This is a genomic window from Dyadobacter jejuensis (assembly GCF_003149085.1).
Classification (GTDB): Bacteria; Bacteroidota; Bacteroidia; order Cytophagales; family Spirosomataceae; genus Dyadobacter; species Dyadobacter jejuensis.
In genome coordinates, this window is the sequence record NZ_QGDT01000007.1 from 1 (window position 1) to 57,671 (window position 57,671).

Below are 57,671 nucleotides of genomic sequence, written 5' to 3' on the forward strand. Positions count from 1 at the left end.
TGTAAAATTGTCAGACCATTGGAGTCTACGCTCCAAAACTATTTATAGAGGGGTCAGTATCACCAGAAGGGGGTCAGTATAGAACAGAATATGCACCCTATCACATACCACCGGCTATTATATTCTTTCAACATGACCGGAAAGACCGTTTTTATTTCCTTTTCCTGATTGTACGGGCGATAATCTATTACCAAAAAATCTCCTTGTTGTATATGTCGATACAGGGGTAGTAGCTGGTCTTTCCCCTTTAATTTTACTTCTTCAAAACTGATTAGCTCATTCTTTTCAATGTCGGTGGTTATCTGGTTCCGTTGTTCTAATCTTAAAAGCAAATCCTCCAATCCAGCAAATTCCTTCTCATTGGCCAAACGCCGTACCAGGGCAACGATCTCGTTGAGCTGACCATGGTAGGAATTATCTAGGGAGTCGAGCAAGGAATAGGGTTCTGTATAATAATACCCCGTATGCTTATTGGCTCGGGCTGGTAGCGGTGCATGGAGCACGTCTTTCATTAATTTCAGATCGTCGGCCATCGTTCTCACATCACAGGCCCACCCCTGTTCACTACATTTTTGTGCCAAATAGGCGGTCGAAATCACCTTTCCGCTCCGTTGATTACGTAATACCTGATGTATGATGATGATCCTCCTCAATTTGGCTACCGTACCATCCCCTTCTTTTTTGGCCATCCTTTTAAAAAATAAAGTTTAACAAGATTTTCTCAAATGAAATAAAACCGCAATGTAGCCTATTTAGTTTGTAATATCAAAAGAAAACAAATGATCATTAAGGCTATTAAAGGAATCATTTATAGGAAAGGAAATTTGCTTAAATGAAATAAATACGTAATTGACCTATTCACCTTTGTATCGAAATTAATATTCCACACCAAACTTTTTTCAATTATGACAACCTTCTTTACTACCGTCGCCAACAGTCTTTCAAATAATCACTCGGTCGCAGCACCTTCCGACTTGGCCTTACCCATGGCTCAGGCGCAACGAGTCAACATGTCCGAATATGGCTATGAGCAGTCGGGAGGGCATAGAGGCGATGCCACGGCATTGGCCAACCTGTTTCGCATGATTCTTAATGGTCGCATCATCGACGAGAACGCTAACGTGGAGCAACAGCAAAAGAATCACCTGGCCATTCGTGAGCAAATTGTCGAACTTGAAAAGCAAGCGGAAGATATAGTAGCGGACCAAAAGAAAGTCCGCGAAGTGGATATCCCAAGGACCAAGGCCGAAATTCTTGACTATGATGAGCAAATTTTGCAGGTCAGAAAGGACGAAGCCTTGGGCCTTTACCAAGCCGGTGCTATCAATCGTTTCGTGTATTGGAAACTAATCATTGGTGTAATCCTTGGCGCTGTTTACATCTTTAGTTTTTATGTCAGTGCTGTATATTCAGGCGTGATCCGCAATATAGGAGCGGAACTTGAAGGGGCCGACATAGAGATACAAACGCTGTTTTCAAGTGTCTTTGTACCACAAGCTTTTACTGTCTTCGATTTTCATTGGGTGGCGCCCATATTATTGTTCTTGTTTGCCTTTGTGCTCGACTTTCTGGTTGGCACTTTGCAAAAAACCGCCCGGGTTGCCAGTGTTACAGTTGCCGTATTGATTACACTTTTTTTGGATGCGCTCATCGCTTATAAAATTGAGGAGAAAATTCATGAGGTAAAATTGATGACGGGATTTGCCGATAACGAGCACCATTGGTGGCTCAGTGCCGATTTTTACATCGTAATTATGATGGGCTTTATTGGCACGATAGCCTGGGGAGTTTTAATTCATGCCTTAAAAAAGGAGATTGAAAAAAAGGATGCCAACAGAGTGGTAGCGCTGCAAATCCGCCACTTAAAAGACCTCAAACGTAAGGCGGAAAGGCTAGTATACGAATTTGAAGGGCATTTCACAGACTTAGGCGCTAAAATGGAAAAACTCCTCTTGGACATCAAGCAGCTAAAGAGCCGCCAGAACACCCTGGTACTGAGCAAGGCAGAGCTTGAAAAATCAGTCAATGATTTTTATAACGGCTGGCTTTCCTATATCAACGGGCTGGGCAACGGGGCAGCACTCAAATACGAATGCCAGGCCGTTATGCAACAGTTTTATGAAGAGAATATTAAAGAACATCCGGCTCCAGTGGAAGTTTAAGTCCCTTCAAAACCATTCATTATTCACTTTAATTTATACAGCTATGACAAATTTTTTACGTATCCTTTTTGTGGTAATCACGATTTTCATCAGTAGCAACGGTTATTGCGCTACAACACCCACAAACATTGTGGTCGTCCTAGACCTGTCCGACAGGCTCCTATCCCCTGGCCAGGCCGAGAAGGACCTGGCTGCCATAGGGGCCATGTTCTCAAGCTTTGAGGAATCGGTTCGTAAGCAGTTTTTTGTAAAGTCAAAGGATGTCTTTTCTGTCATCCTGATTCCTCAACGGGGAAGCAAGCTCAATGCCGAGTCGTATGAACGTCGCCTGCGATTGGACATGAATGCCATACCCGTAGCAGAAAAAAATCGTCGTTTTATGGACTTTAAATGTCAATTACCCGCAACCCTCAAAAGTTTGTACCAGCAGGCTCAAAAAGGAACTCAGCCATCCGACTACTTTGGCGTCGATATATGGAAGTTTTTTAATGAAAGCATCAATAATCACCTGGCCCAGACGGCTCGTAATAAGGTTTTGTTATTAACGGATGGGTATTTCGATTTTGAGAATGATTGGCATACCGTACATTCAAAAACCAGGTACACGTCGTCGAGGTTCTTGTCGTCCCTTTCCGGTATCCACTGGAAGAAGACTGCCGAGGCTAAGGACTTAGGTATCTATCCTATCCAAAACAAACTGATTGCTATGGAACTGGTTGTGGCTGGATTTAATGCCAAATCCACCGATCAGTTTGAGCTGGATAAGCTTAAATATTTTTGGCAGAAATGGCTTAACGAATGTGGAGTTAGACAGTTCAAGCTCCTATCCAACGTTAACGCAAGCAAATTTGGTTCATCTATAAAAAACGCAATATGACATTCTCACAATTAGTGCTTAACAAAAGGGGAAGTAGTATAACCATACGGAACGGCCGCTACTGTGTAAGGACTCCTGAACGCGAGTCATTTATCCCGGTTCAGGAAATTCGCACCATCCATATGCACCCGGCAACCAAGCTGACCTATGAGGTAATCGTAACGGCCCTGCAGCAGAATACGGATATGCTTTTTATAGACCGCAAAGGCGACCCTGTAGGAAGAGTATGGGGTACCAAATTTGGATCCATATCGACCATTCGTAAAAACCAGCTAGCCTTTTCTACGCGAATCGAAAGCATAGAATGGATCACAAAAATACTGATACAAAAAGGCGAAAATCAGCAGCTAGTATTGGAGCTATTGCAGATCTTAACCGACCAAGACGTAAAACCCTTTTGTAATAATATAGATCGCTATTTGGCTAAAATGAAGTGTCATCAGATCGATGATTTTTCTGAAACTTTCGCTACCTATCGGGGATTGGAAGGCAGTATGAGCAGGAGCTATTTTGAGGGGATTAACCAGGTACTTCCCAAGCGTTATCGCTTTGAAAAACGAAGTAAACGCCCTGCTCAGGACATGTTTAATTGCCTGCTCAATTACGCCTACGGGATGTTGTATGGCATTTGTGAATCGGCACTGATCCATGCGGGGGTAGATCCGGCTATTGGTGTCATGCACCGCGACGAGTACAACCGTCCAGTTTTGGTGTATGATTTCATAGAACAATTCCGGCACTGGGCCGACTATGTCGTGACCTATTTATGCGTTCAAGAGGTCGTTTTTGAGAGCTTTTTCGATATTGAAAATGGAAACTTTTGGCTTAATACCCATGGGAAAAGAATATTGATACAAAGCTTTAACGACTACCTCTATGAAATAGTGAACTTGGAGGGTATCAGTCGGTCGAGGATTAACCACTGCGACCTTGAGGCACAACGTTTCGCCTCGATGCTTAAAAAATTCACTTGAGTTTAAAATTATATTCACCTTAAATATTACGATTATGACGACTCCATCATTAAGTTTCGGCGAAGCCATCACTTGTGGCCAAGAGGTACTGGTAGACTGTACACTAGAAAATATTTTCGAGTGTGTCACTGGGCGTATTCCCTCCTCCTTAGAGAGCGATACGCGTCGTCTGCGCAAACTGATGGCGATTGACAAGGCCGCATATAGGAAAGCAAAAACCAAATTGCCCTATATCGCAGGAAGTGTCTTTAATGGTGGGGTGAGAAGATTAGACTCCTTTTTAAGCGCCCATTATTTCATTTTGGATATCGATCATATCGAATTAATAGACGGCCAAATTCCAGACCAAATTGTAGCGAACCCTGTGGTGGCTATGGCGTTTGTGTCTCCTAGTGGGGAGGGGATCAAGGTGTTTTGCCAATTGGAGACTCCAATCACCGACCCTTCGCTTTTTTCAGCCCTTTACAAGCAGTTCGCCTCCGAATTTGCCGATAAAGTTGGATTGACCGGGAGCCTGGATCTACGCACCCATGATGCTTCCAGGGCCTGTTTTTTGGCATACGATCCTCAGGCATATTTCAACCCTACCCCAGTGGCCATCGACTGGCAGTCGTTGGAGCCACTAAACTCGGCACCTCTACAGGCCGACACCAACCCTTTGGGGGAAGGTAGTGCGAGCCCTACTACAGCGCAGAACGAGCTCAATGAGGTGGCCTATAAGGCTATATTGAAGGAAATTAACCCAAATGCGCTCGTACGAAGAGCGAAGGACGTATATGTTCCTCAGGATTTGCTGGAATTTATGGACCTGATTCCCGACTTATGCAAAGCGGCAAATCTAGAAATAAGCCAGCTCAACAAAATCCAGTATGGGGTAAAGGTGTGCGCCAAACAAGGATACCGACTAGCGGAGCTCAATGTGTTTTATGGTAAACGAGGGTTTTCGGTTATCAAGTCGCCCAAAACCGGTACCGACCCCGCGCTGAACTCGGTATTATACGATGTTATTTTCAATTATTTATTCCCGGAGAATAAGACGATTGATATCCCGCTGATCGATTATTTAACGCAATCCAATTGATGTATGGCCAAAAAGCAAACCTATTCGCAGCGCCCTTTTTCGGAGCTAAATAGGCGGTGGCTCGCCGCCGCATTACCCGCGCTTCCTGATACGGCCAGCGGTACTATTGAGGAACACAAGGTTCCAGAGGGCATCAAGCCCCTATTGAATTTTTTGAAGGGTAGTCATGGTCAACCTAAACGTTCTGAGGATATGTATTGCTTTATCATGTATGACATCAAAAATAACCGAATTAGGCGACTTATGGCCAAGTACTTAGAACAGAAAGGCTGCATTCGGGTACAGAAGTCCGTGTTCTTTGCCCGACTGCATCGTAAAGTTCAAAAAGAGATTATAGAAATGCTGCGCAAAATGAACGACTGTTATCAGAACCAGGATAGTATTCTCATTTTACCAGTCGGTGAAGATATGCTCAACAGCCTCACTTGCATTGGTGAAGAATTTGAGCTTCAACTCATCACAGCACCGAAACATACCTTATTTTTTTAATCATCAAATCTTTCGGATTATGACAGCAAATAGCAAGATAATAGAGGGAACTGCCAAGGATGTAAATGTCCTTCGTAAGAACGGCCAGCTCACGGCCGCTTATCAACTTGCTCAGGAGCTGTTGACGGCACAGCCCCATAACATTTGGAACAAGCGGGCCATGGGATGGGTGCTATTGGATATTCTTAAATCCGAAAATGAGGACTTGGACGCTAAGGAAGGGCTTATTGGTCAACTGGCCGACTTGCAACTCCCTCTTTCCGAAACGATTTTCTATGACCAATTTCGCTGGAAATTGGCCAAATACCTATTTGTAGTTCAAGATGCAGAAAGTCCAAATTTGGAATGGTTGTTACCCATCTTAGAGGTAGTTGTGCCCGGATCTGCACCGTCCAACAAATATTTACTAAAGGCCATAATCAAGAACAGTGCCAATTTTGTTGATTTCCTTACGGTGATGAATATTTGGGGTTGGGATAGTTTTGAGGCCGGCGATTGCGCTCCGCAACTAACCTCGCAAGGAAAGCGTATGCCCTCATTGGCCGAACGGGCATATATAGCCACTGCAAAGACCATTTTGCAGCGGGATGCATATGATACGCCACAAGTTGGAGCCTTTATCGAACAATTGCGAAAGGCTACCATGGAGCAACCCAAATGGCAATTTGCGCTTTACTATTATGCGAACTTATTGCAAAAAGTTGGTCGTGAGCAAGAGGCCTTAAGGGCCTTTATCCCTTTTGCCAAACTGAAATCGAACGATTTTTGGGTATGGGATCTTTTGGCCACCCTTTATCATGATCAGGAAGAGATGCAGCTATCCTGTTATGCGAAAGCACTCCTATGTAAAGTCCCTGACAAATTTTCCCTTAAAATACGACTCAAATTGGCTCAGCTTCTCATTAAAAAAGGGAACTGGCAGGTAGCACGTGTTGAAATTAACAAAATTGTGGAGACGCGTCGGCAAAACCATTGGAAGATCACCCCCGAGCTGGTCCAGATCATGCGCAATCCGTCCTATCAAGTCCTCACTGACGAGCACAGTAGTAACCTTAAATGGTATACGTCACACAAAGACCTTGCTGAAAACCTGATTCTGGATCAAGGTTTGGAACAATTTGCTATCATCTGGAATATTAACCCTGTCAAAAACACGGCGCAGTATTTTGTGGACGCGAATATACACGGTGGATTTTCCCTGGCCCATGTTAAAGAAACCCTGGTCATTGGAGACATGGTGCGCCTACATCTAGAAAAAATAGATAAGGATGATCAAAGTTTTTATAAGGTGAAGCGGGTAAAAAAAACCTCCGAAAAGCCTGCATCGATACACCGCAAAGCCTTTGTTGGGATACCCAAGGCATTGGGCCGATTGGTATTAATAGAGGATGTACTAATACCCCGCCACATGGCTGAAGGTATGAATCTTCAAAAATCCTATTCTGGAACGGCGCTAGTCAGCTACGATTATACCCGAAAAAAATGGGGCTGGACAGCCCTAGAAATAAATCCGCTATAGCTTTAAACTTTACCTTCAATTCCTTAATTTTAAACAGCGTATCTATTTTTCGATTTAAAATTTACCATTTTGAATATTAATATTTTAATATTTACCACCCTAAACAACTCAATAACAATAAATTACAAAAACAGCTCCCAGCAACCAACTTCCACGATAACAAGGATTAAGACTAGGTGTCGGTAATACTAGTTGCGTGCAAGTGATTTACCCAGCAACCAACTTCCACGATAACAAGGATTAAGACAACATCTTGTATGTGGCATCGTCAATGTCGATTTCCCCCAGCAACCAACTTCCACGATAACAAGGATTAAGACCTTTAGGTGCTGCCATATCTATTATGTTTAAAGTCCCAGCAACCAACTTCCACGATAACAAGGATTAAGACAAGGGGAGGGAGCCTCCCCTTATTTTTTATTCGTGGTCCCCAGCAACCAACTTCCACGATAACAAGGATTAAGACTTTGAGGGCGTCCCCTACCGAAATAGGTTCATTAACCCAGCAACCAACTTCCACGATAACAAGGATTAAGACGGGAGACCTATTAGTACCTAACGAACTCGTTAGGGATCCCAGCAACCAACTTCCACGATAACAAGGATTAAGACAAATCCCCTCGTATTTGAGGATGAATTTTTCCAAATGCCCAGCAACCAACTTCCACGATAACAAGGATTAAGACCATCTAGCAGCGTTTGAATATCTTTAACTACTTCTACCCAGCAACCAACTTCCACGATAACAAGGATTAAGACTATATTGTAGTCATTTTAAAAGAGTTTGTGGTTAATCCCAGCAACCAACTTCCACGATAACAAGGATTAAGACTCTTCTTGATTTTCTAACCAACGTGTGGATATGTGACCCAGCAACCAACTTCCACGATAACAAGGATTAAGACCCCACCACCTGAGTGGTTTGAGTTAATCTTGGTACTCCCAGCAACCAACTTCCACGATAACAAGGATTAAGACATAGACGTTGTTAGGAAAATTAACATCATAATGACCCCAGCAACCAACTTCCACGATAACAAGGATTAAGACCAAGTATGAATTTTTTCAAACTCTTCGGAACTCATTTCCCAGCAACCAACTTCCACGATAACAAGGATTAAGACAGTATCATGTATAGGGATCCTTCGAAGATCCCTTGCATCCCCAGCAACCAACTTCCACGATAACAAGGATTAAGACCTACCGGATGTACGTGACGGTTTGAAGCCGGTACATAGCCCAGCAACCAACTTCCACGATAACAAGGATTAAGACGCCGCTGAATAGCCAATCTGGTGTTTCGTTTGGTTCCACCCAGCAACCAACTTCCACGATAACAAGGATTAAGACATGGTAACCGAAGTTCCTTGCTTAATAAACTTTACTTCCCAGCAACCAACTTCCACGATAACAAGGATTAAGACGGTTATAAGATAGATACTGTTATGCAACAACACTACGCCCAGCAACCAACTTCCACGATAACAAGGATTAAGACTTTCTCGACCACTTTCTTGGTGAAGACCACGTGGCGGCCTCCCAGCAACCAACTTCCACGATAACAAGGATTAAGACCGTTGTGTTGGTTAGCATAATCTTGGTCCCCAAGATTACCCAGCAACCAACTTCCACGATAACAAGGATTAAGACCTTCTTTTGTGAAAGACCTAAACTCACCCCGTAATCCCAGCAACCAACTTCCACGATAACAAGGATTAAGACCCGGGTGATTAAGGATATATTCAGACTCCTGCCTGCCTCCCAGCAACCAACTTCCACGATAACAAGGATTAAGACCAGCGATTTCATTAAGCATAATACTACAAATTTAAAATTAACCCAGCAACCAACTTCCACGATAACAAGGATTAAGACTACGTCGCCTTTAGCAAGGCGGCTACAGACATAGTCCCAGCAACCAACTTCCACGATAACAAGGATTAAGACCACTAAACTCGAACTTATCCCAAAATTCGTCCGAGCTTATCCCAGCAACCAACTTCCACGATAACAAGGATTAAGACTCGGCGTGAAATGTTCCGCCGTGGGTGATGATTTTGCCCAGCAACCAACTTCCACGATAACAAGGATTAAGACTTTGAGGAAGCTTTTAACTCCGATACTCCATTATGGAATGCCCAGCAACCAACTTCCACGATAACAAGGATTAAGACCTTAACCAGGTCCTTACGCACCGCACTTTTGTACGCGCGCCCCAGCAACCAACTTCCACGATAACAAGGATTAAGACCCTTCTGCGTTTCGGAGCCTCTTCAGCTTTAGAGGCTTCTTCCCCAGCAACCAACTTCCACGATAACAAGGATTAAGACAAAAATTTGTTTTTCGCCCCCTTCATGGACTCGAACCCAGCAACCAACTTCCACGATAACAAGGATTAAGACATAGTTGTCATAGTAGTAAAGATTTATGAATAAGGTCCCAGCAACCAACTTCCACGATAACAAGGATTAAGACTACTTCTCGGCAGCATATTTGCTGTCTCTCAGCATCCCAGCAACCAACCTGGTCCGCCAGTCCGATCCCCATAACAAGGATTAAGACCTCCTTTTGCTGGTACATTGAAAGATATTGTTGTCAACCAGCAACCAACTTCCACGATAACAAGGATTAAGACCCCTTATGGTTCTACCTTCGTAAACTGGAGTTTCCACCCCAGCAACCAACTTCCACGATAACAAGGATTAAGACCTAGTGCGTATTTCTTAGCATTCGTGATGCCGTATCCCAGCAACCAACTTCCACGATAACAAGGATTAAGACTGATAGATGACCGACTGCGTCAGCATCGATCGATACCCAGCAACCAACCTGGTCCGCCAGTCCGATCCCCATAACAAGGATTAAGACATTACGCTTCGACTCCGCTCAGCGTACGAGACGTTATCCCAACAACCACCCTGGTGCGCACCGGCCGATATTGTTTACAACAATCATAAAAAAAGAAAAGGCCAAGCCGAATGCCGATAGCCGACAGCCGTATGCCGCCCATCAACCTGGTCCGCCAGTACTAACCCCATAACAAGGATTTAGACATTACGCTTCGACTCCGCTCAGCGTACGGGACGTTATCCCAACAACCACCCTAGTGCGCCAGTCAGATATAAATTACAACAGTCATAAAAATAGAGAAGCAAAGCCGGTAGCCGAAAGCTGACAGCCGACAGCCGCTCATCAACTTGGTCCGCCAGTCCGATCCCCATAACAAGGATTAAGACATTACGCTTCGACTCCGCTCAGCGTACGAGACGTTATCCCAACAACCACCCTGGTGCGCACCGGCCGATATAAATTACAACAGTCATAAAAATAGAGAAGCAAAGCCGATAGCAGAAAGCTGACAGCCGTATGCCGTAGGCCGTAGGCCGTACGCAACGAAAGCGGTGCACCGGCCGATATTATTAGTAATACTAATGAAAAAAACTAAACTCCAAGCCGATAGCCGACAGCCGACAGCCGAATGCCGCCCATCAACCTGGTCCGCCAGTACTAACCCCATAACAAGGATTAAGACATTACGCTTCGACTCCGCTCAGCGTACGAAACGTTATCCCAACAACCACCCTAGTGCGCATCGGCCGATATTAATTACAAAAGCTATAAAAATAGAGAACGCTAAGCCGATAGCCGAAAGCCGACAGCCGCTCATCACCCTGGTCCGCACCGGCCGATATTATAATACAACCGATTGGAAAGATGGAATGGGCAGTAGGGTGCCGTTATACATCCTCTATTGTAATTCCATTTCAAATTCCTTCACCCTGTGGGTTAATTCCGCTACCACGTCCGGAAATTGTCCTGCCACATTATTTTTCTCCCCTATGTCCACATCAAGGTTGTATAGTGAAACAGGAAAAGCACCATTTTTATCTAAAGGCCACCCCAATGATTTTTCAATATGAAGTTTCCATTTACCCATTCTAATAGCTTCCAGGTCACCGTTTCGTGCATAAAAATAAAACGGACGTTCTGGCAACTTAATGGATTCAGGATGTAAAAGATAATTGCTAATATCCAAGCCATCCAATTTCAAATCATGAGGAAGCCTCGAGCCCGATAATTTTGCAAGTGTTGGAAATAAATCCAAAGAGGTCGTAAACTCATTGCTCACTATTCCTTTAGGAATGTTGTCGGGCCAAACTACTATGGCTGGCACGCGCTGTCCACCGTCCCATGTTTGAGCTTTTTTACCTCTAAGTGGTTTCGCTGAGCCGATTTGAGGCCCATTGTCGGATGTGAAAATAAAAATGGTGTTATCATAGATATTTTGTTCTTTGAGCGTTTTAACGATCTCGCCTACACTCCAATCTAACTCCATAATAACGTCACCATATAATCCCTTTTCACTTTTACCTCTAAAAGCAGGAGAAGCATGTAGAGGTGTATGAGGCATATTTTGAGCCACATACATAAAAAAGGGCTTTTTACCCCTACTCTTTATCTGACTAATAGCCTCTTCTGTATATCTTTTGGTGAGATAATCTTGATCAGGGCCGCTTTCTATCAATTTCTTATTTCGATAAAGGGGAAGCGGAGGTGATTGAAAGTCAATATCTTTGTAATAGTAATGATCCATATCATTGGAATAAGGCACCCCATAAAACTGATCAAAACCCTGATTATTGGGCATGAATTCCTCCTTATGCCCCAAATGCCATTTACCTATAATGGAAGTGGTATACCCATTGTCTTTTAACATTTCTGCCATCGTATACTCGTTCAAGGAAAGCCCACCCTCTGAAAAAGGAAAAAGAACGGCTTCATGAAGATTGTATCGTTTAGGATAACGACCCGTCAAAAGGCCGGCCCTGGAAGGCGTGCAAACAGTAGCTGGAACATAAAAATTTGTAAAGCGAACTCCCTCAGAAGCTAAACGGTCGATATGGGGTGTCTCAAAACCTTCGGCCCCATAACAACCCACATCTGCGTATCCTTGATCGTCAGTGAAGAAAATGATAATATTGGGTCGTTTTTTCGTATTGACCCTATTATATTGACATCCTGTAGTACTGAAAATAATAAATACGAGAAGTTTGGATACCAATGATTTGAGCTTAATGTGCATTACAATCTCCCTATTTTAATGATGAGTAGCTTTATATTTACCGAACCAGTAGCGACAATTTCGAATGAGTCAAAAGGCTGCTGCACAATAATATCGAAATTTTAGAGAGAATCAAGCGGCTAATACAATACTTTATCCCTTCCTATAAAACTACAGAAGAATATATGGACTTTCAACTCACTGCATACGGAGTCCAGTTTTGGAGCGAGAAGTGTAGCCGTTACTGGCCTATATAGGTGCAGCACCATACGGTACACCTCCCCTTGTAAAAAGGCAGCATGTCGGCGGTAGTGATTGATATCAATTAAAGGATTGCCTGAATTGAGAAGGTGTAAGGTCCGTTTTACTCTTAAATAATTTGCTAAAAGATTGTAAGTGCTCAAAGCCTAATTCAAACGCCACTTCGCTAACTGATAGATCTGTGGTTGACAATTTTTCTTTTGCCAATTCAATTAATTTCTCCTGAATGAAATGTTTGGTGCTTTGCCCTGTTAGATGTTTTAACAATCGACTTAAATAATTGGCAGACAAATTCAGCTCATTTGCAAAATACTGAACGGTGGGAATAGCATGGACTCTAAAATTCTCTTGACGATAATAAGCCGACAGCAATTCTTCAAACTGGCTTAAGAGTGTGTGATTTGCAATTTTTCGTGTAGTAAATTGTCGTTGGTAAAAACGTTCGGAATAAGTCAATATTAACATCAACTGAATGATGATTACATCTTGACTGAAATGGTCAATTTTAGCTTGATATTCCTGGGCAATACTGTGCATCACACCAATAATCAACTTTTCTTCTTTGTCAGACAAATGTAGCGCTTCGTTTATTTTATAATCAAAATATTCATATTCTTTTATTTTTTTCGACAGCGGCGTGTTCCAAAGAAAATCGGGGTGGACCAGTAATAACCACCCCTTATGATTGATTTCTTCATCCGTTCTGAATTCAAAAGAAAGCACTTGCCTAGGAGCCATAAAATGCATTACACCTTCATCGAAATCATATTCTTGTTGACCATACTTTAATTTGGCATTAAAATCCCTTTTTAAAGCGATGGAATAGAAGTCATTGGTGATATTTATTGGGGTAGCATGCTGATGCTTTATATCCTCAAATTGAACAATACTAATCAGGGGATGTTCAGGCTTCTGCAAATCCATAACCTTATGATATTCCGTTATCGATTTTATATGATATGGTTTTGACATGGCGCGAAATGTTATAATTCGAAAAGTGTTTTTAACCCGTCTTTAAGCGTTGTTGGTTTACGACCGAGTTTATTTTCTAAGTCACTGGTTATTTCGTCCTCTTGTCCGTTTTTTATGTCGGTGTTGAATTCAACTACTTTTTGAAGCATCGCTTCTGGAATTCCGGAGGGTCTCATGCTCTCTTGAAAGGTCGAAATATCTACTGGATGGTAAGTCACCACCTTCCCTGAAAGTGAGGTTAATGCCTCGGCAATGTCATAAAATGAATAGGCTTCATTATTTGTGAAGGTATATGTTTTATTTTCAAATGCTTCATTTGCCAGCACATTAGCCATTGCTTCACCCATTTCTTTTCGTAATGCAAAAGCAACTTTCCCATCTCCCGCAGGTTGAAAAATACCGGTTCCAAACACTTTTTTACCTACAAAAATTGGGATAACATCCATATACAAGGTGTTTCTAAAAATGGTATAGTTTAGTCCGCTTTCTTTGATATAATCTTCAGTAAGAAAGTGTTCTTCCATAAGCTGATGAGCGAGTGTGTCCCTATTCCGCATGGCCCTACTGGTGTAAGCAATATTTTTAACTCCCGATTTTTTAGCGGTGTCAATTATATTTTTATGTTGTTGCATTCGGTCGCCTTGGTCACCTGCCGAAATCAAAAGCACCGTATCGACATTCATCATGGCAGTTTCGAGGGCGGGTATGTTATCATAATTACCCAGAAAAACATGAATTCCTTTGGCTTTGAATTCAAGTACTTTTTCTTCATCTCGAACCAGGACAGAGACATTTTGACCAGGAAATTTCAATAATAATGTTTCGAGGACCACACGGCCCAGATTTCCAGTAGCGCCAGTAACTAATATTTGCATCATCGTCTATTTTTTGATTTATGCAAAGTTCAATAGAAACAAGGCGACAGTTTTAGTCAAACCTGACCTTTTTGTAATCGCATTCGGCTTATTTATAAGTATGCCCATGCGGTTCATATAATACGCTGTTCCGGGTAAATAGCACTTATGCCATTCTGAGTAAATTCGGGGGAATGCGAACCCTGCATTGTGGGGGGTGCGCCAAATTTAAGTGGTTCCAAGGAATAAAAGTCCGGCAATCAGCAATAGTAAGATCCACTGTCCCAGTTTCAAATAATTTTTCGGAAACTGTTTTGAAATAGAAATTGTCAATGCCCAAACTATTGCATAACCTAAAAAATAGATTGTCAATATTTGCAATAATGTTTTTTCACTCTGAAAGAAGTCGGTGAAGTTAATCAGTCCAAGTCCTATAGTTGCAAAAAGTAAGTCAAACGAAACCCAGTGCCAACCGCATCTTGCCATGGTCCATTTTTCTCTTTTTTGGAAATTTTCATCGATTCCGCCCGTAGGCTCGTTCACTTTAAGTTCCTTATCTCCAACAACACAATGGGCTATAAACGCTAAGAGTACTAATATGTTCGCTATTAAATTGGGTATGTTCATATTTTATGCTTCTGTGTTGTTTTACAATGCCGTTGTACCACTCCTACTAACATGGCTATTGACCGAACCAATATCATCAATGTAAAATGAGTCAAAAAGCTTCTGCACAATAATATCTAAATTTTAGAAGAGATTCCTTTCTGTGGTACCTTTCAAAGCCTAACTTTAATCCCTAGCCTTAAAAATAATGAACGGAGGCTGCCCCCTATCAGCCATTTTTACTGGCACAGTATCGCCGTTATGGGCAGACTATATCATTTCAATGGCATCTGTTAAGTCCTCATTGCTTGAAGTCTCTTCTATTAACCCGATATAATTTATATTGAGATTTATAATGTTCCCCATTGGAATAATAAATCGACTTGGGATCCGATAATACTTGCTATTTCCCTCAAAGGTATGCAATGGTTCAACAGCGTCATCCACCAACTTTCGCCTTTTTGGATATTTCAAATGCACGGCCGTGAGTTCACCATCGAGACCGATATGATAATCCAATAATCGACCAATATAAATATATTGATGTCCCCCAACGTTACAGAGAACATCAATACTCACGAAAGAAATCTCATTATACTGATCAGGCACATCTGGAAATCCAAGGCATTCTCCCGAAAAGATATAGTGCCATTTATTGGAAAATCTAAATATTCGGTAGTTCAGATCTAACCTAAGTCGCCTTACGATGAACCGAGTCAGATGACCAAGCCCATAACAGCCAAATGATAATAACACGATGTAGGCACCAATTAGATATTTGTAAGCATACAATAAATCGAAGGACTCACTTGCCCCACCCTTTTGCTGACCAGCCCCCAAAAGTAGCGTACCTAATAACCGAAAGTCCACCCTATACCCAGAGCTCCATTCAATTAGAAAAATCCCTAAAACATGGGCAAGAAAAGCGGGAATAATGGCAATGGAGATCTCCTTAATGAAATCTGAGGCTGGCTTCCGGATACAAAGTTTTGATGTTCTGTAGGCAACGATATAGATATACCCTGGGGCAAGTATGATAAAGATGATGATAGAGGTAAAGGCAAAATTCATTTTACCCCAATTTTTTCATCAGGTATACCTTGTCTTTGATTCTAACCCTTACTGGTTCTACACCCTGGCCGTGCCGCAAACTAATATCTACTAAAGCTCGGCCAATAATAGGATCGGCCATTAGCTCTTCCCCTAGCAACTTGGCTTTAGACTTACTTTTACCAAAAAACTTACTAAGTAACTTCGACATAACCAATGAGCTAATGATTGACAAAAGTTATTATAATACCCGCATCAAATAGGCGAATAATTTACTATAAATATAAGGTCTAATCTAAAATTTCCCAATTAAAACTTCATTAGCCTAAAGAATATTGCAGACTGCGATGCATGGACCCATTCACCCACTCAAAAACGAGCCCTGTTTGTTGAGCGCAAAGAACCCTTGACATAATTTCTAAGTATGATTAATTGTAAAAATCTTAAGGATCTCAATTTCCACAGGGTCATTATGCTCCAGAATATCCAACAGCCTCATTTAAAAATTATATCTCCATTAACATTGTCAATTTCGATACTTCCAAATCTCTCCAATACTGATTGACCTAACAAAAGAGGTGCATTTACATTGTCAATAACTAATGCTTCAACATTATCTAAAATCACATCGCCAATTTTTACTTCACGCAAATTAATTTTAGTACCCTCAGAAATTTTACCAGTTGCATCTTGAAAATATTCCACATTTAAAATATCTTCTTTCCTCAAAGATCCTTGTCTAAATAAAACCGTTGCTTCTGCTGGTGAAATACAAATGCTACTTGCTCCCGTGTCAAAAATAAATCTCAGTCTAATTTCATTAATTTCTATCCAAACATATCGAGCCCCATTTTGCAATTCCATTTCTAAAATATTCCGATTTACAAGCCTATTGTTGTTATGGGTTTCAGACTGAACTGCATTCATATTGAGGTGATCCCTTTCCGAACTGAATTCCTTTTTGTGGCCTTGATTTCGGTCATACTTCTTACCTTCTGGGTGGTTACAACCTATAAGGCTAAAAGAAATAATTAATGCATAAAGTGGTTTATTCATATTTATTTCTTATATGATGGAATTAGTCTTAAAGTATCTTTAGAGAAATAGTAAACTCCTTCCTTTACTTCAAAACATTGCATGTTTCGTTCTAAGAGATGTTTAGAATACACCTCTTCCTGGCCAGAATAGAAATCTCTTATTGCTGTGGGGTTTTTACTAAAAATTACCTTTACAACATCATCCAATTTCATATTGGGTTTCAAATATTTAGCTACTATTCTATAATAATTCTCATTTAGTATTGAATTTGATATCGGGTTTAAATCCACAATTTTTAGCAACTCAGCAGGATGCTGTACGTCTGGAGCAGTATTTAATTGCTTATGAATTACTTCTATTTTATTCTCTGAATTTGATTTGTAAAATAAAAAGTAAACCCATGTAACAATTAATAGAAATGCTAAAACCAACGTTGCAACTTTAAATATGTCGATTTTATAAACATTCACGTCTACCTCTTCTCTTTCTTGTTTTCTATTACGCCCACCGCTATACTCATATTCTTGACCTTGGTGTTGAGTATTTAAAATTCCTTTTGGTTTTGGTTTTGGAATTGTAGTTGTATAATTTGGTCTTTTTAAGTCGGAAATTCCATTGTTAAAGAGTATTTTATTGCAATTATGAATTTGTTTAACTTCTTCTAATTTTCCGTTATTGTGTCTTAATTGATTAATTAAATCCTGAGCATTGTTTATAAAGTCATCATAAAACAGTCCAATTTTATTAATATCTTCTTTAGATTCTTTTAGTTTTTTCTCATTTTCAAGATGGTCCCTTTCGGCTTGCTCAATTTGTTTTTTAAACTCTTGAATTGTTAAAAGTTTATCTTCACTAATTTTTTGGATTTCTTTTTCAAAATCTAAAATTGATTGTTCTCTTTTCCGCTGTCTTTCTTCTATTAAGTTGTTAACTTCTCTATCAAAATCTCTCCTTTCGCCAACATTTTGAATTAATTTAAAAACACCCTTTTGATGAACAAATTCAGCAACTTCGTGACTGTCTGTAAAATAAATTGTATCATAAGAACTTAACAAATCAATAGACTTTTCGAAATATTTATTTAAATCATTTTGGTTTATACTACAGAATACAACTAAGTTTTTATCAGTATTCTGCTTACAGTCCAAATTTTGGATATCACGTAGGTTAAATTCTATTTTATCAAAATCTTTAGGCTTTACAACAGTAAACTTATCAGAATGATTTACGGAAATTGTATTATTTGACACATTTTTACTAACCAATTGATTGTGAAACTCAGTTATTTGTGATATTACAATGTGTTCTTTTGCTATTTTATTCGTAAATAAAATACTCGACCCAATGAAAGTACCTGACCTATCAGAATTTTGTTCTTTTGCATAAGTATAGATAGAGTATGCAATGGAATTAAAACCATTAACATATTCTTTTCTAATTGAAAAGACTTTAGAGCTGTTAAATAATTTTATGGCATTCGTGTTTATGTCAAATGTTTTAACGGATTTGGCTAACTCTTTACTGCCAACAAAAAATGTTTGTTTAAATCCATTAGGATTTCCAAATGTTCCAAATGCAATTAAATTGATGCTATTTACCATTAATTTGTAAAGCTAAATTTAATTCTTTCCCAAAATGTACCTTCATAATCCAACGGATAGCCAGTAATACTTTCATATAACCAATTTGACAAAACACCAGCTGTATCTAAATTCAAAAGAGTAATTTTTTGCTTCCCGTCTTGACTCTCAACGTTTCCTATTGTATAGAAAGTTTTGCTTAATTCGTTGGCGTCAAACCTTTGGCTTGTTCTTCTTAAATTATTTGCAACAAAATTATCTAACTCTTCGGGGCTTTCTACATCCATTCTACCTGATAAATCCCATTTAGAAATTACTAAAATAATACTTACAGGCTGCAAATTCTTACCTTTTCTTTCAAGTTCATCAAGAAATTCATTTATTAGCGTATCGTCTTGATCGGCTGTATCATAACTTGTAACGATAATAAAAGTTAAAGGAACATTAGAACTTAAATATTTAGAAATGTGGCTTTGAAAATTACCGCCTCTTTTAATCGCTCTTAAATCTTCCCCAGAAGCTTCTAAAAAAGTTAAATTTACAAGTGGAACTTTTTTAGATTTATTATTTGGTTCAAAAACCAAATCAATTTCAAGCACTTTTCCAACTGTTGTCCTTTCGGGTAAATAGCCCTGTCTGATATTTTCATAAAAATCGTATAAAAGCGTTTGAACTTCTTGAGAATTGGGGGATCCAATTATTGGACGTAAAACCCCAACTTGTGAGCTTAAATAATATAATAAAGATGAAAGTATTACTGATTTGCCAGATTGTGGATTTCCAAAAAAGAAAACAAAATTACTATTTCTATTCTTTATTTCATTAGTAGCAGTTTTTGAAAGCGGGACAGAACTTCTTAAGCTTTCTTCGTTGGTATCTATTGATAATGGCTTTAATGTTTCAGAGTCATCCAGTGACAATGGTCTCAATTGGTCATTTTCGTTATTCATATTTGTTAAATTATTTCGTTATTAATGTTTTACCAACTCTTTTTGTACCAATGACACTACCAGTATTTCCATTTCTTGGGTCTGTAGGCATCAATAAGATAATAATTAAAATGCCAAAGTCTAACAATACACAACCTGCCAAAACAACAAAAGCAAACATTCCAAAGTTTTTAAGTGCATGGTCAAAGGCATAACCTATTTTCCCTACTTCTTGTGTTTTAGATAAAGACGATGAAAATTTAAATTTATCAGCCCCTAAAATAGTATGTGCGCGATTTCCTAACTTGTTGTATTCAGTCAAAGATTTGTCAATTTGTCCTTGTGCCATATCATCTATTTCACTTTGTGAAAGCAATAATAGACTTTGAATATCTTTGTTCCACTTTAATACTGCATTATTTATGTCTAATTTTAATTTTTTCTCGTCTGGTGACAAATTCTCTATTTTTTGAATGATTTGTTGTTCATATCTATCCGCAAGGTCAGCATAACCTTGTGGTGTATTACTAATCGGAGTTAAAGGAGTTAGTTTACCTCCCAATTTTTTTTCAATTCTTGCAATTATTATATTTGACTGCTCTCCTTTACCTTGATTTTTCGGGTCGGTTATTTGCATTCTTAAACCATTTATTTCACCAACAATTTCTTGTCTAGTTCTTGGGTCAGTTACTGAATAATTTAATTTTGCTTCTACATCTGTTTCAAGGTCATTAAATTTTTGATTTATTTCTCTTAATTCAGTCGTAAAAATATCAGTTCTCATAAACCTTGTATACAAAGCATTGAAGTTGGCCACAAAACAAAATGCAGCAAAAAAGAAATATATCCAACCTAAACCAGTCGTAGAACCACCTCTTAATCTTACTAATCGAAGTTGCCAGAGTAAAAAAAGCAATATTAAGGACAGCACTAAAGCAATTATGACTGAACTCCCTCCAAAAATTTGGTCCAAGCCTAACCAAGTTTGGTAAAAACTGACACTAATAAGTAGCACAGCAAGGAGTGCCAAAAATAGGTCCGTTACTGTAAATAATTGTTTCTCCATTTTCCTGTATTTATTTAATTGTTAATTATTATGTGGTTTTAAATATCTTAAATTCTGCGTCGTAATAGTACACAGTCCCTTTTTACCAGTAGATTTCAAATTTTTGTTCTTCATAAGCCTGCTTATATTTAGCATTTTCGTCCTTTCGGGAGAGGCATAGCATCTCTACAGACGTAACCATTACCTCTATTTCCGTTATATTCGTGGTACAGTTGAACTGTCCTTTATGTTTAAATTATGACCAATGATTTCGGTTACGAATCATTTTTCACCAGATTACTTCTCATAATTATTAGTGCTTAATTTTCCTTTCTGATAAACAGAAATTCTTTTTTATTTGTACGTGGCCGCTAAATCGGCCAAATTTTCCAGTTACACTACTTTGTACGATTTAGCCTTGGAAATCCAGCTCCGCCCATAATGGCCCTGAAACGTTTCCGCAGTGGCAAGTGCGAATTTTACCACGGTAAAATTCACCTCCCAAGGTTTGTACTTTTAGTATTTTACCTGAATTTTCATTTAATGTTAGCTTATTAAGCCCCCGCATAAAAATTGCGGTACTTAGGTGATAAAGCTAATCACTAGATTTCAAATCTCCAAATCGACTAAAGGGCCAACAATTTGGTCAAAACCTTTTGTAGGCATTTGTGTATAAATTTCTGTTGTTTTGGTCTTTAGTAACCCAAAAGCATCTGTAGATTATTTAGATCAGTTCCTTTTTATAATAGATATGGGGTATGTAGCATGTTGGCACAGGATCGTTTTAGGCCATGAATACTCACATCTGAATCCTACTAGAGTCTAGGTATTTGATTTTTAGACTATTAACTAATCTCATCTATAGCATAGTAAATGATATGCTTGTTAAAAAGGGATTGTATCTCACCTAAGATGCTGCCTTCAAAATAGCGGTTATTGATAGAATTCTTAATACTTTGGATAAGGATGTCTTATTATGGGCCCAATTAAACTGTAAAGTATTTCTTGGGCCTCGAAGAACTCTTTTACAGTCCATTGCAATGGCAAGAATCACCGTATTATGTTTAGAATCAGACCTATTATATCTCCTGTATAATTGCCAAACATGGTTTTCAAGCTTAATTGCCTAAACGAACCCTTTATGCACTTGCTCCTATTCGGTGGATACCTGGTTACTTATTCTATATTCAATTATAAAATATTCGCAATGCTATTACCAAATACGCTAAACCCTATACGTGTTTACCAGTACCTTATGATAAGCCCTCCTACTTTCTGGCCCCATCCTAATACCCCTCCCAAAAGTTGAGTACCGAATCACCGAAAGTCCACCCTATACCCAGAGCTCCATTCAATTAGAAAAATCCCTAAAACATGGGCAAGAAAAGCGGGAATAATGGCAATGGAGATCTCCTTAATGAAATCTGAGGCTGGCTTCCGGATACAAAGTTTTGATGTTCTGTAGGCAACGATATAGATATACCCTGGGGCAGAATACCTTCGCTAAAGTTCCAAAACCATTTATCAACGACATCAAAAATCTTAAGGATCACAATCCCAAAGGGGTCAGTATGCTCCAGAATATCCAGCCGAAAAGGTAAAACTTCGGTTGAGCACTTATTAGCTTGTTTATACACCGTGCAGTAGCACGTTTTTATTTCCATTTCGAACAAAAATCAGAATAAAGCCAATTAGCGTTATCGCATATCCAATAATCAGTCGAAAAGGCAATGGGATGATATGCCACAAAATCAGATTAGCAATTAAAATAATTACAACCCCTAACTTATTGTTTTGAAAGTAATTAAAGCTTAAAATCAATAAACCAAGATTAAAAACCTTAGAGCTTGGGCCTATGCTCATAAAAGGTTTCCAGATTGATGGGACCTTCGAAATATGATTAGTAAATTCATGACGCATTGCGTCGCTTGGAAAGCTCCACCAAATGAAGTCCAAAACACACATTCCAATAGTACAAGCAATCCCTATTAAAGTTAAAGGAATTCCAATCAGGCTAAAGATTTTTTTAGGAAAAGAAACAACTTGAGGAATTAGTAAAACTACGCCAACCAACAAAAACCAATGTGCAAAATCAATAGGTTGTTGAGCGTACACAAATTCATTTCCCTTAGACATTATCATCTGACCAATTAGTAAGAAGACCAATCCAATTAAAAAAGATATTTTGTATGTCAGTTCTGTTCATTGTTTTTTTATGTGCTATAAGGGTTTGGCTATGCGCGATGTCAGGAAGGGCATTGCGTATAGGTGTTGTTACCCATAGTAGTTTTATCTTTCATTCATCACCTTCTTCGTCGTAATCCCGAATATAGCTATGCATCTCTCCTTTAATTATCCCATTGGAATCCATGTGATAAAGACCGCCAACAGCATGATCCAATCTTGGATGTCCAGAGTAGTTGTTGCCAATAATTTGCTTTTCACCCTGAATTATCCACACCAGGTTTAATCCAAATTCTTTTAGAATTTTCTGGACATGAGTTTTACGTATCAAAAGACAGGCTAGCCCCTTTTCATAAACAGATGGATCGAAACAGACCACTTCCCCTTGATCGTTCAAGTATTCACCTTCATTAAATGAAGGCTTCAAGCCAGTTGCCATTAATGGCGCAGGCTTGTAATAGCTAATCGGCTCATCTTTGGAACAATCAAATTCTTCATTCCACAAAAAATACATTGCTGTACTGTGCGCCAGAGCAACCTGCTTTCCCTCCTGATCTTCAAGCTTCGATGGTAGAGCATCCCCTCCATAATATGGAGTCAGTTGAAAGAAAAGCGAAGCTGGCGACCAATAATGTTCATGACTAAAAACTTCATATCGGTTCGATACGTCTGGCATCCAACGTCTCCATGCATTATCTACATAATCTACTTTGAGCATTTTGCTCAGTTCCTTTGGCTCTACCAACCAGCTCCCGATATCGAACCAGATTCTTTTACCATTAGCATCCCACCGATCTTCTCCCAATTTCTTCGGCTCTCTCCAATCAGGGTGCATATTAAGATTCAACCACTCCACACCTTCTGGATCTATTACCGTAATTAGCTCTTTTATAGATGGAAGATCATCAAACCTCCTTTTCCATGTCTCTACACCTTCCGACCAATTCTTGTATTTATACGGAACCCACCAGGGCAGATCTTCTGCTTTTTCAATGGAGTTTTCTTTTTGCGTTGTTTTTACAATAATCGAAGGGTCAATGTCGCGCACATATGGTCGCCAAGGGCCATCGTACTTTGCATATTGTTTACTTTGGCTCAGCGAGTAGCTTCCTTCATCATGCATTTTGCAGTTATCCGATACCCTTGCAAGAATTTCATAAAAAACTATCCATTGATACTTTTTGCCAATTCGTTCCTTACGTCCATTTCCACGACTTGACCCTTGTCTGGAATCGAAGTCAGTGAAAACTTCAGGGTTATAACCCAGTTCAAAAATTCGCTGTACTCCGTAATTGCTTAATCCATTGTAATCTACTTCCCAGTTACGCAATGCACTTTGGAACGTATATCTTCCGAAATCACCATAACGAGCCTTTCCCCTGCCATATTCAGTTGTCATTGAACGTAATATTGCTGTTGTTCCCCATGCTTTTTTTCCGAAGTGTCCATCTTCTCCTTTGGGTTGGTATTTAGCATCAATTTCCTCAATGGTCGGGAGTTTACCGGGAAGTTCACTTTTGTAGGGTGGTCGAATCTTTTCAATTTCAACCGAAGGTTCCATATTTAGGTGAACAGTATATTCAATTACGCCTCTTGCATAATCCCGTAGCAGGACGTGTGGATAAACCTGTTCGGTACTAAAAATAGTTTTATAGATGTAGTCGCTAAGAGTTACCAATGACTTTTGATCCTGTGTCCGCAATGCGCAACCGTATGCTACGGCATACAATCGTTCGGACACGTAGGGATCGTTTACTCCTTCAAACTGCTGCAATACCTTAACAAGAACTGTTACACGATTTTGTAAAAGACATACTAATGCTTTTGTGGCTGCATCTCTTAGATACCTGTTTGAACTAGTAAGGAACCAAGCCAGCATGACCCCGGCCAGCCTTGCTGATTCATCACTAACTTCTGCTCTCGATTCTTCGCTCCAAGCCCAGTCGATCAACCGTTTTACCGAGTTATAACCTGAATACTCACCATATTTATCTTGTAACCAGGTAGTCCAACACGCGTCTCGTTGGGCCAAAGACCGTTGATAAAGAACCTGGTGATGCTTGTCTGCATTGAAATAAAATTGGGGCTTGGTGGCCATTGAGATAGAAATTTCCAAAAACTGATAGAAGAGATCATCATTTTGCATTAAGACCTCATTGACGTATTTCTCCGAAGCCTCACCTATGGTGTCAGTGCGTCTCCACATCAATCCAGCAATAAAAGCATTGGCTACTGAATAATATTTGGCTGCGAAAGGTGCTATTTCATGTAATTCTTTACCGACACGTTCAGGTACTTGCACAGAAAGAGCTTCTATAAGATTTATATTGAAGCTTATTTCAGACTCGTCCTTGAGCAACTCTCTCAATGGGCCGGATTCAAATGATTTATTAGGGTCGCTGGGATCAAGGTATTTGTCCAGCATCGCAGAAACAATTAAGTGATCTTGAAATCGCTGGTAGGCAAAGTGAATCCCATCATAGTGCTTATTCTCTTTCCAATAAAAGTCTTCATTAATTACCCCTTCAGAGATTAAGCGCTTCAAATACTGCTTATCATCACTTCCGCATTTATTAACAAATGTCTCGTTGGCAATTTCTTCGCCTGCTTCATAAGACAGATGATCTTCCGTATCTTCAACCATTTTCACCACTATTCCATTCACTGCCTTTCGCAGAAGTTTCAACTTTATGTCATAGTCCAGTTCGTCTGGCAGTGCCAACTTTTCTTCAACACCTTCAAGATAATTCTCGATGATTGCTGAAATTCCTTGGTACCCATCAGGTACCTGTTTAAGTCCTCGTTTATTCAAACCTTCGCAAAAAAGCTTTAAAAACAGGGGGTTCTGAAATTCAGGATGCAGTAAAGGAGAACCAGGAGGGATGATATCGTAATATTTAAAGAAATGATCGGATGCTTTATACTCCAGACCTTCAAAGCCAGGATGGTAAATTCGCGAAGCAATTGAATTATCAATATCTCTTACAGGAGCGATTAGATTTTCAAAAGAATTTCGAATGCTAACAATAAGACCAAGCCACGGAAACCGATGAAACGAACGTATGAAGGATTTTAGTTTTTTATACCAAACACGCCTTCCATTTCCCTCGTTCAGGGCATCAATTACAATAATGATACGACTCTGTTGACATTCAGCTTTCGCATTCAAAGCCCCTAGTAAAACATTCTCATCGCCATCAAACCGAAGTTGATTCCCCAAAATTTGTGTCCATGGCATTTCATTGGTAGAAAAGTTCTCTCCCAATAACAACAGACTGATTTGATTGTTAGACCTTCTCCCAGAAACGATGTCGGCAAGAGCATGAGACTTTCCAATCCCTGCAGGGCCTACCATGATCAGGTAAGGGGCATTGGCCAATGTACATACTTTTGAATTCAGAAAGTTATAGAAATCATCAATTGCACTGGAAAGCTCCCGCATCTCGTGAAGCTCATTATTGTAAGGGCGCAAATAATAATCGACCCTCTCCCCTTTTTCTATTTTTACTTTTATCGCATCTTCCCTCCATTCATAGAATTGGCCTGATATTTCTCGGGCTGCATCTTCTACACATTTCAGTTTACTTTTAATTGCGTCAAAAGGAATTTTATCAATTCCGGAAAAATCAATATTTTCGTAAATTTTCCTAAACGCTTCTATAGCCTTGTCTAAACTGGATGTTTTTTCTTTAAGCTCCTTTTGCTTAACATGTAAATTTGCTCTCCTTCGTTTTTCAAGTACAGCTTCGTAATGGGAGTTGATCTGGTTGGAAAATTTCTGATCTCGCGTAAATCCATCATGGAAACGAAGGAAGGGTAAATCCAAATTTAATTTAGGGGTGTACCTACCACCAAGTGCATCTATGCTTTCCTGATTTTTTGTGTCGAACCACTGATCTGTAAGTTCAGCCTTTTTAAAGAAATAATAGATTAGTCCCTCCTTTTCCGGCTTTATAAGACGTGTTTCCATTTCATGTTTTCCCCAATATTCGAAGGAAACCTTCATTTTCTTTGCCGTGGCATACTTTTCCCAAGCAACCACATGATTATTCCATTTCTGAAGCATTGATTTACCTCGTACCTTCCCATCAGGTCTGTCAACAGGTATGGCTATGCAATATTTCTTTAGTTTAGGGTGATTATCAATGGCCGATTTGACAGATTTATCTACCTGTGTCCACTGGTTGTCCGACAAGCTGTTTGTAAAATACTTGGCCTGCCAGCAATGAATATCTCCATTCCTCAATTCCCAATAACATTCCTTCCCTCCATCAGGTTTACCAATTCTTGTGAACAGTACCTGATTTGGAATTATCTCCTGCCCAGCAAGTTGACATACCAATTCTTCGAATCCTTCTCGTTGGCCTTCAATTGCTCTGATATTGTTCCAGTTAATGCTCAAGTTTTCGGTATCTTTTTTCTATTGTTGCCAACATTAGTATAAACTCCCTTAATATACACTATGTCGTATGTATCGCAACTATACATACCTATTTTTTCTTGTAAATATCAAAAAACACGGGCAAGAAAAGAAGGGATCATGGATAATTAAAGGTACGAGCCCGTACAGCAAACACAAAAAAATCCCTGATAATATGCTCATTATCAGGGATTGTGGAGACGGAGGGATTCGAACCCTCGTCCAGATCAGGGAAACCCTGCGCCTTCTACATGCTTAGCCTTCGATTCGATTTTCGAGCCAGACAAGGTTCAAGGCGGACCCGCATCATAGCCTTAGATACTGGTGTCTCGTTGGATTTCCGTATCACTATACCAACCAGCGCTGCGTTTCGACACCTCTTAGCCCACCCGGCAGCACGTGAGGTGGAGAGATGATGGCATTTGGTTAATCCTCCGGATTAAGCAGCCATGGCGTAATTAGATTCGCCTGATATTGTTTGAGAATATTATTTACGGGAGGTACTCTCAACTCCCGACATGCTTACACACAGAACCTCAGCCCGCTGTCAAAACCGGTCGCCCCCGATTGTTGTTGTGTTTCACCGCTTTGTTATACCTACTCTTGGGTCCTAATCACCCGGTCGATAAAGTCTGGCAGCTTTCAAAATACACGCAATAGTCCCAAATAGTTCAGAAATAACGCGACAACTTTGATATTATTTCAGAACTTACTGATTACCAACGCTCCCTTAAAACTGTACCCTATAGCTGAGGACAGGAATAAGGCCCAGCTGATCCCGGAGTACCACCCTTTTTTGGTAGCTGTCATAATAGCTATAGGCCTGATTTTTCACACTCATGACGTTCTGCAAATCCAGCGACCAGGTACTGTTATACCCTACCTTGCTCCTCTTCAGATAGACTCGAAGGTCGGGGCGGAAGTAGTCCTTAAGCTTTATACTAAAGGCCTGATCCTCTAGGTAGACCGTCTGACCACTGATAGCCGAAGCCTGGGCATCGATGGGGGTATCCCTAAAGCCTCCTATCCAAAGGGCCTTGAGGTTCACCCCCCATGTCCTGTTGGTTTTGGTAGCGAATTCCTTCCCACCCGTAAAGCTAAAGGTATGGCGCCCATCGAAACGGGTGCTGCGCCACACTTGGTCGCTGCCCTGATAGGTAGACTCATATAGGGAACCTGCCACAATAAAATAGAGCTCATCGGTAAGGTATTTCTGCCAGGTAGCCTCTAGCCCGATATTTCGTCCTACTCCAGTATTGGCCAGGGGCTGTGCTACCACCGATTCCATGGCATTGAGGGCAGAGAACGAATTGGGGACTTGCGAATTGACCGGTATATCGAAAAGATGTTGCCAATAGGCTTCCAGTTTCAAGCTGCTGCTTTGAGGTAGCTGAAGCGTATATGCGAGCACTACCTGGTGCGACTTAGACACGCCAATCGTGCGGCCATAGGAGCGGCCTGCTAAGTAGGTCTGCGGCAAGGGCAACTGACTTTGTAAGCCATAGGAAAGGCGCAGCTGATTTGCAGGGTTCATCTGATAGCTAATGGCAGCACGAGGCTCTACGGACCCTTCTTTCGATTTGGAATAATAAAGATAATGAAGCCCTAGCTCGGTAGACCACCGGGGAGCCAGCTGCCAATTGATGCTGGCAAAAGGCTGAAGAATCAATCCTTTCAATTGGAAGTCGATGGGGTCGCCCCCTCCTACTGGTGCCTTACTGTCGAGTCTGTCGTCCTGTAGGGTAACAAACCCTCCCGCTTTCAGCTTCACGGCCGTGGAAAGCCTGCTGCTCCAAATACTACTGAGGGAGACTCTACTTTTAGAGAGTCCGTCATTTTCATAGTAGCGTTCGGTCTGCTGCACGGGATCGACCCATGCCGCATCGCGGGTGGTAGTAAGCCCCGAGGCTACAATAGCAGTTTTAATGGCGTTTCGATCGTTCAGGGGCATGGAATGGGTGATTCCAACGGCCCCCATTTTGTTTTTAAAATAGATATTCTGACCATCCTTTTGAAATTCCCAAGTAGTGCTGTCCGTATCGGCCTTAAAGGTGTTGCTACTGATGCCCCCCATGCCAAAAACGGTGAAGGTACCGGCTTTTTGAGTAGGGAAATTAAGGTTAAATGATAGATCCTGAAAACGATTATCCTCTCCACCGAAGCTCACCCCCATGGCCGACAGCAACCCGGTGAAGGAGTAACGGTAATTGATCAGATAGGACGCCTTACTGTTTTTGGAAAATGGCCCTTCGGCTGCTACGTCGAAGCCTATCAAACCCGCCTGAACGGTGTATTCTCTTTTTTCATTATTGCCATTGCGCAGGCGAAGGTCCATCACCCCCGATAGGGCGTTGCCATAGGTGGCAGGAAAGGCTCCATTCATAAAGTAAGAATTGCCCATCAGCTGTGTGCTCAGTATATTAACCCCTCCGCCGGTGGTAGTAGCTCGGTCCGAAAATGTCCCGGCATTGCTCAGGTGGTTAGGGTTAACGATCTCTACCCCTTCCAGTCGCCATTGCATATGATTAGGGGCGTTACCCCGGATCACCAGTCCGTTGGCCTGGTCGTTGGCGGTGGCTACCCCTGCAAAAGAGGTGGCCACTCGGGCAGGATCGAGATACGTTGCTGCGTAGCGGAGGGTCTGCTCGGTGGTGATTTCCTGAACGCTACTGAGGGGATAGGGCCGCTGGGTACGCACCACCGCCTCTTGCAAGTCGGTAGCCTGATGTACCAAGTCCACGTCGCGGATCAGCTCCTTGCCCGATACCAGCAACAGCTCTGGAAGCTGGAGGGTTTCGTAACCCAGGCTCCTCACTTCCAACACATAGCGACCAACGGCCATATTCTCGAAGCGATAATGGCCATTTTCATCGGTAACAGTCCCCTGGCCCGTTTTAGCCAAAGCGACAGACGCACCTATGATAGGATAACCGGTATCGACGTCCCGCACAGTGCCTCGAATGGTGGAGGTGATGGACTGGCCCAAGGCCACGGTAGTAGTCATCAGTAAAAGTATAAGAAGTCGGATCATGGAAAGGGCTAACTAAAAATTTCTGTCAATATAGCCGCAAAAATACAAGGTTCTAGCTTAGGAATAGCCCGGCAATGGGCAATTATAGTAATTTTGCTTCCCGAATAAAATACGAATAGACATGGATATAGAAGATATTATCGGGTTTTTCAAGGACCTTCAAGACCAAATATGCAAAGCGCTGGAAGCGGAAGACGGCTTAGGGGAATTCCAAGAGGACCTCTGGGAGCATCACTCTGGGGGTGGTGGCCGTACGCGTCTGATTCAGGATGGCGCAGTAATCGAAAAAGGCGGCGTTAACTTCTCTTGTGTACGAGGGGAAGTACACCCTCGCCTGCGCGGTCAGATGAACCTGAGTGACGGCGACGATTACCACTTTACCGCTACCGGGGTATCCATTGTGATGCACCCGAAAAACCCTAACGTTCCGATCATCCACATGAATGTCCGCTATTTTGAGCTAAGTAACGGCACCTGTTGGTTTGGTGGAGGGATAGACCTTACTCCCCATTATGTACTGCGGGAAGACGCGACCTGGTTTCATCGGTATCTGAAAACGGCCTGCGACCGGCACCATGAGGCTTTCTATCCCGAATTTAAAAAATGGGCAGATGACTACTTTTTTATACAGCACCGCAATGAAACCCGTGGAGTAGGCGGTATTTTCTTTGACTACCTCAAGCCCGATCAGGACGGCAAGTCACAGGGGCTGTCGAAAGAGGCTTTATTTGCCTTCGTAAAGGATATTGGAGAAAGCTTCGCGCCGATCTACACTTCCCTCATGGCCAAGCATAAGAACGAAGCCTTTAGCCCCCAACAAAAGGATTGGCAATATATTCGCAGAGGGCGCTATGTGGAGTTCAACTTGGTGTGGGACCGAGGCACAAAGTTTGGGCTGGAGACCAATGGCCGCACCGAGTCCATCCTTATGAGCCTGCCCCCGCAGGCCAATTGGGCCTATAACCTGGTACCCGACCCCGGAACTCCAGAGGCCGACACCCTCGCACTGCTGCAAAAGGATATCGATTGGGTGTCCTAAAAATGCCTCAGGTTTCCAGGGCCATTGCCGATTCGGTGATGGCCTTTTTTATTTAAAAAATCGCCCCCCAGCTCGTGGAAAGGTCGCTGTAAAGATGCCCTTTACGAACAACGAGGGAAGCGTCAATATTATTGGTATAAAGCTGCCCCGTGCCTAAGCCTTGAGGAAGTCCGTTGCCATATTGAGCGGTAAATTGAGCGATGGCATTGAGGCCAACATTGGACTCCAACGCCGAGGTGACCCACCAGTCGATTCCCAGCCTGCCGGCAATCTCAATCCACTCGGCGGTTTGCTGAAAACCTCCCAATAGCGATGGCTTCAGGATGATAAAAGGAGGCTTAACTTTTTTTAACAAATCGAATTTCTTCCTATAATCGAATATACCGATCAGCTCTTCGTCGAGTGCCACGGGCACTGGCGAGCTATCGCATACCCGGTGCATGAGCTCAGGTTGCCCACTCTTGATGGGCTGCTCGATGGAGTGAATATCGTAGGCCGAAAGCCGCTCGAGGCGCTCGAAAACGGTGGCCTCGTCGAAGGCTCCGTTGGCATCGACCCTGAGGGTTATCTGCTCTGGGCTATAGCGCGCCCGTATCTTTTCTAACAGGGCACATTCTTGGTCAAAATCGATGGCCCCTATCTTCATTTTGATGGTGGTATAGCCCGCTTCTAATTTCTCATGCGCCTGGGTCAGCATGTCTTCAAAGGGTCCCATCCATATCAAACCGTTCATTAAGATCCCCTTTTCACCCTTTGAGAAGGCATTATCGTACACCACCCTTCTGCCTCCATTCATGATATCGAGCAGGGCCGTTTCGATTCCAAACCGAACTGAAGGCAACTCCTCGGGGATCACCTGGTTTAAAATGATAGGCAGATTGAAAGGAAAAACCTCGAGGTCCATGGCGTTGAAATCGTCACATACCGCCTTCAGCTGATCCGCAAAATCGGGCCGATCGTCCACACTAAGGCCTGGCAAAGGCCCACATTCCCCATAGCCATATACCCCCGGAAGTTCAGTATCTTCTACCCGAATAAAATGAATATTTTTTTCAGTTAGCACGCCTCTGGAGGTGCCAGCTTGTTTCTTAAAATTTAGGGTGTAGGGTCGGGTGCTTATTTTTAAGGGCATGTTGATAAAGGTGTCGGTTACAAACGGGGCGTCAAAAATAGCCAAATTTTATGTAATTATGTGGTTAAGATGAAACAACCTACTTTAAGCAAATTAGCACTCCGTCCTTTTTCAGGTCTTTATGGCCTGATAACCGGAATAAGAAACTGGCTTTATGACCACGAGGTATTTGCGGTGGCCAAGGTACAGCCTTTTACAATTTCGGTAGGCAACCTTACCGTCGGTGGAACGGGCAAGACGCCCGTCACCGAATACCTCACCAGGCTCCTCCTCCCCCATTACGACCTGGCGATCCTGAGCCGCGGCTATGGGCGTAGTACCAAAGGATACTTATTGGCAACACCCACCACCGACGCCAGGCTTATAGGAGATGAGCCTAGACAATATTTCGAAAAATTCGCTCCGACAGTCGCCGTAGCCGTATGCGAAAGTAGGGTTAAGGGAGCGCATCGATTATGGCAGCAATACCCTCAAAAAGAACTCCTACTGCTCGACGACGCCTTTCAACACAGGGCGATAAAAAGAGATATCAATATATTATTGAGCGATTATAACCGGCCATTCTATATGGACCACCCTTTTCCGGAAGGACGCCTGCGGGAGACCCGCCATGGAGCACGCCGGGCTGATCTAATATTGGTCACCAAATGCCCTACGTCCCTGCACATCGACGAGAAAAACCATATCACCCAGGCCATCCGTAAATACTGCCGCCCAGAAGCCCCCATCTTTTTTGCAGGAATAAAATATGGCCCACCCATTTTGATCTCCGGAAAACAATCCCCAATAAAACGCGTTGTCTTGCTTACTGGAATCGCCAATCCGGCACCCTTTTTGGCAGCCATGGAACAAAATTTTGAGGTGATGGGTCATTATAACTTTCCCGACCACCACAATTATACCGAGGATGACCTCCAAGACATGATTGGAAAGCTAAAAAACGATACTTTTGTACTCACAACGGAAAAAGACATTGTAAAACTCAAATCCCTCGATCTGGGGAGCCTACTAGATCAACGCCTCGCATATGTGCCCATTGAGGTCGATCTGGCAGAGAACCAGGAGGCATTTGACCAATACATCGAACAAAACATCAAAAAAGGAACGAGCCTCAATCCGTTGAAATAAAGTTATTTATGAAATTAAAGTTAGTACTTATTGTCGTTCTAATGGCGCTTTTGGCCAGCAACCAATGGGCTATGGCCCAAATAAACCTACCTGCAGGCCTCCCTATGCCAGGGGGCAGCGCTGGAGGCGGGGGGAGCCAAGGCGGAGGTGGTGGTGGAGCCGCCTTACTCGACGATAGCACCAAAAACATCTATGGACCGAAAACGACCGTACATTTTTTCGAAAAAGACATCCTTAATAATAGGGATTCGGTACGCTATCGGGTAGACACCTCCCTTACCAATTTTCAACGCTGGACGCCTATAGACAAATCATGGGGTACCCTGATGGACCTTGGAAATGTGGCTACCGCTTCGAATCCAATTTTTTTCCAACCCCGCAGCGATATTGGTAAGCAGCTGGGCATGCGTGCCTATGATGCCTATGCTATCAAGCCCGATGAGGTTTATTATTATAATACCAAATCACAGCATACCGACCTCACCTTCGTCTCTGGGGCCAAAAAGACCTCCATGGGGCGCTTCGGCTATACCCAAAACTTTGGGCCTCGGCTCAATATAGGCATCAAAGCCCAGCGGCTTACGTCCAATAAACAATATGGTACCTATAGTTCGGTCAATTCTGAAGCTCTATTAGGGCAGAATTGGACGTTTTTGGCCCAAGGCAGTTACTTTTCGAAAAACACCAAATACCTGATCCTGGCGCATTATAGGCACCTCAACCAAAAAGTGAGGGAGCAAGGCGGGGTAATCCCCGATACTTCCGAAGGTGGTGATGGAATCTATACTTACGATGGAGACGCCCGGATCAGCGACGACGCCAACTCCTGGGAAAGGCGCCACGGCTTTCATATTTACCAGCAATACCGACTCGTAAATGGATTCCAGATCTTCCAACAGGCCGACTATCAAAGCACGATTAATCGATATACCGATTTGGCGCTGACCAAAGGGATTAGCAATGGCATTTACAGGAATGTATATGCCGACTCAACCTATACCCGGCAAGACCTTTTTCATAAGCTCTTTGATAACAAATTCGGTATTAAAGGAGTGTTCTCAGGGTTCAACTACCGCGCTTATGTACGTCAGCGGCTCTATGGCCTCAAAACGGACAGCCAGGTCACCAACACCGAAGGCTCACCCTATACCCGCTACCGCACGGGCCTGAAATTTGAGAATATGCTAGGACTTTGGCTTGGCTATTATTTTAAAGACTCTACCCAGTACCTGACAGCCGAAGGAGAGCATTTGATAGGAAAAGATCTAAAATTAAAGGGCGAAATAACTACAAAATGGGCCAAAGCCGGCTACCAGACCATTTTATGGTCTCCAGACATGCTCATGGACTTCTACTCTAGCAACAACCTTAGCTGGAAGAACGACTTTAAAATGGAATGGGTGAACACCATTTATGGTTCCATTCCTATCAAGACCGAAAGGGTTCATTTCGAACCTGAAATGCAGTACCACCTCATTCGGCAACATATGTATTATGACCAGGAGGCGGCCCCTCAACAGTATGGAGGTACCATTAATCTGTTTCGAATAGGCGCCACTGCCGACATTCAGTTGAACCGCTGGAACCTAAGTGCTCGTACCTATTATACCTTAAACGACACGAAGAGCATCATTCGTAACCCCGATTTCTATGCAAGTGGCCAGGTAACCTTCGACTTCGTTTATTACCAGGCCCTGTATGTGCAGCTAGGGCTCTCTGCCAACTATCGTTCGTCCTATAGCGCCTATGCCTATATGCCCCTTACGCAGCAGTTCCACTTACCCAATGGCTTATACAGCGAACAACAAACAAGGGAGTATTTTGTTACCGATGCCTTTGCTAATCTGCGTATCAAAAGGGTGCGACTGTTTTTAAAGTATTCGTATTTGAACATGGATCTTTGGGGATTGTTCCCCGCCGGCAGTTACCAAAGTCCGGGTTATTTGGATATTCCTCGCTCCTTTAGTTTTGGGATCGTATGGCCTATGTTCGATTAATACCGATCCATATTAAAGCACCTTAGCCTATGTCCATTACCACCCTAGGATTAACCTTACCAACCGACCCCCGATGGGTCGATATCGCCTCTATGAACCTTGGCGATATTCTCATAGACCATGCCTACTGCGAACAGAAAGCGGCCTCATCCTGCATTTCGTTGATTGTACACTACCCCGAAAAAGTGAAATTAGTAGAGGTGCTCACCCCTATTGTTGCAGAAGAATGGGGCCATTTTCAAAGAGTACTTAAGGAATTGAAGAAACTCGGACTGCCCTTAGGCCGCCAAAGAAAGGACGAATATGTGGGTCAACTGATGAAACTTGTTCGCAACAAAGGCGACTATGAAGAGGCACTCCTGGATCGACTCCTGATATGCGCCCTGGTGGAGGCTCGGAGCTGCGAACGTTTTAAAATACTCTCCGAATCCCTGGAAGATAGTCATTTAATAAAGTTTTATAGGGAACTGATGGTCTCCGAAGCCGGGCATTACCGTACTTTTTTGGAACTTGCCGAGACCTATATCCCTAAGGAGATCGTTCGCCACCGCTGGAAACAAGTGCTAGAGGAAGAGGCGGCCATTATGCTCAGTCTTACTCCACGCGCCGACCGTATGCATTAGTCAGCCCTTTTTCCAACACTGCTCAAATATATAGCTTCCCCATCCATGCAATCCTTTCTTAACCGAGTAGCCCAACATATATATAGTCGTCACCCCCAAACGCTTGGGAACGTCGGGGTGGTAGTGCCAACCCGTCGATCGGCATTTTTCCTCCTGCAAGAATTATCGAAGGTCACCCAAGAGGCTATTTTAAGTCCCGACGTATTGGCCATCGACGATTTCGTTGAATCCGCTACCAACCTTAGAATCGAGGACCCGGTCCATCTGATGCTGGAGCTCTACGAGGCCTATAAGGAAATAGACCCTCAACTGACTTTCGAGCGATTTATGGGGTGGGCAGCGGTGCTCATGAGCGATTTGGACAAAATAGATCAATACCTAGTCGACACCCGATACCTATTCGACTACCTATCCGAAAGTAAAGCCCTGGAGCGCTGGCAAATGGCCCTTCCAGAAGGCAAAACCTTGGAGTCCCAGGGAGGAACGAAGCAGTACTTTGCCCTCTTCGAAAACCTTCAGGAATTATATTTAAAGTTTAGAGAACGGCTAACGCTCCAGGGAAAGGCCTACCGGGGGATGATCTACCGCCAACTTGCCCAAAACCCTGATTTTGACCTAAAGGCGAATCAAAAGTATGAAAGAATATATTTTGTAGGCTTTAATGCCTTTACCGAGGCCGAAAAAAGTATCATCCAGTCTTTGGTAAAACAGAACCTGGCCGAGGTATTATGGGACACTGACTCCTATTATATGCGCCTCAACGAAGGAATGGAAGCGGGAAAAATCCTCCGCGACTACCAGCAATCCGGAAAATTTGGCCCCTGGAACTGGACAACCGACCACCTGACCACCTCCTCCAAGAACATTACCTTTTATGGGGTCCCTAATAACACCCTGCAAACCAAGGTAGCCGGCCAGTTGTACGTGGATATGTTACTGGCCGACGAGCCCGAAAACCCCATTCCCACGGCCATCGTACTGGCCGACGAAAACCTGTTGGTTCCCATGTTGCACTCCTTAGATCCCTGCATCAAGGATCTTAACGTTACCATGGGCCTCTCCATGAAGAATTCCCTACTTTATACGCTCATCGACAGTATATTTGAACTTCAGGAGAATACCATTTCCATTAAAACGAAGGATGCTAGGGTAGTAAATATCCCCAAATTCAACCACCAGTCTATCGACAAGGTGCTGAATCACCCCTTTATACGGCATTACGAGAACAAAGTATTACGAAAGGAGGGAGTCAGCCTTACCGTGGTTCAGGATACCCTGCATTATATTGAAAACTTCAATAAGGTCTATCTGAGCGCAGAGGAATTAATAGAGCTAGGCCAGCAGGATCCTATGTTCCAGATACTTTTTACCCATTGGAACAAAAAGAACCCACAACAGGTTTTGGATACTTTTTATGGACTTATTGACCTGCTACGGGTGGTGTATAAAGACTATAGCAATGCTTTGGAAACGGAGTATCTCTATCTTTTTTACACCCTACTCAAGCGATTTGAACAGACCATCGCCGAACGGCCCGAAATCCTTACCTTCCGTACACTACGAGGCTTCTTGTATGAGCTGATCCGACAAACGGCCATTCCGTTCAGTGGGGAACCCATTAGCAACCTACAAATACTGGGTATGCTGGAAACCAGAGCGCTGGATTTTGAAAGGGTAATCATCATTTCGGCCAATGAGGGTATTTTGCCGAAGGCCAAACGACAGAACTCCCTCATTCCACACGAGGCCTCCCAAGCCGTAGGGCTCCCTACTCAGCTTCATCAGGAGGCCGTGATGAGCTATCATTTTTACCGACTGCTCCAGCGTGCCAAAGACGTACACCTACTCTACGTCAACACCGCCACCGCCAATAGTACCGGGGAGAAAAGCCGCTTCCTTCAGCAAATTGAGTTTGAGCTATCCCTATACAATCAGGAAATAACGCTATCTCATCGGTCGGTCCGTTTTGAAGGTAAAGAAGTTCCAGAAGTGGACACGGCCATAGAGAAAGACCCACAACTGATACAGGCCATCAGGGCTTATTTGGGAGGAAAGGGACTCTACCCTACCCATCTGAATACCTTGATACGCTGCAGTATGCAGTTCTACCTGACGCATATCGTAGGGGTACAGGAGAAAAGAGAAGTGGAAGAAGAACTGGGTATGGACAAAATTGGTACCTGGCTTCATGAATCTATGGAAACGATCGATAGGGAATACTTTATAAAGGAACAAGACCCTTCGGAGGCGGAAATTCGCCAGGTACTTCGAGCGAAATTCGAAGAACGCTTCTCCGGATATATTACCGATCAAGGCCTCAACCGCATCTATTACCAGATTGGCGAACAACAGGTACTGCGTTTTCTAAAGCACCAAATGGAACAGCAACCCAGGCGCAAGGTAGTAGCCACCGAACAGGCCTTACGAACCCAAATAGAACTGGTATTACAAGGTGAGGTTACCAAGGTCAATCTGGGAGGGAAAATTGACCGGATCGAGCTCGACGATCAGCAGAAATTACTGGTAATGGACTATAAGACCGGGAGCGTCCAGATAGCCAAAGGCACCAAACTGAACGATAGTGAGCTGCAGGACAATATCCTCACCACCGACGGTGACCTCAAGATGGGGTACGTTCGGCAACTGTGGATGTATGAATATTTGGTATACCGCAAAATGCTGGAGGAAAATGGCTTACGGCTGGGGAAGGATTCCTATAATATGGATCAAAACCGGGTTCAATCGGGCTTTTATTCTTTCCGTACCCCCACCGACCTGATCGCCAATCCACTGATATTGACAGGCACCGAAGGGAACGCTCAGGAATTTATGAAGAAAAGTGAAGAGCTACTTAAGGACATTCTGGATCGGCTCCTGGACCCCGACATCCCCTTCAGCAAAACCGACGATTTGAATATCTGTCAATATTGCGATTTTAAGGGGATATGTGGCCGATAGGCCGCTAAAGTCCTTCACTAAGCGGATACCTTCTTCTAGTCTCATTGATCAGAAACTTTTTCTGGGCGGTAAAACTGTCGGGATGCATCAGCATAAAGATCTTTTCCCATTCCTGAAACCGTACGGGGTTGGCCTTTTGGAAGGTGGTAGAATCGATTTTCTTGTGAAGGAGGTATTCCGTAAAATCCATATACAGGTCAATAAAATCAGAGGCTCCCAACTCAGGAACCTCCTACTATAAAAGCAAATGTGTTATTTCTTTTTAAACTCCAAATAGCCGCTCGATTGCGAACTACCATCCTGGTCGATCAGGTTCATGGTAATTCCTAACTTTATATCGCCATTGGCATCTCTGATTTTGACCCCATCTCCTTGAACCGTTCGGATTTTCTCGAAACCATCGTCGGTGTATAGAGCCTGTTGATCGATACGAAAGTTGAGGGCGTCGATCACCACTACCTTGTCTAGGTTATATATATCGGTGCTGGTAAACACCTTTCCGGGTGCGGTAATGGTATAAGCAACTGTGTATTTAATCCCCAAAAGATTTTTATCCACACGGCTTACGTCCCATGTTTGGACCGTGGAGATGCCATCTTTAGCCGTAGTGGTCCCGTATTGTCCTACAAACTCGGTGCTATAGTCAGGATCCGGCTCCGGTTCATTGTTTTTGTCCTTACAAGCACCCATCAATAAAACGAGACAGCAAAAAAGAATTTTTTTCATAATAAATTAATTAAGTGATTTCATAGCTAAGGACCACCAAGTCCATTACGGATAAGATAACGAAAAGTCAGGGTCCTCCATATATCTTTTCCGCTTATTTTCGCAAATCTTACTAAAAGAGGGAATAAAATCAAAATTCTGATGGGCAATAATTTTAGAACCCCACTTCCCTTTTGCTTCCTCGTATTACAAAAAGAGTGCCCGTCGTAGCGACGGGCACTCTTTTTTAAGCTACTCTCAAAGATTGGAAATATTACTTACCAGCCTGAGGAGTATATAAGTTGAAGAATTGATCCAACTTAGGAGTAATGATGATCTCCGTACGACGGTTCAAGCTTCTGTTAGCAGGAGAATCGTTAGAGACCTTAGGTAGGTACTCACCACGACCACCAGCGATCATACGTACAGGCTCAACACCATATTTCTTCTGAAGGGTACGAGCCACAGAGGTAGCACGCAACACACTAAGATCCCAGTTATCGGAGATTTTGTCAGTAGAAATGGGCACATTATCCGTATGACCTTCGATCAAGATTTCGATGTCTTTGTAATCGTTCAAGATCTTAGCAACCTTGCTCAATACCGTTTCGGCTTGAGTATTGATCACCGAGCTTCCAGAACGGAACAACATCTTGTCGGAAAGGGACACGTAAACAACGCCCTTTTTAACTTCGATCTGAACATCTTCGTCGCTAACATCTTGAAGTGACCGCTTTAGGTTCAACACCAAAGCCATGTTCAAAGAGTCCTTGCGTTGGATACTTTGGTTCAAATCGCGAATTTGAGCGCCTTGAGCATCCATCATCGCCAAAGATTTCTTGATGCTTTCAGAACCTTCTTTAGAGATTACTGAAAGATCAGACATACGATCCAAAAGATTGTTGTTGTTTTTCTTTAGGAAAGCAATTTGCTCTTCTAATTCTTTCAACTTTCCGTTTTTGGAAGTTAGCTCATCATTCTTAAGCTTCAAATCGTTATTCAAGCCGGCGGTTCTGCTATCGCAATCGTTCAGGTCAGCACGAGCCTTATCCAACTGAAGTTGGATTTCGTTGGCTTTGTTCTCTGCCGAAAGCAGCTTTTTCTTACTTGCACATGATCCGAGTACAAATAGCATAGCTACAGCTACAAGCGTATTTCTCATAATAATAAGGGTTATTGGTAGACGGTTAACACTGGTTATTTAAATAAAACAAAAATTTGTATTCAACGCTTATCAAAATCGGGCCAGAGATTGTCTACCCATATTTTTAAAGCGCAAAGGTATAAAAAAAGTCAAACTAACGCAGTTCTTGTGATATTTTTGTCACATTTATTACTGTCAAAGTTACCTCTGCACTAATATCTGATAAAATAATAAGGATTCCTATGCGATTTCATACTCGTTTCGACGAAATCGGCGATCATTTTGTCATATTCTGCTTGTTTGACACGCTTTCCTTTTAATTTTTTGGGCATTGCCAAGGCTTCTTCCGCCGATTTCTTTTCTACCTTCACGGCCGTTATCAGCACCTCCCCATCATTGACGTCCACCTCCATAATCAACCCAGGCAAGCCAAAATACCTTTCGGGGCCTGCAGAGCTAGCCAGATCATTGGCAAACCATGCCGTGATTTTTTGCCCTTTGAGGGTGTCTTCTGTGGTGGCCATCATACAAAGGTAGCCATTCACTTCCTTAATCTTATTTAATATCTTCCATTTTGGCGCTTTTAAACTGTCTGATATGATATATACCTTCCCAGAAAACTCTTCAACCTCGGTCTTTTTCTCCTGGTCGTAGTCGTGTAGTATAATATACTCCGATTTCCTCCATTGGTACCCCCCATCGGCTTCTTTTTCTAAATCTTCGTATTTGCTTAAGTGCCCATTGGTTCCTAGCCGTCCTCTACTTTTGTCGCCCTCGTCGTTGCTTCCCCAAGAGGTTTGCGACCGAGACCGCTCCTCTTCCGACAGGTAAGTGAGCTTGTTTAAGATTTTCGACCAGTAGGAAGTCTTCTCATAGGTCACTACCCCTTCAAACCCCTGGCTTAGCCCCGTAAAGTGTACCATCGCCAGGCAGATTGTCCATAAATATTTCATCTCAAAAATAATTTCAATTGGTTAAAAACGATTATTCCTCCGAACCGAATGGTTCATTCCCCTCATATTATAGGAGAAACTCAACAAAAAGTACCGAGCTAAGGTCCTGACCTGCTCCTGGCTTACAAAGTTTTGATAGGCCGACTGATTGATCCCCCTATTCTGATTGAAAACATCATAAGCCGATAGTCGTATTTCTCCCTTTTTACTTTTTAATAGGGTTTTATATATGGATACATTCAGGATGGGCATGCTTTGATTAAAGTCATAACGGTTGTTGGTATAAGTCGAAAAATTGAAGCCAGAATTAAAATAAATTTCTTTGGGCAATTTAATATTCATTTCGGCACTATACCTGGCGTTAATGATCTTTTGATCCTGGGTCGTACTAATGGAGTATTTGGTATCCCGGATACTCCAGTTGGCATTGCTATAAAAAGTCAATTTATCGCTGGGGGTATAATCCAGCCTCAGCCCCAAGCTGTAGCTATTGGTCAAGGTTTTATTCAATAGACCATTAATATTGGTCAGGTGATTGCCTATACCATAATTAACATTTAGACTCAGGTTGCTCTTGGTTTTTACAATCGGAAATCCATAATCGGCATAGACGCCGAAATCATTACCGCCACTGATATTAGCCGCCATGGTGGTCGTGACCAAGTTCTGGTCTACGGTTTGATTATAAATCACCTGATTCTGATAATAATTGTAATAGGCATTTAAATACATCCTCACGAAGCTCCCAGGATTGAACATATTATACCCCAAATTGCCCGAATGCTGAATACTAGGAACCAGATTGGGGTTCCCTACCCGAATATAAAGCGGATTACTGTTATCAACGATAGGCTGAAGGTCGCTGATCCCGGGTTCATTAATATTCATATGATACCCCCCAAACAGAAACCGATTGCTCTTCAAATCATAGTTTAAGGAAAAATTAGGCGTCCAGTTTACAAACTTTCTGTTGAGCGTAGCCTGGAAATCCTCTCCTTGGTCGACCGCAAATTTTCCATTCATATGGATTTGCTGCATAGCGAGCCCTCCCGATATATTAAGGCCATTATTGGAATACCTCAGGGAGGTCCCCACCCTATGAAAATCCGTTTTGTTGAGGTAATAACGACTCAGGTTCCGGTTCAATTGGGTACGGTCGGAGAGGTCGTATACATTACGATCGACCTGGTCCGATTTGAAGCTAAAGTTGTAAAACGACTCTAAGATAAAGCGCTTCGAAAGTGGCTCTATATAGAGCAGACTACTTTTCAGCTGCGTTCTTAAGCTCTTGGTATCGTTGTCTTGGTTGATCACCGCCGTGCTATCAGGCAAACCCGTTCTTATAAATCGGTTACTAGAGCGTTGGGTATTAAGTCCATCGGAGTTATTAATATTATAGGCGGCACTTACGGCTACATTACGCCCTTTTTTGGCGAATTTCCGCCGGTATATTCCCGTGTTCCCCATGGCGAAGGAATTGAAATCGCTGTAATTATTTATCTGACTGACCGTCGACAGAGGATTGGCGGAGGTTTCGCCCCTGTAGTAGCGCTCCATGCTCTGGTAGGCCGAGGTCCCATCCCCTACTCTGGAATTGGAGAGGAGGATAAAAGTGTTTAGAGAGTCGATATTGCGCTCAAACCTGACGCCCAATCGATGGTTCCTGTTCAGGTTCCGTCTAGAATTAGTATCCAGCGTCGTCACCGCCGACGATTCTAAGAAACGGGTCTGGCGCTCGGTGGCATCAAGGTCTTGGTGATTCTGATTATAATAGTAACTGGTATTTATTTTGGTCTTTTTCGTATCGAAATTATAATTGGCACCACCGGCAAAATTCTTATTATAACCGCGGTTCTGTCCTCCACTACCAACCTGTATAGTTAGGCTTTCGTCGCCCCCCCCAAAAGAGATATAACGTCCACCGCCAAATCCGAAGTCCCCGTCGTCGCCCCAATTAAAGGATTGGCTCCCCTTAAAATCCTGGTAGTCGTCCCAGGACATCCCTCCTTGATTGGTATTATTACCTAGGCCAATAACGGCAAACTGATTTTTCTCATTGAAGCGGTTGTAGTTAATTTTACCTGCAAGGCGCTTATCGGTCCCCACCGCAGCGGTCACCTTCCCAAAGCCTCCTTTTTTATGGCTATCCTTCAGCTGCAGATTGAGCGTCTTTTCATGCTTGCCATCGTCGACGCCGGTAATTCGCGACTGTTCCGTTTTATCATTAAATACCTGTACCTTATCGATGGCCTCAGCGGGCAGATTCTTGGTGGCCGCTTTGGTGTCATCTCCAAAGAAGCGCTTGCCATCGACGGTTACCCTTTTCACTTTTTCGCCCTGAGCCGTAATACTACCATCCTGCTCAACCTGCATGCCCGGTAAGCGCCTCAGCAAATCCTCTACCGATGAGCCTGGAGGTACCTTAAATGCCCGGGGGTCATACTCCACCGTATCCCCTCGTATGCTCAATGGTGCCCTTGCAGTCTTGATCACCACTTCGTATAGGTCCTGATTCAGCTCGGTCATCTCCTGCTTCCCGATATCGATAACGGCTTCTGACTCCGGTTTTACATGAAACTGGAAGGGCAAATAGCCCACATAAGAGGCCTTAAGTAGGTATTCCATTCGCTTCATGTTTTTGAATTCAAAGGCGCCATCCTTATCGCTCCTTCCAAAGCTTACCAAGGACGAATCGGCCGGTATAAGAAGCATCACTGTGGCTTCGGGCAATCCCTGGCCGAGGCTATCGGTGAGCGTACCCCGAAGGGTAAGTCGCCCGGCTTGTTGAGCCATTCCCCAATGACTACACCAGCATAAAAGAAAGATGAGGAGCAATTTTTTCATAATAAAAAGTGTGATTAATATATTTGATAAACCCAAACAATTTTCAACTCCTCAACCTCCCTCTAATTTTTAATATTATTTTTGGCAATTATGTAACTTTAACAATACAGCATTAAATGTACTTAAAAAAAACTATATATAAGTTGCATTAACATTAACTCTTAAAAAAAATTATTACCCGCATTCAGTTACTTAACTACCTTTGTGATCCTAACAGCGAACTACCTCATATGACTAGAATAGGGCTTCTTTCAGACACACACGGATATCTAGACCCCAGAGTTTCCTATCATTTTTCGGAATGTGATGAAATATGGCATGCGGGAGACATCGGCGACACGGCCATCATCGACGCACTAGAAGCCCTAAAACCCACTAGAATCGTGTATGGAAATATCGATCACCGTGAGGTGATACTCAGGACGAGTGAGCACTTAAATTTTGAAATAGAAGGTTTTAATGTGTGGATGACCCATATTGGAGGCGCACCTCCACGTTACAACCCTTCGGTACTGCCCCGACTAAGGACGGACCTGCCCGATATTTTTGTATGTGGGCATTCTCATATCTTAAGAGTAATAAGGGATAAGTCGTTGGGGGACATGTTGTACATTAATCCTGGGGCGGCCGGAAAAGAAGGCTTTCATAAGATCCGCACCCTGTTACGGTTTAACCTTCATGAGGGGGTGATCAGCAATATGGAGGTCATAGAACTGGGCAAGCGGGGTGCTATTGAGGAAGCTTAGGGCTTATAACTGGTCTTTTATCTCGACCAGAAACTTACGAACCCGTACCAGCCGTTGGATGAGCAGCTGAGACTCTTCCTTCCTACGTAGCTGTTCCCGAGCACCTTTGATGGTCCGGCCTTGCTTTTCCTTTTGATGCATTATTTTCTTGATGACCTCAATATCCCTATCGTTGTATCTTCGGCGATTACGGGAGTCCCTTTTGGGGCTTAGCTGGGGAAACTTTTTCTCCCAAAACCTCAAGGCCGACGGTTCGCAGCCTACCATCGCCGCCACTTCATTGGTATCGTAATAAAGTTTAGGATTTTCTTCCATAATTTTTAGTCCGTTTTGCAGCCCTACGCTATATTAAAAGGCCTAGATTGACGGCTGCAATATACTTATTTCGAGTCTATTGACCGAATTTAAGCCCCCTTATGAGGTCTATTCCATCAGTGCTGGCACAATAATTGAAAGTTTCAAGTCAAACTAAACCAATACGATTATGGAACTTATCATATTTTTAAAAGCAGCCGGCAATCTTCTTTTCGCCGGCCTACTATTATTCGCCATCTGTTTTTGGGGATTGTTCTGTGGGGTCGTTTATACCTTACTTTCATTTATAAAACAGGAGTACCCTTCTAAAATCAAGACGGAATCAAAATTAAACCGATCCATACCAACATCGAACCGCATTATAGTTTGACGTTTCCTCTTATCAAGAGATCAATTTTTGTCTTAATAAAAACTCCAGCTGTTCGTTAACATCCGTAAGCGTATCAATCAATGCCCTGTTTTTCTCCCTCAGACTAAAAATCTCATAGGCATTCTTGATCACAATCTTCATCTGATCCTCATCCCAGGGTTTATTAATATAATAATAAATATGCCCTTTATTTACCGCATCGATAACCGCATTTACATCGGTATATCCTGTAAGGAGTATTCTGATAGGATCGGAATAATGCTTCAATACTTCAATTAGGAAATCGACTCCCGTCATCTCAGGCATTCTCTGATCGGTTATGATCACGTGAATGGTATTTTTGGCCAGTATTTCTAACCCTTCAGCCCCTGAAGTAGCAATCATTACGTTAAATTCTCTCCTAAAAGCCGCCTTAAAGGAATTTAGGTTATTTATTTCGTCATCCACATAGAGGACATTAACTTTTTCTGAGCTATCCATATAATTTAAAGCGAGCTGCGTTGAATAAAAAAACAAATTAATGAAGTTTGTTTGAATAAAATTCTATCGTGACATAATTTTAAGGATTATATGTTAATTTGTACCACTATTGCAATGTATACGAACGCCTATACACGAACTTTTTAAGGCTAAGTAGAAATACTTTTTTTTATTTCATCCCTCTTCTATAGAATAGAATTGGAGATGCGGCCAAAATAAATGAATTTTATCTTTGAATTTTCATATTTATATAATTTAATACGCGTATAGAACTTCGTGATAAGCACCAATGCAAATAAATACCCATCCGGACTATGTTCCGTTAATTTTCCCGGCTAAGGCAAGGAAAGATAACGAAGAATTCTGGTTACTCAACGCCCAACATAACCTTGAATTTCATGATCTTTTTGAAGGTCAAAAAAAAGAGCTCTTTAAAGTTAGAAGCCCTAAAATACGACGCTCCCCGGCCGAGCTCGACGATATGTTTGTCCAATGGGCCCAAGAAAGGGACCTGAACATGGAAGGAACATGGGTCTACTATCCGTGGACTAAACGCATGGTACATATCCTGGACGAAGCCGAATTCGTGGAGCTAAGAACCAGCCGTAACAAGCATAAAATTACCGAAACGGAGCAAAGCGTACTGGCTCAAAAAAGTATAGGCATCATCGGTCTTTCGGTAGGAAATGCAGTAGCCGTAACCCTGGCCATCGAAAGAGGCTGTGGACACCTCAAACTAGCCGATTTCGACACCCTCGAACTCAGTAACCTCAATCGAATTAGAGCCGGTATACATTCCATAGGTCTCAACAAGTGCGTGATTACCGCCCGCGAAATCGCCGAGATAGACCCCTACCTAAAAATCACTTGCTTTACAGAAGGATTGGATGCGCATAATATCGATGCATTTATCGACGGGCTAGATCTGCTCATAGACGAATGCGACGATATGGATATGAAAATATTGGCCCGACAGAAGGCTCAATACTATCAGTTACCACTGATCATGGAAACCAGCGACAGGGGGATGCTCGATATAGAGCGCTATGACTTGGAACCAGACAGGCCCATTTTCCATGGTATGCTCCAAGATATACCGCCTAGTCTACTGCAAAAAGTACCAGCAGAACACAAAATGGGATTGGTCATGCGTATTTTGGAAGCGCCTAAGACCTCTGCTCGTGGACGCGCCTCCTTACTCGAAATGGGACAAACTTTAGGTACCTGGCCCCAGTTGGCCAGTGCCGTTGCCATGGGAGGCGGAGTAGTCGCCGATGTTTCACGGCGTGTTTTGCTTCGGCAATTAAGTATTTCAGGCCGTTTTTATGTAGACCTCGAAGGACTAATCGCCGAAAAAGAGGCTCCTATTGCAGGCCCCTCGAGTGGCTCTATAGAAACACCCACCCAACGCTTCGCCATACCGGCCCTAGACGGTCTACCTGGTGATCCTCAGCAGCCAACCAACCAGGAGTCCTTCAATAGCTTCCTGGCTCAGCTGAACCTCGAAGATGCCGATGAGCCTCAGCCCCCCCTCAGAGTAGCACTTCCTAATGGGGACCTACTTACCGCCCATGCGGTGATTTCAGGAACACCTAAAAATCATACTTCCGAAGCGCTAGCCCGTTTACAAACCTTGCTCCTGCTCAACCCGCTAGGCCATCAGTCCTTTTACGCCACCATGCAAATTCCTGCAGGGGGTGGATTACCCCATTTTGAAGGGTATAATTTCCCTGACCAGCACTTAGTAGCATTTAGCATGCTAACGGATTATCGGTCGGCGGCCGTATTGCAGTCCATAGATGGAGGGCAGATATTCAAAGACATTTTCCAGGGCTATTACAATCATGCAGAAGGATACCTGGCTTTAGAGCTGCCGGCAGACCTTCAGGTATTGGCACAGTTGATTGCCCAGCTCAACCAGATTGCTGCTCAGGTGGGTTATGAGCTAAAACCCTTGCTCTTTCCTACCCAGCTATCATTAGATTTACGAAATAAAGCGGGTTATTTAAAGGATTCGGAAATGGCCCAAATCCAGGAAATCGAAAATAAGTTTGTAGCAAGTACGTCCCTCAACATTGACTTTTGTGACTATATATTCCTGGCCCTCCTCAAAAAAGAAGGACCTTTAGGATCGGGACCTAATAATGACCATTCTCCTAACGTCCCACCGAAAAAACAAGCATCAAAATGAGAGCCAGAATAAGAGCTTATAGAGCCCCAGAAGACGTAGATTCTAGCCTGAAGTATGTTGATGGACATCGGAAAGTTTTGGAATCCTATGGGGTCAAGCAGGTATCATCGGCCAATATTGAATGGCTGTATGACCCAGAAACTTACGTAATCATTGTAGAGTCGGAAGAAGGCGACAAGATATACGGTGGAGGGCGCATCCAGCTCAGAAACCCCAATATGCGTTTACCCATGGAACATGGTATTGCCAAGATTGACGCCCATGTATATGACTATGTGGATCAGCTCGGCGACTATCGAATAGCCGAATTCTGTGGGTTATTTAACTCCAAGGAAGTGGCTGGATATGGTATTGGCAGTATTATATTAGGTAGAATTGGAGTGGCGATTTCTTCTCAACTCAACTTAAAATACCTGCTGGCCCTTTGTTCACCGCCCACCCTGCGCAACTGTACCAGGATCGGCTTCGAGATCATCCGAGAGCTTGGTAATAATGGAGCTTTTTACTATCCGAAAGAGGGTTTGATCGCCACGGCTATCATCGTCAACGACGTTACTAATATCCCATTGGCCAAGCCCGATGAGCAGGAAAGGATTTTTGACTTACGTAATAATCCTCAACAAATCACCATGGAAAAAGGCCCAAAAGGCGAAATGATTATCCAGTACGAAACGATAATACTACCCATCACATGAAATCAATAGTTGCTTGGACTCTTTGGATAGTCCTGGGTTGCCTACAGCCAGTATATGCCAACGTTATTACTTTCAAAGGAGGATCCGAAATCATTGGGAAACATCTGGAGATATTTCAGGACCCCAGCAACAGGCTGACGGTCCAACAAATACAGGCAAGGACCGACTTCCAGCTGAACCATGAAGATGCCGCCAATATGGGTCAGAGCCAGTCGGCATACTGGCTGCGTTTTAAGGTCAAAAACCTTTCCTCCGACTCCAATATCTATTTAGAATTGGCATATCCCCTCATTCACAGCTGCGAATTATACTATTTCATAGGCAATTCGGTGGTGTCTCATAAATATTCGGATTTTGACACCTTCGACAACCGGGAGGTGAAACATCAAAACCTGATATTTAACTTGCCTATTCCCCTATACGGAGAGCGTGAGTTTTACTTAAAAATAAGGGGCGATAGCCAGGTGATATTACCCCTATTCCTTCACGACCAAAAACACCTCTTTGAGTCCTCGCTCTATGCCGAAACCATCAACGGAATTTATGCCGGAATTATCATCGTCATGGTTCTGTATAACCTCTTCATTTATTTTTCGACCAGAGACAAGAGCTACCTATATTATGTACTGTATATCCTCTTTATAGGATTGGCTCAAACCACCCTTACGGGCTATGCTTATAAGTACTTATGGACTTCCTATCCCGGCTTTAATGCAAATGCGGTGGTTTGGTTTTCGGTGCTGGCCGGTATTTTTGCCGCTTTCTTTTTCAAAAATTTCCTCCAAGTCAAAGAGAAACTTCCTATCGGGAATCTCTTATTAAACATCATGATATTCCTCTACAGCGCCACGGGAATCATCAATATATTGGGGTTCAAATCCTTAAGTTTTACTGGAATCGACATTTCTGGTGGTTATGGAGCCTTGGCCACCTTATTCGTGGCCATCAAAATAACCCGACAGAACTACCGACCAGCCAAGTTTTTCCTGGGTGCCTGGTCGCTTTTCCTACTCGGCCTGGTACTTTTAGTACTTCGCAATATGAATGTACTCCCCTATAATATGTTCACGACCTATACCATGCAGGCGGGAACCATCTTAGAAGTGATCTTGCTGTCGTTTGCCTTGGCCGATAAAATTAATATATTGAAGAAAGAAAGGGAAGCTTCACAAGAACGTGCTTTATGGATTTCAAAGGAAAATGAAAGAATTATTAAGGAACAAAATGTTTCGTTGGAAGGTAAGGTGTTAAAACGCACCAAAGAACTTCGGACTACCAACGAAGAGCTCCATAACACCCTGAATCAATTAAAGGATGCCCAGAGTCAAATAATTGAATCGGAGAAAATGGCCTCTCTGGGTCAGCTAACGGCTGGCATCGCACATGAAATAAATAATCCCATTAATTTTGTAAGCTCCAATGTGAGGCCTTTGCGAAGAGACATAGAAGATGTTCTGGAAATATTAGATGCCTATTCCGTGTTAGAAGAATACGAGTCACCCCAGGTCTATGAGCAACAAGTTCAAAATATTAAAAACCTAAAGAAAGATTTGGACATCGGCTATATAAAAACCGAATTGGACATGCTTCTTACCGGCATGGAAGATGGCGCTAAAAGAACGGTAGAAATTGTGAAAGGCCTCAAAATATTCTCCCGAGTAGATGAATCAGACCTTAATCTGGTAGATATTAACGAGGGCCTCGAATCCACCCTGGTCATTCTGAATTATCAAATTGGCACTGAGATTGCCCTGGAAAAGAACCTCGGGGAAATCTCTAAAGTGGAGTGTTACGGAGGGAAGATCAACCAGACCTTTATGAATATCCTTAGCAACAGCATATATGCCCTAAAAAATGACCCCGATCCGAATAAAAAACCGAAATTAACAGTTTCTAGCTGGCAACCAGACGAGGACCATGTCTGTATTTCCTTAAAGGACAACGGGATAGGTATTCCTCCCGAGGTAAAAAGCAAGATTTTTGATCCTTTTTTTACTACAAAACAAATAGGCGAAGGGACTGGACTAGGGCTTTCAATTGTATTCAAGATCATTGAAGTTCATCATGGATCTTTGGTTGTAAACTCTGAAGTTGGGGAAGGTACCGAATTTTTAATTACTTTACCGGTTCTTAGGAAAAAACCAAGTATTACTAGTACCCATGAATGAACATAAAATAAAATTACTATACATCGACGACGAAGAGCATAACCTGCACTCTTTTAAGGCTACTTTTCGGAAACAGTACGAGATCTACACAACGGTGTCGGTCATAGAGGCTGAGCAGCTCCTCGATACGCACGTCATCCATGTGGTATTGGCCGACCAACGGATGCCTGTAATGACTGGGGTACAGTTTTTTGAAAAAATCCGTGACAAATTTCCCGACGTGATCCGGATATTAATAACGGGCCATACCGACATCAGTGCGGCTATCGACGCCATCAACAAAGGGGAGGTATTTAGGTTTATCGACAAGCCCTGGGATTATAAGTATGTACAAAATGCCATTACCCATGGTTATGAAATCTATAGAACCAAGGAGGAGCTAAGGCAAAGGAATATTGAATTAGAAAAGGCCAATGAAGAACTAGACAAATTTGTATACAGTGCCTCTCATGATCTGAGAGCCCCCCTTATGTCCATTTTAGGTATTGTAAATCTTGCGCTTATAGATGATGACCTGAGTTCACAAAACGAATACTTAGAGCTAATAAGGCAATCTGTAAAAAAATTAGATACTTTTGTAATTAACATCATCGACTATTACAAAAATGCCAGGGGTGTCCCAGTCATTAGTGAAATTCATTTTGATGAACTCGTAACAGACGTTTTGGCCACCATCCAATACTTACCCGAAAGAGAAAAGGTAGTGATTAATACCCATATCGAACAAGACAAGGTTTTTTATTCCGATGCCATGAAGCTCCGGATTATTTTTAATAACCTCATCAACAACGCCATCAAATTTCAAGATGATAAAAAAGCAGATAAAAAGGTCAACTTGACCGTAACTTGTACTGCCCAGCAGGTTCAAATAAAAATAGAGGATAATGGAATCGGTATTTCAGAGGACGACCGAATTAATATATTTAAAATGTTTTACAGAGCCGGTGCTATCAAAAGTGGCTCAGGAATAGGCCTATACATCGTACAAGAGGCAGTAAACAAACTGGGCGGGGAAATTGATACAACATCTGTTATTGGAAAAGGAAGTATTTTTAATGTCCTTATACCTTCTATTAATAATGCCCAGCCCTAGTTCATGAAAATAGCGACTCATTTTATCTTGATTGACGACAGCTCCTTTGACCTGTTTATCTATGAAAAACTACTGTTGAAAAGTGGTATGGCACTCTCTGTACAAAAGTATTTTTCGGCAAAGGAAGCTTTCAACTGGATAAAAAATAATGCGGAAAATATGCCGGAATCGGTCATATTGCTCGATCTTCAAATGCCCGATATGAATGGTTTCGAATTTGTAGACGAATACAGCGGCTTACCCGCCGAAACCAAGGAAAAAATCGATATTTTTATGCTCTCTTCCACTATCGACAATAGAGACATAGAAAGAGTAAAATCCAATCCTTATATCCTGGACCTTCTCTCGAAGCCTTTGGATATAGAGATGCTGCATACGAATCTATTAAGATTAAAGAAGTAGCAGCAATAACCATTCATGAAATCTATAAACCATAAAATCAATTCAATAAGATGTTTTTCAGCCTATTCAAAATGGTTCAGGGGCGGTTCTCTAAAGATAAAATAGAAGCGGCTAAGACCAGTACTAAAAAAATTTCCCGGCAAGAAGCCCTTCAACAGATGAGGAATCTTGCCAAGAAATCGGATTCTTAATATCCCTAACAGCCTTGCCCATAATAAGCATCTTTGCCATGCTTTCTGAAGTAGTGCTTCTCAATCATCGTGGACTTGATAGGACTAGTTTCAGGATTGATCTGCAGGGTTAAATAAGCCATTTTGGCGATTTCTTCGAGGACTATGGCATTATATATGGCCTTGGCGGGATCTTTCCCCCATGTAAATGGCCCATGACAAGCCACCAAAATCATCTCTACTTCCTGCGGACTCATGGCCCCTTCCTTTAGTGTTTGGATAATTTGATGCCCTGTTTCTATTTCATAATCCCGGGTAATGGCCTCATCGCTCATCACTGCTGTGACCGGAATAGGCTGCACCAAATGATCGGCATGGGTGGTTCCCAAGTTGGGAATAGCCTGCTGGGCCTGGGCCCAGGCCACGGCATAGGTAGAGTGCGTATGGCAGACCCCACCTATCTCTTCGAAATTTTTATATAATAAGGTATGTGTTTTAGTGTCGGATGATGGACGTAAGTTTCCTTCGACAACTTGGTTCTCCAGATCGACCACCACGATATCCTCCACCCGTAAACGGCTGTAAGGAACCCCGCTGGGTTTTATGGCGATCACACCGGCCTGTCTGTCTATGCCACTTACATTGCCAAAGGTGACGATGGCCAGGCTCTCCCGTGGAATCTCCATATTGGCCTCGTAGACCATCTCCTTCAAATCCTTATACTTAGACATATTAGCTATTTTTTTAGAATGGCACCCCGCTGGTTCTTACACCACCTGATTGGCTATAAATACATTTTCCACAAAATCTCCTGCTTGCAAATACTTGCCATAAAGGTGCTGATAAATCTTGGATTCTGCCTCCCTTGGCGTGTATATGGCATCGAAGCCCGTGCCCATGGCCTGCTGGGCGGCATGCACATTGGGATGAATACCCGCTACTACCGACGCAAACATGGCCGCTCCTAAGGCGCAAGCCTGGTCGGCTCTGGCTACTTTAATAGGCACTTGCAGTACATCCGATAAGATTTGCATCACAAAGTCCGATTTACGAGCCACCCCGCCTATCGCTATTACCTCCTTAATCTTTACTCCTTCACTATCGAAACGCTCCACGATACTCTTGGAGCCAAAAGCAGTACTTTCTACCAGGGACTTAAATATTTTGATGCTGGTTATCCCCAAATCCAACCCCATGATCGAACCCTTTAGGGTATGATTGGCATCGGGTGTTCTACGCCCATTGAGCCAGTCGACCGCCACCATATCGTCCTTCGTAACGGGAAGGGCCTTGGCCTTTTCGGCCAAGTATGGGATAATTTTATCATGGATTTCATCGGCTAGCTCACTCCCTAGCAAATCCTTCACCGGGTTCAGAATTAGCTTGGCAAACCAGGCATAAATATCGCCAAAGGCCGACTGCCCCGCTTCCATCCCAAGCATGCCCGGCAGCACCGAGCCATCGACCTGCCCACAAATCCCCTTAATGAGCAGATGTCCCACTTCGTCGTTGGGGGCCACCAGTATATCGCATGTCGACGTCCCGATGACCTTGCACAGGGCGTATGGTTCTATCATGGCCCCAACGGCACCCATATGCGCATCAAAGGCTCCGACACCAATCTTTACGTCGGCAGGTAAGCCCAGGCGCTGAGCCCACTCCGCCGAAATGGTACCCATGGCGGCATCGGCAGTATAAGTATCTTGATAAAGCTTGTCACGTAGCCCCGAGAGTAAGGGGTCTAGCTTCGTAAGAAAATCTTCGGACGGTAGCCCATCAAACTCCTCGTTCCACATGGCCTTATGGCCCGCCGCACACCTGGACCGCCTCAATGTCAGGGGATCGGTATTTCCCGTAAGTTGCGCAGAAATCCAATCGCAATGCTCTACCCAAGAAAAGGCCTTCTCCCTAATGCGGTAGTCGGAACGCAAAGTCTTTAATATTTTTGCCCAGAACCATTCTGACGAATATATCCCCCCTACATACTTAGTAAAGTCTATTTCATAATTGCGCACCAAATGATTGATTTCCTCAGCCTCCGCATTGGCCGTATGATCCTTCCATAGGATAAACATGGCATTGGGGTTGTCGGCAAATTCTGGAAGCATGGCTAAGGCTTGCCCCGACCGGTCGACGGCCACCGGAGTGCTCCCCGTTGTATCGATTGATATCCCCTTTATTTGTCCAGCTATGGAAGCGTCACATTGCCCCAATGCGTCCACAACCGCCCCCTCCAGGCATTCTATATAATCCAATGGATGCTGCCTGAACTGTGATTTGCTGGCATCACAGTACAATTGTTGCTTCCATCGTGGATAGGCTCTCACCGCCGAGGCCTCTTCTTGCCCATTGGCAGCGTTTATTACCAAGGCCCTTACCGAGTCGGTACCATAGTCTATTCCTATAACATACTGGTCCTTCATATCATAAAATAATTTAAGAATACCTTATTGATTTTCCCCGAACAAATATAAACAAATAATTCAATAGTGTTTTTTTGACACATTTATTTTTACGAAAATATGGTTCTGCCCCCCAAGTACTTAAAGACTACTGGGACGGAAATAATGAAAGAACTGTAGAAGGAAAACTATTTCATGGCATCCGCCATGAAATTCCAAAAAGCGTGGAATTTTTCGTTATAACGCACTTTGTCTAGTCGGTAGAGAGTCGCTTTCTTGGTTGTAGAATGAATATTTTTCATTCCCGTATCGATCAATAAAGAAGTAGAAAGTAGCTTTCTGCTAAAATTGCGCCGATCGATCGGTACATTATAGATGGCCTCATACAACTTTTGTAATTGAGGTATAGTAAAAGTTTCGGACAGCAATTCGAAGCCAATAGGGTGTAAAGCGGCTTTATAACGTAGGTGGTCGATGGCCTCCAAAACCATTTGATTATGATCGAAAATAAGGCTAGGGCGCTTATCGAGCTCTATCCAAAAGGCATTATGGTTTTTTACCGATTCCTGATCCGACTCTTCGATTTTGATTAAGGCAAAGAAAACCACGGAGACGGTCCTTGAACCAGGATCTCTATTTTTCTCTCCTTTTACGGTCAGCTGCTCACAGTAAATATTGGTAAGGCCAGTCAAATCTTTTAATATCCTACTCGCTCCCTCTTCTAAGTCTTCGTTTGGAAACAGAAACCCACCCATCAACGACCAATTACCTGACTCGGGCTCTAGCTTTCTTTTAACTAATAATAATTTTAAATCCTTTCCATCAAAACCAAAAATAATACAATCAATGGCAACGAAGACTTTTAACGAATCGGGATATCTAACCATATAAGGCAATTGTTTGTTGAAGCGCTTAGAAGAAAAAACGATTTAGTACTACTAGACCTGGTTCTTTAGAAAGACGAAGTTTCTTAGTATTTCCCCTTCCACAGATAAAATTTAAATGAATAAGTTACAAAAGTAACACTATCCCATGGAGCTTCCATGCTACAACCACCCTTTTAGGGCTTCTATTCTAAAATTAATCACCCCTATTACCCGCTCCTCCCTGTTTTGTCTGATCCAATCGCTTCTATACTCCAAACGAAGGATCAAACATTTTTTTGCAACAATGTTGCATTCATAGAGAACATAACTATATTTGCAACATTGTTACATTTAAATTCCGACTTAGCTTCACCATCTAAACGGGATCCTTTTGGCTTAGGCTCCTTTTGATTGATACTCCATTATATGACCGAATATTACCCCTCCATCCCTATTCATCTTACTGCCTATCCACACCCTTCCTATCCTCTAGTGGGCCATAGAAAAATACTCATTTTAACCATGAAGCGAGGACCACCCTTACGCTGTAGGCGCCAAGCCGACGACAGTCCCTAAGTCTAACACCCCAAAAAAATCTTTTTCACCGATTATTATCCATGATTAATTTATCATTATTAAAAATGAAAACCATCTACAGCCATTCCTACCTCCTACTTATATTGGTAGCATTCGTATTTCAATCATGCCAAAAAGACAATCACGACCCTGAACCCGATGAAACTTCCAAAGAATTCACCTATCTAAGGGTGCTCGTATCGGATGTAAACAGTAACACGCTTTCATTATTAAAACCTGCCTCAGGCGAGATGGAAGGTTTTTCAGCAAAATTCCCCAAATCCGCGCTTTACACGACGGAGTCGGGAAGATTGGCCGGGATCGTTCACCGGGAAAATAATCTTACCGAAACGTTTGATATCGGTCTTGAATTTCATGGCGATCATATCGGTACGGTTGGCACACCCAAATTCGGGGCCTTACTAGGTGAATCGGCCTTACCTACCCATTTTAAAAGTAAATATGGCCAAATACTTACCTTTAATGATGGCGATGGCACCCTGTCAGTGGCACAGGAGTCGGACGTGCATACTTCAGGTG

Annotated in this window: 43 protein-coding genes, 1 other RNA gene and 1 CRISPR repeat array (1 of these 45 running past the window's edge); of the genes, 18 read left to right on the forward strand and 26 right to left on the reverse strand. The window is 42.7% G+C overall.

Annotated elements, in window-relative coordinates:
* Positions 1 to 59: 59 nt before the first annotated feature.
* Complete coding sequence (locus CLV98_RS13895; RefSeq protein ID WP_109674946.1) at positions 60 to 689, reverse strand: helix-turn-helix transcriptional regulator; 630 nt, start codon at positions 687 to 689, stop codon at positions 60 to 62.
* A 216-nt stretch (positions 690 to 905) separates the two neighbouring features.
* Here CLV98_RS13895 and CLV98_RS13900 point away from each other — a divergent pair, with 216 nt between their 5' ends.
* Genes CLV98_RS13900 through CLV98_RS13925 form a run of 6 tightly spaced genes read left to right on the forward strand, consistent with a single transcriptional unit; the run spans position 906 to position 7,102 of the window.
* Complete coding sequence (locus tag CLV98_RS13900) at positions 906 to 2,162, forward strand: hypothetical protein (RefSeq protein ID WP_109674947.1); 1,257 nt, start codon at positions 906 to 908, stop codon at positions 2,160 to 2,162.
* A gap of 43 nt (positions 2,163 to 2,205) precedes the next feature.
* On the forward strand, positions 2,206 to 3,039 hold the full coding sequence (locus CLV98_RS13905) for a hypothetical protein (protein ID WP_109674948.1): 834 nt from the start codon (positions 2,206 to 2,208) through the stop codon (positions 3,037 to 3,039).
* Positions 3,036 to 4,013: a CRISPR-associated endonuclease Cas1 gene (gene cas1, locus CLV98_RS13910; RefSeq protein ID WP_109674949.1), complete on the forward strand. Its 978-nt coding sequence runs from the start codon at positions 3,036 to 3,038 to the stop codon at positions 4,011 to 4,013. Before CLV98_RS13905 ends, cas1 begins: the two co-directional genes overlap by 4 nt.
* A gap of 34 nt (positions 4,014 to 4,047) precedes the next feature.
* Positions 4,048 to 5,094, forward strand: a complete 1,047-nt coding sequence (locus CLV98_RS13915) for a CRISPR-associated primase-polymerase type B (protein WP_109674950.1) — start codon at positions 4,048 to 4,050, stop codon at positions 5,092 to 5,094.
* 3 nt (positions 5,095 to 5,097) lie between these two features.
* Positions 5,098 to 5,583 carry a CRISPR-associated endonuclease Cas2 gene (cas2, locus tag CLV98_RS13920; protein ID WP_109674951.1) on the forward strand — a complete coding sequence of 162 codons (486 nt, stop codon included), beginning with the start codon at positions 5,098 to 5,100 and terminating at the stop codon, positions 5,581 to 5,583.
* 19 nt (positions 5,584 to 5,602) lie between these two features.
* Positions 5,603 to 7,102 (forward strand): tetratricopeptide repeat protein, encoded by a 1,500-nt coding sequence (locus CLV98_RS13925; RefSeq protein ID WP_109674952.1) that lies wholly within the window; start codon positions 5,603 to 5,605, stop codon positions 7,100 to 7,102.
* Between the two features lie 136 nt (positions 7,103 to 7,238).
* A CRISPR array of direct repeats spans positions 7,239 to 9,578; the repeat unit is 37 nt; unit sequence CCCAGCAACCAACTTCCACGATAACAAGGATTAAGAC.
* Between the two features lie 1,272 nt (positions 9,579 to 10,850).
* Here CLV98_RS13925 and CLV98_RS13930 read toward each other — a convergent pair.
* The 14 genes from CLV98_RS13930 to CLV98_RS13995 form a co-directional block, all read right to left on the reverse strand.
* Complete coding sequence (locus CLV98_RS13930; RefSeq protein WP_109674953.1) at positions 10,851 to 12,185, reverse strand: sulfatase family protein; 1,335 nt, start codon at positions 12,183 to 12,185, stop codon at positions 10,851 to 10,853.
* A 300-nt stretch (positions 12,186 to 12,485) separates the two neighbouring features.
* On the reverse strand, positions 12,486 to 13,397 hold the full coding sequence (locus CLV98_RS13935; protein WP_109674954.1) for a helix-turn-helix domain-containing protein: 912 nt from the start codon (positions 13,395 to 13,397) through the stop codon (positions 12,486 to 12,488).
* A gap of 11 nt (positions 13,398 to 13,408) precedes the next feature.
* Positions 13,409 to 14,275, reverse strand: a complete 867-nt coding sequence (locus CLV98_RS13940; RefSeq protein WP_229203375.1) for an SDR family oxidoreductase — start codon at positions 14,273 to 14,275, stop codon at positions 13,409 to 13,411.
* A gap of 204 nt (positions 14,276 to 14,479) precedes the next feature.
* Positions 14,480 to 14,878, reverse strand: a complete 399-nt coding sequence (locus CLV98_RS13945) for a hypothetical protein (RefSeq protein ID WP_109674955.1) — start codon at positions 14,876 to 14,878, stop codon at positions 14,480 to 14,482.
* A 249-nt stretch (positions 14,879 to 15,127) separates the two neighbouring features.
* Positions 15,128 to 15,928: an SH2 domain-containing protein gene (locus tag CLV98_RS13950; RefSeq protein WP_109674956.1), complete on the reverse strand. Its 801-nt coding sequence runs from the start codon at positions 15,926 to 15,928 to the stop codon at positions 15,128 to 15,130.
* A 1-nt stretch (position 15,929) separates the two neighbouring features.
* The gene (locus tag CLV98_RS13955) at positions 15,930 to 16,118 is read right to left on the reverse strand and encodes a hypothetical protein (protein WP_109674957.1); all 189 of its coding nucleotides are present in this window, start codon (positions 16,116 to 16,118) and stop codon (positions 15,930 to 15,932) included.
* Between the two features lie 284 nt (positions 16,119 to 16,402).
* A complete protein-coding gene (locus CLV98_RS13960; protein WP_109674958.1) occupies positions 16,403 to 16,963 on the reverse strand; it encodes a retropepsin-like aspartic protease family protein in 561 nt (186 codons plus the stop codon).
* A gap of 2 nt (positions 16,964 to 16,965) precedes the next feature.
* Positions 16,966 to 18,546: a hypothetical protein gene (locus CLV98_RS13965; RefSeq protein WP_109674959.1), complete on the reverse strand. Its 1,581-nt coding sequence runs from the start codon at positions 18,544 to 18,546 to the stop codon at positions 16,966 to 16,968.
* Entirely contained in the window at positions 18,546 to 19,475 is a 930-nt protein-coding gene (locus CLV98_RS13970) for a hypothetical protein (RefSeq protein WP_109674960.1), read from the reverse strand. Before CLV98_RS13970 ends, CLV98_RS13965 begins: the two co-directional genes overlap by 1 nt.
* A gap of 10 nt (positions 19,476 to 19,485) precedes the next feature.
* Positions 19,486 to 20,520 (reverse strand): SF-assemblin family protein, encoded by a 1,035-nt coding sequence (locus CLV98_RS13975; protein ID WP_109674961.1) that lies wholly within the window; start codon positions 20,518 to 20,520, stop codon positions 19,486 to 19,488.
* 1,608 nt (positions 20,521 to 22,128) lie between these two features.
* On the reverse strand, positions 22,129 to 22,635 hold the full coding sequence (locus CLV98_RS13980; RefSeq protein WP_146202282.1) for a hypothetical protein: 507 nt from the start codon (positions 22,633 to 22,635) through the stop codon (positions 22,129 to 22,131).
* Positions 22,636 to 22,795: 160 nt separating this feature from the next.
* The gene (locus CLV98_RS13985) at positions 22,796 to 27,085 is read right to left on the reverse strand and encodes an NACHT domain-containing protein (RefSeq protein WP_109674963.1); all 4,290 of its coding nucleotides are present in this window, start codon (positions 27,083 to 27,085) and stop codon (positions 22,796 to 22,798) included.
* Positions 27,086 to 27,295: 210 nt separating this feature from the next.
* Positions 27,296 to 27,668: a transfer-messenger RNA gene (gene ssrA / locus CLV98_RS13990) on the reverse strand.
* Between the two features lie 165 nt (positions 27,669 to 27,833).
* On the reverse strand, positions 27,834 to 30,107 hold the full coding sequence (locus CLV98_RS13995) for a TonB-dependent receptor (protein ID WP_229203376.1): 2,274 nt from the start codon (positions 30,105 to 30,107) through the stop codon (positions 27,834 to 27,836).
* Between the two features lie 148 nt (positions 30,108 to 30,255).
* Here CLV98_RS13995 and hemF point away from each other — a divergent pair, with 148 nt between their 5' ends.
* Positions 30,256 to 31,173: an oxygen-dependent coproporphyrinogen oxidase gene (gene hemF / locus CLV98_RS14000; RefSeq protein ID WP_109674965.1), complete on the forward strand. Its 918-nt coding sequence runs from the start codon at positions 30,256 to 30,258 to the stop codon at positions 31,171 to 31,173.
* Positions 31,174 to 31,225: 52 nt separating this feature from the next.
* Here the strand turns inward: hemF and CLV98_RS14005 are convergent, their stop codons facing one another.
* Positions 31,226 to 32,305 carry an o-succinylbenzoate synthase gene (locus CLV98_RS14005; protein WP_109674966.1) on the reverse strand — a complete coding sequence of 360 codons (1,080 nt, stop codon included), beginning with the start codon at positions 32,303 to 32,305 and terminating at the stop codon, positions 31,226 to 31,228.
* A gap of 69 nt (positions 32,306 to 32,374) precedes the next feature.
* Here CLV98_RS14005 and lpxK point away from each other — a divergent pair, with 69 nt between their 5' ends.
* From lpxK to CLV98_RS14025, 4 genes are read left to right on the forward strand one after another with little or no spacing between them, the layout of a single operon-like run.
* The gene (gene lpxK, locus CLV98_RS14010; protein ID WP_109674967.1) at positions 32,375 to 33,433 is read left to right on the forward strand and encodes a tetraacyldisaccharide 4'-kinase; all 1,059 of its coding nucleotides are present in this window, start codon (positions 32,375 to 32,377) and stop codon (positions 33,431 to 33,433) included.
* An 8-nt stretch (positions 33,434 to 33,441) separates the two neighbouring features.
* Positions 33,442 to 35,430, forward strand: a complete 1,989-nt coding sequence (locus tag CLV98_RS14015) for a putative porin (RefSeq protein ID WP_109674969.1) — start codon at positions 33,442 to 33,444, stop codon at positions 35,428 to 35,430.
* A gap of 29 nt (positions 35,431 to 35,459) precedes the next feature.
* Positions 35,460 to 36,053 (forward strand): MiaE family protein, encoded by a 594-nt coding sequence (locus tag CLV98_RS14020; RefSeq protein WP_109674971.1) that lies wholly within the window; start codon positions 35,460 to 35,462, stop codon positions 36,051 to 36,053.
* 45 nt (positions 36,054 to 36,098) lie between these two features.
* Positions 36,099 to 39,011 (forward strand): PD-(D/E)XK nuclease family protein, encoded by a 2,913-nt coding sequence (locus CLV98_RS14025; RefSeq protein ID WP_109674973.1) that lies wholly within the window; start codon positions 36,099 to 36,101, stop codon positions 39,009 to 39,011.
* A gap of 4 nt (positions 39,012 to 39,015) precedes the next feature.
* Here the strand turns inward: CLV98_RS14025 and CLV98_RS14030 are convergent, their stop codons facing one another.
* From CLV98_RS14030 to CLV98_RS14050, 5 genes are all read right to left on the reverse strand, one after another.
* Entirely contained in the window at positions 39,016 to 39,201 is a 186-nt protein-coding gene (locus CLV98_RS14030; protein WP_109675280.1) for a hypothetical protein, read from the reverse strand.
* A 62-nt stretch (positions 39,202 to 39,263) separates the two neighbouring features.
* On the reverse strand, positions 39,264 to 39,737 hold the full coding sequence (locus tag CLV98_RS14035; RefSeq protein WP_146202283.1) for a hypothetical protein: 474 nt from the start codon (positions 39,735 to 39,737) through the stop codon (positions 39,264 to 39,266).
* Positions 39,738 to 39,990: 253 nt separating this feature from the next.
* Positions 39,991 to 40,878: an OmpA family protein gene (locus tag CLV98_RS14040; RefSeq protein ID WP_109674977.1), complete on the reverse strand. Its 888-nt coding sequence runs from the start codon at positions 40,876 to 40,878 to the stop codon at positions 39,991 to 39,993.
* Between the two features lie 194 nt (positions 40,879 to 41,072).
* The gene (locus tag CLV98_RS14045; RefSeq protein ID WP_109674979.1) at positions 41,073 to 41,813 is read right to left on the reverse strand and encodes a GLPGLI family protein; all 741 of its coding nucleotides are present in this window, start codon (positions 41,811 to 41,813) and stop codon (positions 41,073 to 41,075) included.
* Between the two features lie 21 nt (positions 41,814 to 41,834).
* Positions 41,835 to 44,657 carry an outer membrane beta-barrel family protein gene (locus tag CLV98_RS14050; RefSeq protein WP_109674981.1) on the reverse strand — a complete coding sequence of 941 codons (2,823 nt, stop codon included), beginning with the start codon at positions 44,655 to 44,657 and terminating at the stop codon, positions 41,835 to 41,837.
* Positions 44,658 to 44,887: 230 nt separating this feature from the next.
* On the opposite strand from CLV98_RS14050, the gene CLV98_RS14055 reads away from it, so the two are divergent.
* Positions 44,888 to 45,403: a metallophosphoesterase family protein gene (locus CLV98_RS14055; protein ID WP_109674983.1), complete on the forward strand. Its 516-nt coding sequence runs from the start codon at positions 44,888 to 44,890 to the stop codon at positions 45,401 to 45,403.
* A 3-nt stretch (positions 45,404 to 45,406) separates the two neighbouring features.
* On the opposite strand, the gene CLV98_RS14060 is transcribed toward CLV98_RS14055, so the two are convergent.
* Both CLV98_RS14060 and CLV98_RS14065 read right to left on the reverse strand, forming a co-directional pair.
* Positions 45,407 to 45,718, reverse strand: a complete 312-nt coding sequence (locus CLV98_RS14060; protein WP_109674985.1) for a MerR family transcriptional regulator — start codon at positions 45,716 to 45,718, stop codon at positions 45,407 to 45,409.
* A 382-nt stretch (positions 45,719 to 46,100) separates the two neighbouring features.
* Positions 46,101 to 46,568, reverse strand: coding sequence for a response regulator (locus tag CLV98_RS14065; RefSeq protein ID WP_109674987.1), 468 nt, complete (start codon positions 46,566 to 46,568; stop codon positions 46,101 to 46,103).
* Between the two features lie 289 nt (positions 46,569 to 46,857).
* Here CLV98_RS14065 and CLV98_RS14070 point away from each other — a divergent pair, with 289 nt between their 5' ends.
* From CLV98_RS14070 to CLV98_RS14090, 5 genes are read left to right on the forward strand one after another with little or no spacing between them, the layout of a single operon-like run.
* Positions 46,858 to 48,759, forward strand: a complete 1,902-nt coding sequence (locus tag CLV98_RS14070; RefSeq protein ID WP_109674989.1) for an Rv1355c family protein — start codon at positions 46,858 to 46,860, stop codon at positions 48,757 to 48,759.
* Positions 48,756 to 49,454: a hypothetical protein gene (locus tag CLV98_RS14075; RefSeq protein WP_109674990.1), complete on the forward strand. Its 699-nt coding sequence runs from the start codon at positions 48,756 to 48,758 to the stop codon at positions 49,452 to 49,454. Before CLV98_RS14070 ends, CLV98_RS14075 begins: the two co-directional genes overlap by 4 nt.
* Positions 49,451 to 51,622 carry a 7TM diverse intracellular signaling domain-containing protein gene (locus tag CLV98_RS14080; RefSeq protein ID WP_109674992.1) on the forward strand — a complete coding sequence of 724 codons (2,172 nt, stop codon included), beginning with the start codon at positions 49,451 to 49,453 and terminating at the stop codon, positions 51,620 to 51,622. Before CLV98_RS14075 ends, CLV98_RS14080 begins: the two co-directional genes overlap by 4 nt.
* Complete coding sequence (locus CLV98_RS14085) at positions 51,615 to 52,715, forward strand: hybrid sensor histidine kinase/response regulator (RefSeq protein WP_109674994.1); 1,101 nt, start codon at positions 51,615 to 51,617, stop codon at positions 52,713 to 52,715. Before CLV98_RS14080 ends, CLV98_RS14085 begins: the two co-directional genes overlap by 8 nt.
* A gap of 3 nt (positions 52,716 to 52,718) precedes the next feature.
* On the forward strand, positions 52,719 to 53,117 hold the full coding sequence (locus CLV98_RS14090; RefSeq protein WP_109674996.1) for a response regulator: 399 nt from the start codon (positions 52,719 to 52,721) through the stop codon (positions 53,115 to 53,117).
* A gap of 196 nt (positions 53,118 to 53,313) precedes the next feature.
* Here CLV98_RS14090 and araD read toward each other — a convergent pair whose 3' ends face one another.
* The 3 genes from araD to CLV98_RS14105 all read right to left on the reverse strand — a co-directional run bounded on the left by araD (position 53,314) and on the right by CLV98_RS14105 (position 56,576).
* Positions 53,314 to 54,018 (reverse strand): L-ribulose-5-phosphate 4-epimerase AraD, encoded by a 705-nt coding sequence (gene araD, locus CLV98_RS14095; protein WP_109674998.1) that lies wholly within the window; start codon positions 54,016 to 54,018, stop codon positions 53,314 to 53,316.
* 36 nt (positions 54,019 to 54,054) lie between these two features.
* A complete protein-coding gene (locus CLV98_RS14100; protein WP_109675000.1) occupies positions 54,055 to 55,710 on the reverse strand; it encodes a ribulokinase in 1,656 nt (551 codons plus the stop codon).
* Between the two features lie 167 nt (positions 55,711 to 55,877).
* Positions 55,878 to 56,576, reverse strand: a complete 699-nt coding sequence (locus tag CLV98_RS14105; RefSeq protein ID WP_109675002.1) for an NUDIX hydrolase — start codon at positions 56,574 to 56,576, stop codon at positions 55,878 to 55,880.
* Positions 56,577 to 57,196: 620 nt separating this feature from the next.
* On the opposite strand from CLV98_RS14105, the gene CLV98_RS14110 reads away from it, so the two are divergent.
* Positions 57,197 to 57,671: the 5' portion of a hypothetical protein gene (locus CLV98_RS14110; protein WP_109675004.1), read on the forward strand. It continues 737 nt past the right edge of the window; the window shows 475 of its 1,212 coding nt (coding positions 1–475); its start codon is at positions 57,197 to 57,199; its stop codon lies off the right edge, out of view.

Coding starts and splice junctions, on each gene's coding strand:
- CLV98_RS13895 (WP_109674946.1), bottom strand. CDS start 689: ATGGCCAAAAAAGAAGGGGATGGTACGGTAGCCAAATTGAGGAGGATC.
- CLV98_RS13900 (WP_109674947.1), top strand. CDS start 906: ATGACAACCTTCTTTACTACCGTCGCCAACAGTCTTTCAAATAATCAC.
- CLV98_RS13905 (WP_109674948.1), top strand. CDS start 2,206: ATGACAAATTTTTTACGTATCCTTTTTGTGGTAATCACGATTTTCATC.
- cas1 (WP_109674949.1), top strand. CDS start 3,036: ATGACATTCTCACAATTAGTGCTTAACAAAAGGGGAAGTAGTATAACC.
- CLV98_RS13915 (WP_109674950.1), top strand. CDS start 4,048: ATGACGACTCCATCATTAAGTTTCGGCGAAGCCATCACTTGTGGCCAA.
- cas2 (WP_109674951.1), top strand. CDS start 5,098: ATGGCCAAAAAGCAAACCTATTCGCAGCGCCCTTTTTCGGAGCTAAAT.
- CLV98_RS13925 (WP_109674952.1), top strand. CDS start 5,603: ATGACAGCAAATAGCAAGATAATAGAGGGAACTGCCAAGGATGTAAAT.
- CLV98_RS13930 (WP_109674953.1), bottom strand. CDS start 12,185: ATGCACATTAAGCTCAAATCATTGGTATCCAAACTTCTCGTATTTATT.
- CLV98_RS13935 (WP_109674954.1), bottom strand. CDS start 13,397: ATGTCAAAACCATATCATATAAAATCGATAACGGAATATCATAAGGTT.
- CLV98_RS13940 (WP_229203375.1), bottom strand. CDS start 14,275: ATGATGCAAATATTAGTTACTGGCGCTACTGGAAATCTGGGCCGTGTG.
- CLV98_RS13945 (WP_109674955.1), bottom strand. CDS start 14,878: ATGAACATACCCAATTTAATAGCGAACATATTAGTACTCTTAGCGTTT.
- CLV98_RS13950 (WP_109674956.1), bottom strand. CDS start 15,928: ATGAATTTTGCCTTTACCTCTATCATCATCTTTATCATACTTGCCCCA.
- CLV98_RS13955 (WP_109674957.1), bottom strand. CDS start 16,118: ATGTCGAAGTTACTTAGTAAGTTTTTTGGTAAAAGTAAGTCTAAAGCC.
- CLV98_RS13960 (WP_109674958.1), bottom strand. CDS start 16,963: ATGAATAAACCACTTTATGCATTAATTATTTCTTTTAGCCTTATAGGT.
- CLV98_RS13965 (WP_109674959.1), bottom strand. CDS start 18,546: ATGGTAAATAGCATCAATTTAATTGCATTTGGAACATTTGGAAATCCT.
- CLV98_RS13970 (WP_109674960.1), bottom strand. CDS start 19,475: ATGAATAACGAAAATGACCAATTGAGACCATTGTCACTGGATGACTCT.
- CLV98_RS13975 (WP_109674961.1), bottom strand. CDS start 20,520: ATGGAGAAACAATTATTTACAGTAACGGACCTATTTTTGGCACTCCTT.
- CLV98_RS13980 (WP_146202282.1), bottom strand. CDS start 22,635: ATGTCTAAGGGAAATGAATTTGTGTACGCTCAACAACCTATTGATTTT.
- CLV98_RS13995 (WP_229203376.1), bottom strand. CDS start 30,107: ATGACTACTACCGTGGCCTTGGGCCAGTCCATCACCTCCACCATTCGA.
- hemF (WP_109674965.1), top strand. CDS start 30,256: ATGGATATAGAAGATATTATCGGGTTTTTCAAGGACCTTCAAGACCAA.
- CLV98_RS14005 (WP_109674966.1), bottom strand. CDS start 32,305: ATGCCCTTAAAAATAAGCACCCGACCCTACACCCTAAATTTTAAGAAA.
- lpxK (WP_109674967.1), top strand. CDS start 32,375: ATGAAACAACCTACTTTAAGCAAATTAGCACTCCGTCCTTTTTCAGGT.
- CLV98_RS14015 (WP_109674969.1), top strand. CDS start 33,442: ATGAAATTAAAGTTAGTACTTATTGTCGTTCTAATGGCGCTTTTGGCC.
- CLV98_RS14020 (WP_109674971.1), top strand. CDS start 35,460: ATGTCCATTACCACCCTAGGATTAACCTTACCAACCGACCCCCGATGG.
- CLV98_RS14025 (WP_109674973.1), top strand. CDS start 36,099: ATGCAATCCTTTCTTAACCGAGTAGCCCAACATATATATAGTCGTCAC.
- CLV98_RS14030 (WP_109675280.1), bottom strand. CDS start 39,201: ATGGATTTTACGGAATACCTCCTTCACAAGAAAATCGATTCTACCACC.
- CLV98_RS14035 (WP_146202283.1), bottom strand. CDS start 39,737: ATGAAAAAAATTCTTTTTTGCTGTCTCGTTTTATTGATGGGTGCTTGT.
- CLV98_RS14040 (WP_109674977.1), bottom strand. CDS start 40,878: ATGAGAAATACGCTTGTAGCTGTAGCTATGCTATTTGTACTCGGATCA.
- CLV98_RS14045 (WP_109674979.1), bottom strand. CDS start 41,813: ATGAAATATTTATGGACAATCTGCCTGGCGATGGTACACTTTACGGGG.
- CLV98_RS14050 (WP_109674981.1), bottom strand. CDS start 44,657: ATGAAAAAATTGCTCCTCATCTTTCTTTTATGCTGGTGTAGTCATTGG.
- CLV98_RS14055 (WP_109674983.1), top strand. CDS start 44,888: ATGACTAGAATAGGGCTTCTTTCAGACACACACGGATATCTAGACCCC.
- CLV98_RS14060 (WP_109674985.1), bottom strand. CDS start 45,718: ATGGAAGAAAATCCTAAACTTTATTACGATACCAATGAAGTGGCGGCG.
- CLV98_RS14065 (WP_109674987.1), bottom strand. CDS start 46,568: ATGGATAGCTCAGAAAAAGTTAATGTCCTCTATGTGGATGACGAAATA.
- CLV98_RS14070 (WP_109674989.1), top strand. CDS start 46,858: ATGCAAATAAATACCCATCCGGACTATGTTCCGTTAATTTTCCCGGCT.
- CLV98_RS14075 (WP_109674990.1), top strand. CDS start 48,756: ATGAGAGCCAGAATAAGAGCTTATAGAGCCCCAGAAGACGTAGATTCT.
- CLV98_RS14080 (WP_109674992.1), top strand. CDS start 49,451: ATGAAATCAATAGTTGCTTGGACTCTTTGGATAGTCCTGGGTTGCCTA.
- CLV98_RS14085 (WP_109674994.1), top strand. CDS start 51,615: ATGAATGAACATAAAATAAAATTACTATACATCGACGACGAAGAGCAT.
- CLV98_RS14090 (WP_109674996.1), top strand. CDS start 52,719: ATGAAAATAGCGACTCATTTTATCTTGATTGACGACAGCTCCTTTGAC.
- araD (WP_109674998.1), bottom strand. CDS start 54,018: ATGTCTAAGTATAAGGATTTGAAGGAGATGGTCTACGAGGCCAATATG.
- CLV98_RS14100 (WP_109675000.1), bottom strand. CDS start 55,710: ATGAAGGACCAGTATGTTATAGGAATAGACTATGGTACCGACTCGGTA.
- CLV98_RS14105 (WP_109675002.1), bottom strand. CDS start 56,576: ATGGTTAGATATCCCGATTCGTTAAAAGTCTTCGTTGCCATTGATTGT.